This is a genomic window from Cupriavidus consociatus, from assembly GCF_017814975.1.
Taxonomy (GTDB): Bacteria; Pseudomonadota; Gammaproteobacteria; order Burkholderiales; family Burkholderiaceae; genus Cupriavidus; species Cupriavidus consociatus.
Map to the genome: position 1 here is coordinate 55246 of NZ_JAGIQA010000014.1, position 55870 is coordinate 111115.

Below are 55870 nucleotides of genomic sequence, written 5' to 3' on the forward strand. Positions count from 1 at the left end.
TGCGTGCCATCCGCCTCATTGGCCAGGCCGGCAATCAGCAGCTCGGCAGTGGCGACGTTGGTCGCGCATGGCACGTTGTGCACGTCGCACGCGCGCACCAGCGCGTTGATATCGGGTTCATGCGGCTGCGGCGTCATCGGGTCGCGCAGGAACACCACGGCGCGCACGCGCCCTTCGGCCAGCTGCGCGCCGATCTGCAGGTCGCCGCCCCACGGTCCCGACAGCATGCGCGTCACTTCCAGTCCCACCTCGTCGATCAGGCGGCCGCCGGTGGTGCCGGTGGCCAGCAGTTCGCACTGCGAAAGGAACGCGCGGTGGCGCGTGGCGAAGGCAACAATGTCGTCCTTCTTGTGGTCGTGGGCGATCAGCGCGATGCGAGGGCGTGTCATCAGTAATTCCTGGTTGGGGTGGTGAGACTGCAGCAGGCTGTGGAAATCAGAACGTGCCGGGGTAGGCGCCGCCGTCGATCAGCAGGTTCTGCCCGGTGATATAGGCGGCCTGGCGGCTGCACAGGAAAGCGCAGGCGGCGCCGAACTCGGCCGGCTCGCCGAAGCGGCGCGTCGGGTTCTGCGCGGCACGGCGCTGCGCCACTTCCTCGACACTCAGGCCGGCCTGCTTCGCGCCGCCTTCCATGGTCTTGCGCAGGCGATCGGTATTGAACGGCCCGGGCAGCAGGTTGTTGATGGTCACGCCATGCTGCGCAACTTCGCGCGCCACGCCCGCGACAAAGCCGGTCAGGCCGGAGCGCGCGCCGTTGGACAGCCCCAGCACATCGATCGGTGCCTTGACCGCGCCGCTGGTGATATTGATGATGCGGCCCCACTTGCGCGCGATCATGCCGTCGACGGTGGCCTTGATCAGCTCGATCGGGGTCAGCATGTTGGCGTCGAGCGCGGCCAGCCAGTCGCTGCGCTCCCAGTCGCGGAAGTTGCCCGGCGGCGGGCCGCCGGCGTTGTTGACCAGGATGTCGAGGTCACCCAGCCTGGCGGCGGCGTCCAGCGCCGCCTTGCGTCCTGCGGGCGTGGTGATGTCGGTCGCCACCGCGATCACGCGGCGGCCATGGCGGGCGCGCAGGTCGGCGGCGGCCTTCTCCAGCGCCTCGGCGCCGCGCGCCACGATCACCACGTCAACGCCTTCCGCCGCGAGGGCATCGGCGCAGGCCAGGCCCAGGCCCTTGCTGGCGCCGCACACCAGCGCATGCTTGCCGCGCAGTCCCATGTCCATGTGTTTCTCCTTTGTCTGTTGTCCTGGTACGGCCGGGAGCGTCCGGCCGGTGCATCAATTTCTCTTTGCCGAGAGCAGGTACATGCCGCCCAGCACCAGCGCGCCGCCGGCCAGCTGCACGCCGCTGACCGGTTCGCCCAGCAGCCAGTAGCCGAGCAGCAGCGTCGATACCGGGCCGATCATGCCGGCCTGCGAGGCCAGCGGCGCACCGATGCGCGCCACCGCCACCATGGTCATCGACACCGGCAGCACCGTGCAGAACACCGCATTGACGAGTGACAGCCACATCACCGGCGCCGGCTGCGCCAGCTCGGCCACGGGCCGGCCCAGCGCCACGTACTGGATCACGCAGCAGGCGGTGGACACGCACATCGCATAAGCCACCAGCCGCAGCGAGCCGATGCGCCGCACCAGCTCGCCGCTCAGGATAAGGTAGACAGCGTACGTCATGGCACTGCCCAGGACCAGCGCGCCGCCCAGCCACACCTGGCTGCCGCTGACGTCGAGGTCATGGGCGAAGACCAGCACGATGCCGGCATACGCCAGCAGCAGCGACAGCCACTGGCGCGAACGGATCGGCCGCCGGAACACCAGCGCGGTGGCCAGCAGCACGAACGACGGTGTCAGGAACAGGATCAGCCGCTCCAGCCCGGCGGTGATGTATTGCAGGCCGATGAAATCGAGGAAGCTGGAGAGGTAGTAGCCGATAAAGCCGAGGAACACCACGCGCCCGCGGTCCACCCACGACAGCGATGCCAGCCGGCGCGACTGCCACCAGCCGATCGCCATGAACAGCGGCACGGCGAACAGCATGCGCAGCGTCAGCACCATCACGGCATCGACGTTGTAGCGGTACATCAGCTTGGCAACGATCGCCTTGGCGGAGAACAGCACCGCGCCGACGGCGGCGATGGCAAGCCCCGCGCGCTGCGGCGACGGCAGCGCGGCAGGCGCGGCGAGGGACTTCTGGGAGGCGGACACGGGAATACGTGGATAGCGGGCCGCAGGGCCGGTGCACACCGGCCCTGCGCGGCCCCGCGAAGCGACCCGACGATTGTATTCGAAAAGACGCAACCGCATCGGCGGCCGCCCCGGCCTGCCGCGCGTACTGCCGATCCCCTACAATGGCCGCGCGCCGCCTGCGTCACGGCCGGCGCCACAATAACAACCCCCAGGAGACTTCTCGCCATGCCAACCCATCCCGCACACGCCGGCCGCCGCGCGCTGCTGCTCGCTGCCATGACTGGCGCCAGCGCGCTCGCCGCCAGCTTCGGTGCCGCCGCCGCACCCGGCGACGGCTATCCGTCCCGTCCGATCCGCTTTGTCGTGCCCTACGCCGCCGGCGGCACCACCGACCTGGTGGCGCGCACGGTCGGCCAGCGCGTGGGCGAGAAGCTCGGGCAGCCGGTGGTCATCGAGAACCGCCCCGGCGCCGGCGGCAACGTCGGCATGGACGCCGTGGCCAAGGCCGCGCCGGACGGCTACACCATCGGCTTCGGCGCGATCTCCACCAATGCCCTCAACCCGCATATCTACAAGCAGGTGCCGTTCGACCCGCGCAAGGACTTCACCGCGATCAGCCTGCTCGGCACCTCGACCATCGTGCTGGAGGTCAGCCCGGCGCTGCCGGTGAAGACCGTCAAGGAACTGGTGGCCTACGCCAGGGCCAATCCCGGGCTGACCTATGCAACCGCCGGCACCGGCACCTCGATGCACCTGGCGGGCGCGATGTTCGCGCAGATGACGCAGACCAGCCTGACGCACGCGCCGTACAAGGGCAGCAGTCCGGCCATCAACGACATGCTGGGCGGCCATATCAGCGTGATGTTCGACAACCTGCCGGCATCGCTGCCGCATATCCAGGCGGGCAAGCTGCGCGCACTGGCGGTTGCCGGCAAGCAGCGCGCGCCGTCCCTGCCCGACGTGCCGACGCTGGCCGAGGCGGGCTTGCAAGGCTATGCGGTCGAGCCATGGTTCGGGGTCTATGGCCCGGCCAACCTGCCGGTACCGGTGGTGCAGGCGCTGAACAGCGCCTTCGTCGAGGCGCTGGCACGTGCCGATGTGCGCGAGAAGCTGGTGCAGGCGGGCTTCAATCCCAAGGGATCCAGCGCGGCTGAGCTGCAGGCGCTGACGCAGTCGGAATACGAGCGCTTCGGCAAGGTGGCGAAGACCGCGGGGATCACCGTCGAGTAGGCAACGGACGCGCAAGCAGCGGATATACTCGGGGCACGCTCATCCAATGCATCACGATCGACGTGCCCAACCCCTCCGCATCTACCGCATCGTCAGCAGACCAGACCGCCCCCGACTACGATTTCACCGAGCAGGTGGGCCACCTGCTGCGGCGCGCGTACCAGCGCCACGTGGCGATCTTCCAGCAGACCATCCCGGATTCGCAGCTCACCGCGGCGCAGTTCGTGGTGCTGTGCGCGGTCAGGGACCGGCAGCCGTGTTCGCTGAACGAAGTGGTGCGCGCCACGGCGATCGACCAGGCGACGGTGCGTGGCATCATCGAGCGGCTGAAGGCGCGCAAGCTGATTGCGGTGTCGCATGACCCGAACGACCGGCGCAAGGTGGTCGTGACGGTGACGCCCGGGGGATTGGCGCTGATCGATGAGACGGTGCCGTTTGCGAAGCAGATCTCGGAGCAGACGTTTGGCAGCCTGAATCCGGCGGAGCGGGTGGCGGTGACTTACCTGCTGCGGAAGATGAGCGAGATCGATGAGGGGAATGGGGGCGCGTGAGCTTGACTGAGGGTCAAGCATGCTGCCGGTCTGCTCCCCTCTCCTGCAAGCGGGAGAGGGGAGCCAGACAGCGGTATGCTGAGGCCCTCAGCCCCGCAACGCCGCCAACACCGTCTCCGGCACGAACGGCGGCCGCCGCAGCCTCACTCCGAGCGCATCGAACAACGCATTGGCAATCGCCGGCGCCCCCGGCAGCGATGCCGACTCCCCTGCCCCCATCGGCGGCTCTTCCTGCCGCGGCATCAGCACCACCTCGATCGGCGGGATTTCCGGGAACGTCAGCAACGGATAGCTGCCCCACTCGCGGCTGGCAACACCGTCGGCGTCGAATCGCACCTGCTCCTTCAACACGCGGCTCAAGGCCTGCACCACGTTGCCGTGGATCTGGTGGCGCACGCCATCCGGGTTGACCATCATGCCGGTATCCTGCCCGACCACCAGTTTCTCCACGGCGATGCGGCCCGTTGCCGCTTCCACGGCCACATCGACCACCCATGCCGCCCATGCCGCGCCGAATCCCGGGAAGCGGCTGTGGATATAGCGCGCATAGGCAACACCGCGCCCGCGCAGCATGCCGTCGTCGCCAGCGTTGCCGCGCGAACCCTGCGCGCCGCGCTGCCAGCCCGCCGCGTCGGCCACCGCGCGCAGCAGTTCGGCGGCGCGCGTGTCGGGCAAATGACGCAGCCGGAAATCGATCGGATCGACTCCGGCTTCGGCGGCCAGTTCATCGATCACGCATTCATGCGCGAACGAATTCGGCAGCGCCGATACGCCCCGCAACCATGACGCGCGCACGATGGCGGGCGTATCGTCGCAGCCGATGCGGCGCGCGCGGTAGTCATACGGCGGCACCGCGGTGCGGTCGCCCATCTCCAGCGTGCGCGGCGCGTTGGGAACGATGCCGGCGAGCACCAGCGCCAGTGTCGGCGCATCGTTGGACGGATAGCGGCTGGTGAAGTCATAGCCAAGCAGTTCGCCGTCGGCGCCCAGCGTTGCGCTGACGTCCATCAGCTGGGCCGCGCCCTTGGGTTCCCACAGGTGTTCCTGCTCGCGCGACAGCTGCACGCGCACCGGATGGCCGACGGCACGCGACAGCAGCGCGGCATCGGCGCAGACATCGTCCGCGCAATTGCGGCCGTAGCAGCCGGCGGCTTCCATGCGCACGATCTCGATGCTGTCCTCGCCCAGCCCGCACAGGCGAGCCAGGTCGATGCGCAATACGTGCGGGTTCTGTGTGCCCGACCATACCGTCAGCCCATCCTCATGCCAGTCAGCGACCGCGCACGACGGACCGATCGAGCCATGCATCTGGTATGGCCAGACGTAATGGCGTTCCAGCGTCTTGCCGGCCCCGGCCGCGGGCAATTCGCCGTCGTTCAGCAGTTCGCGCCGCGTCGCCGGGTTGGCGCGCAGCGCGGGTTCAGGGTCTGCGAGCGACGGCATCGGCGGCACGGGCTTCCACTGCACCCGCAGCTTGCGCGCGGCAAGCACCGCATGCTCTTCGCGCTCGGCCACCACGCCGACGAAGTCGCCCTGCACCACCACATCGACCAGTCCCGGCACATCGCGCACCGATTCGCGGTCGACCGCGAGCAGGCTGTTGCCGACGAAGTCGCCGCTGTCGCGCCCGGCGTAAGGCGGCCGCACCACGCGCCCATGCAGCATGCCGGGGACGCGCACGTCATGGACGAAAGTCAGAACGCCGCGTGCCTTGCCGGGGATATCGACGCGGCCCGCGGAGCGGCCGACGATGCGGTAGGACTCGACCGGCTTGATCGGCACATCGTCGGCCAGCGGCAGTGCCACATGCCCGCCCTGCACCAGCGTGCCGTAGCCGATGGCGGCGTCGGACCCGCGCACGCGGAACTCTCCATCCTGCGCTTCGAGCTGGTCGGGCGCCACGCCAAGCTGCTGTGCCGCACGCGCCAGCAGCCATGCGCGCGCCTGCGCCGCGGCACGGCGCAGCGGGATGGCGGAAATCTGGATCGATGCGCTGGCGATGGTCGGCCCCTGGTTGGGGGTGGCTTCGGTATGGCCCAGCACCATGCGCACCTGCGACAGCGGCACGTCGAGTTCTTCCGCCACGATCTGCGCCAGCGCCGTGCGGATGCCGGTGCCCAGGTCGACATGGCCGTTGAAGGCCAGCACCTCGCCACTGTCGCGCACGGCGATGAAGATATCGGGCAGCGCCGGCACGTAATCCGACGCGGCGCCGGGCTGGCCGGGCGCAGGACGCGCCGCCGCCTGTGGCGCGCGCGTGACCAGCAGCACGCCGGTGGCCTGCAGCAGCGCCAGCCGCAGTGCGCGCGGCGTGGCCGGATCGGCCTGTGCCACGGGTTGCAGGGTCGTTGCCGTCATCGTCTTCCATTCTCCTTCAACGGGGCGCCGTTATACTGCCAGCCAACAGAGTCAGAGCCACCCAACGATCATGACGAACACCACCGCGGCGAAACCTGCCGCCAAGCGGGCTGCAAAGCGGGCTGCCCCAGGCACCCGGGCCAGGCAGGCGCAGGACAGCCGCGACCGCATCCTCAAGGCTGCGATCAAGGTCTTCGCCCAGCGCGGCTACGACGGTGGCCGCATCGAACGCATTTCGTCGCTGGCCAAGACCTATGACCGGATGATCTACTACTACTTCGGCAGCAAGGAAAAGCTGTTCGTCGAAGTGCTGGAGACCATCTACCTGCAGCTCAACGAAGCCGAGCAGCAGCTCGAGCACGAACTCGACGCCGCCGATCCCGTGCGCGCGCTGTCGCAGCTGATCGACTTCATCTGGCAGTACTACCTCGACCACCCCGAGTTCGTCGCAATCCTGTCCAGCGAGAACATGAGCCAGGGCAAGCACGCCAAGAAATCGGTCCGGCTCAAGGAAATCTCCAGCTACGCGCTGTCGGTGCTCGACGGGATCCTCACGCGCGGCAAGTCCGCCGGGCTGTTCCGTCCCGAGATCGGCGCCCGCGATGTCTACATGGTGATCGCTTCGCTCGGCTACTTCTACAACTCCAACCATCATACGCTCGGCGCCTTCCTGGGCGAGGCCATGATGAGCCCTCCCGCCCTGGCGCACTGGCGCGATGTGATCCAGCAGACAGTGCTGCGCACCGTGACGGTGCCCGGCGCCGTGCCGGAAGCCAGCGTGCCGCCGGCTACGCCGGCGCGCAAGACCGCGCGCAACAGGCGGGTAGCCGCAGGCTGAGAGGCAGCACCGGGCGCCACACTCAGGCGGCGGCGCGGACTCCATCAGCCGTAACCTGCGCGAGCGCCTCGTCGCGCGTGAGCACGGTCGCGTACTTCTGCGCCATGTCGAACAGGTTGGCATCGTGCGGGCCGATGGCGCGGTCGCCCACGCAATCGGACACCACAAGAGGGCGGAAGCCCAGCGACATCGCGTCGACCACGCTGGCGCGCACGCAGCCGCTGGTGACGCAGCCGGCCACCAGCAGCGTCTGCACGCCGCGCTGCGTCAGCCACGCCGCCAGCGAGGTGCCGAAGAACGCCGACGGCACCGTCTTGCGCACCACCAGCTCGCCCGGCGCGGGCGCCAGCTCGGGCACGATCTGGCTGTTATGGCCATCTTCCTTCAGCGTCAGCATGCCGGGCACCTTCAGCGTGAAGATGTTGTGGTCGCTGTCGTCGTCGGCAAACACGATGCGGCTGTGCGCCACCGGCCAGCCCTGCTCGCGCGCGGCGCGCAGCAGCGGCTGCGTGTTGCGGATGGCCTCGGGGATATTGCCGCCGCCGAATACCGCCGGGTCGGCAAAGCCGTTGACGAAGTCGATGATCAGCAGGCCGTACGGCGCCTTCAGTGGAATCGACGCGCCGAAGCCCTGGCGCTGGTAGGTCTGCACTGCTTCATCCATGGCGCGAATCCTTGTAGAGCGATGCGGCGGGAGCATGGTGCCCGTCCATCACCTTGCCGCGCACCACCACCGGCTCGCCGTCGAGGCTGACCGTGCAGTGGCGCACCGGGATATCGATATGGCAGGCGGTGGTGCGGCTGCCGCCTGCTTCGTTGTTGGGGCCGAACGAGCACAGGAAATTGCCCTCGTAGGCGCGTGCGTCCATGCCGATGGTGGCCTCGCGGTCGTACATCGCCAGCGCCGACCAGCTTGCGCGCGGCTGCAGGCCCCAGCCGATATGCGACATCGCATACGCTTCGGGATCGTTGAACGACGCCATGTAATCGGCCAATAGCTCGGCATCGGCACCGCCTTCGATACGGCGCACGTAGCCCGCTTCGACGGTGATGCGGATCGGCGCCTGCAGATAGGATTTCATCGGCAGCAGGATGTCGCCGCGGTCCAGCACGATGGTGCCGTTGGTGCCGCCCTCGTCCGGCCAGGTCAGCACGAAGCCGCTCGGCCAGTGGTCCCAGCGGCCGGGCTCGTCGACAAAGCCGTACTCGCTGATCGCGGGAAATTCACCCAGGCGGCAGCGCAGGTCCATGCCGGCATCGGACACGATATGCATCTCGCGCGCCTTGCCCAGCCGCTCGGTAGCGGCCTTGACGCGGGCACGGTCGGCCTCGGTCGGCACCAGCCGTGCCAGCACCTCGGGCGGCTCCACCGCCAGCAGGATTCTGGTGCCGCCGGAAAGGATCTCGTGCTGCTCGGGCGAGAACAGCAGCGTCATCAGGTCCAGCACCAGGTCACTGGCCTTGAGCGCGGCAATCGCTGCCGGGTTGCCGGTCAAAGGCGTCGTGCCGAGATAGGCCAGCGCGTCGCGGCTCAACGCCTTCTCGCCGTTGACCGGCGGCAGGTCGAGCCGGTTGACGATGGCGCCCATCGACTGTGCCGCCACCATCGCCGTGCGCAGCGTCTGCGCATGCGTGGCCGCGCCGGTCAGTACGGTGACGGTCTGCCCCGGCTGCAGCTTCGACAGCGTCAGCACCTGCTTCCACGCCGCCGTCAGGTCGTAATCGCTTACGGGCATGTTCCCTCCTTGATCAGGTCAGCGCAGCGCCGAGGAAGTCGCCGAAGGCGCGGTAGAAGCCGGGCTCGTCGTCCCACGGGATCATGTGGCCGGCATTGGCGACATGCGCGACCAGCAGCGCGGGCAGCAGCTTGCGCATCTCCTGCACGTCTTCCTCGCGGATCACGTCGCCGCGGCCTGCGGTCATCAGCAGCGCCGGCACGTCGACCCGTGGCAGGTCGGCGTGGATATCGTCTTCATGGAAGCCGTTGAAGCTGGCCAGGATCGCGCGCTCGTCGCAGGTATGCAGCCATTGCGCGCGCAGGCGCAGCTGCTCTTCGGTCCAGGTCGGGCAGAAACGGCGCATGCCTTCCGCGTCGATGCCCTGCTGCGCCAGCCGGATCGAATCGATGTACCACGGCAGTTGTGCCGGATAGGCACGGCGGCCCGGGCCCGATACCGGCGGATCGACCAGCACCAGCCGCGTCAGGCCAGCGGGCTTGCTGCGCGCGGCGCGGATGCCGATACGCGCGCCCATCGAATGGCCGACGATGGCATAGCGTTGCAGCCCGAGCGCTTCGGCAAGCGCGATCACGTCTGCCGCCTGCGCATCGAGGCCGTAATCCAGTTCCGCGCCGGCCTGCGACAGGCCGCGGCCGCGCACGTCGAGCACATAGGTATCGAAATGCCGCCCGAACTGCTCGCCAACGAAGCCCCAGGTGACCGCCGGGCTGGTGATGCCGGGCACGATGATGACGGCATCGCGCTGCGCGCGCGCGCCGTCCTGGCCGCCATAGCGCAAATAGTGCTGGCGGATGCCGTTGGCATGGACGTTGGCGCCGTAGAGGAAGGTGCTGGTGGTCATGTCCGGCTCCTTTAGTAGGCGCCGGACAGCAGCGCGCCCGCGCCCGGCACCACCGGCTCCAGGCCTAGCCGCTTGAGCATGGCATAAGTCGTGGCGATGGCGGCGGTGACCACCGGCTTGCCGGTCATCGCCTCCACCTTGGCCACCGCCGGCAGCGACGGCATCTGCACGCATGCCGACAGCACGATGACATCCGCGTCGGCGAAATCCATTTGCGCGACGATCTCCGGCAGCCGCGACGGGTCGTGGCGGCCGACGTCGAGGTTGTCGGGGATCTCCAGCGCGCGGTAGTCGACCACTTCGTAGCCTTCATTGCGGATGTAATCGACCACCAGCTCGGTCAGCGGCTTCATGTACGGCGCCACCACGGCGATGCGCTTCGCGCCCATCACCTTGAGCGCATCGACCAGCGCGCCGGCGCTGGTGATCACGGGCGCGTCGCCGCCGTTCTCGGCGGTGTGCGCCTGCAGGCGCTGCTCGGACACGCGGTGGTAGCCGTGGCCCATCGCCATGATCGCCACCAGGCAGGCATAGCCGAGCACATCGACGCGGGCGTCGCTCAGTTCCACCGCGCAGCGGTCGGATTCGGCATCCATCGCCGCCAGTTCCTCCTTGACCACCTTCTTCATCCGCATGCGGCTGCCGTGGAAGGTGAAGCGCTCCGGACGCACCAGCTGGCGCGCGGCCAGCATGGCCGGGATCTCGGTTTCCATCGTGGTGTTGGAGCTCGGCACGATCTGGCCGATTCGGAAAACTTTCTGCACTGTCGACTCCGTCATCTGTTTGTCTGTCTACCCGCCTGCCCTGCCCGGATGGCCTTGCATGCTGCGATCGATTGTAGTGTACACACTTTATCTAGGCAAATAGAATCTGTGCCGTGCGAGATTCACTCGTTCAGTGCATACTTAATTAATCAATCCCTGTTTTAGCGCACAAATTAGCCAAATTCAAGCATTGTTCGTGGCGAATCATGATGTTGTAAGGGTTTTCCATAAGATCGACGCTTTCTTCCTTGCCGTTGATATTTTGAGTGTGTACACTCGTTTTCAACGGTCGACCAAGATCGGTCGGCCAAGCCCCCATCGACCCCATGTGTCATTGCCAGGAGAAATAACGTGCAAGGCAAACCGCGAATCGCAGTTGTCGGCGCCGGACTCGGAGGAACGGCCGCGGCCGCCCTGCTGCAGCGAGCCGGCTTCCAAGTCAGGCTGTATGAACAGGCACCGGCGTTCTCGCGCCTGGGCGCGGGCATCCACGTGGGGCCCAACGTGATGAAGATCATGCGGCGCATCGGCATCGAGGACGCGCTCAACGACATGGGCTGCCACCCCGACTTCTGGTACAGCCGCGACGGCCTGACCGGCGAAGTGATCGCACAGATCCCGCTGGGCGACTACGCGGAGCGGCACTATGGCGCGAGCTACCTGACCGTGCACCGCGGTGACTTCCACAAGCTGCTGACCGACGCCGTGGCGCCGGGCACGCTGTTCTTCAACAAGAAGCTGGAAAGCGTCACCGACCAGGGCGACGTGGTCGAACTGCGCTTCACCGACGGCACGGTGGACCAGGCGGATATCGTGATCGGCGCCGACGGCGTCAATTCCCGCATCCGCGAAACTTTGCTTGGCGCCGAGCCGCCCAAGTACACCGGCTACGTGGCGCACCGCGCGGTGTTCCCGATCTCGCGCGTCAAGGGCTTCACGCACGAGCGCTGCACCAAGTGGTGGACCGATGACCGCCACATGATGGTGTACTTCGACACCAGCAAGCTGGACGAGATCTACTACGTCACCGGCGTGCCCGAGCCCGAGTGGGACATGAGCAAGAGCTGGGTGCCGAGCAGTATCGAGGAAATGCGCGCCGCGTTCGACGGCTGGCACGAGGGCGTGCAGTCGCTGATCGAAGGCACGGTCGAAGTGACCAAGTGGCCGCTGCTGGAGCGCGACCCACTGCCGCTGTGGAGCCGCGGCCGCCTGGTGCTGCTGGGCGATGCCTGCCACCCGATGAAGCCGCACATGGCGCAGGGCGCCGCGATGGCGATCGAGGATGCCGCCATGCTGACGCGCTGCTTCACCGAGACCGGCCTGGATGACTACGCCGCCGCGTTTGCGCTGTATGAAGCCAACCGCGCCGAGCGCGCCGGCAAGGTCCAGCTGGTCTCGCACAACAATACGTGGCTGCGCAGCAACGAAAACCCGGACTGGTGTTTCGGCTACGATGTGTTCAACGTGCCGCTGGTGCCGGCCGGGCCCGCGCCGCTGTCCGCGGCGGCGTAACGGAGGCCCTAGGCCTGACCTGAACCTGCACGCCGCAGCCCCTCGCACGAAGGGGCGTGGCGTGCCCGCCGCGTGATCTGCAACCTGCCGCCCCCGATGAACACGCCTCGCCCCTTGACGCTACAAGTCAACCACGCCGAGCACACGCTCAGCGTGGCGCCCGACACGCCGCTGCTCTACATCCTGCGCAACGACCTGGCCTGCAATGGCCCCAAGTACGGTTGCGGGCTGGGCCAGTGCGGCGCATGCACGGTGCTGGTCGACGGCCTGCCCGCGCGCTCGTGCGTGTTGCCAGTCAGGGCCGCGGTGGGCCACGCGGTCACCACGCTGGAAGGCCTGGGCACGGCGGAGCATCCCGACCCGGTGCAGCAGGCCTTCATTGACGAGCAGGCCGCGCAATGCGGCTATTGCCTGAACGGCATGATCATGACCGCCAAGGCGCTGCTCGCGCAGAATCCCGATCCCGACGAAGCGCAGATCCGCGAGGCGCTGCGCTTCAACCTGTGCCGCTGCGGCACGCATGTGCAAATCGTGCGCGCGGTGCAGCGCGCCGCGGTGCTGATGCGGCAGGCCGGCGGGGGAGCGGCATCGTGAAGCAGGAACTCGTACGGCAGGCAGTGCAAACCGGCGCCTTGACGGAACTCGCACCACCGCCGGCTTCCATGTGTCTCGTCGCCCATGTGCTGACGCCGCCAGGGCTGCGCTGGATCGACGGCAAGGCGCTGGCTCCGCGCCTGCTCGGCGCGGATCGCGATGCCGCCCTGGCGTTGCCCGGGGTCCGCGCGGTCGTGGTGCGCAACCGGTTTGCAGGCGTGGTCGCGGAAAGCGATGCGCTGGCGGCCAATGCCGTCAGCGCCCTGGAGGCAAGCTGGTCGGCGCCGCCTCATGCGGACGACGCTCCCGTGCCGCGCCACGCCGTTGCGCAGCGCGGCGACGCCACCCGCGCGCTTGCCAGCGCCGCCACGCGCCACACGCAGCACTACCAGTGGCCCCTGGCCGGCACCCGGACCGAAGCGTTCTGCACCGCGATCGCGGACTGGCGCGACGGCATGCTGCACGTGTGGTTGCCAACTCCGCGCCCGGGCGCGCTGCGCGAAGAACTGGCCGCGCTGCTGGGCATTGCGCCGCAACAGGTCGCGCTGGCCGGCTGGCAGGCGCCCGCCGATGCCGGCGATCCGGCGCTGCTCGCTCACCACGCAGCCGCCGACGCCGCCCTGCTGGCCCATGCCGCCGGCAAACCCGTGATGCGCCGGGTGTGCGCCGACGATATCGGCCTGTCCGGTGCGCAGCTCGCCGTGCGCGTCGACACCGCGCAAAGCGGCAATGCCATCGACGCCTACGCCGCAACGCTGGCCGGCACGGCGGCACCGTCCGTGCCGCTGGCACTGTGGCTGACGCATACCGCCTCGCCCGTGACGGATACCGGCGACAACGTCAACACCGGCAGCGCAGCCATGCCGCCCTACCGCATTCCCGATGTCGATGTCGGCACCGCCGGCGCCGTGGCTGCCTTTGATGCGGCACCGCTTGCCGCGGCGCGCGCGCATGTCTTTGCGCGCGAATCCCATCTCGATGAAATCGCCGCGGCATCCGGAACCGATCCGGTCGCACTGCGGCTCTCGCACCTCGACGACGCGCGAGGCTCGGCACTGGTCAGGCAGGTCAGCGAGCGCGCCGGCTGGACGCCATCCGCCCCGCATGCCACCACGTCGGCCGGCAACGTGCGGCGCGGACGCGGCTTTGCTTATGCGCACACCATCGACCACGATGCCGGCCAGAGCTGGTCGGCATGGGTCGCGGAAGTGGAAGTCGACGGCACCACCGGCGAACTGGCGGTCACGCGCGTGACAGTGGGGCATGACAGCGAATCGCTGGCGCCCGCGCAAGCCGCACCTGCTGCGCGCTCCCTGGAACAGGCCGTCGCCGACGCCACGCTGCGATTGACCGCGGCCGGCCCGGCCTTCGACAGCTGGCCCGCCACGGACGCGCCTGCCGGCCAATCGCTTCCCGCCGTGGCTACCAGCGCGGCGCTGCCGGAGGTCCGCCTGGCCGGCGCGCTCACCGGGCGCGACCAGCTGGCCGCGGGCCCGGGCGATACGCTGCCCGCCGCGGCCGCCGTAGCCAATGCCATCTTCGATGCCACCGGCGTACGCCTGCGCACACCGCCCTTCAGCGCCGAACGCATCCGCCTGGCGCTGGCCGAGGGCGAGGGCAAGCGCCCCGGCAAACGCAGCAAGCGCGGCTGGATCGCCGCCGCTGCCGCGACCGCGGCCGGCCTGTGCGCGACGCTGATGCCGTGGCGCGCGCCGATCGCGCCGGTCGCACCGCCCGAGCCCGGGTTCTATTCCGCGGCCACGCTGGAGCGCGGCCGCCTGGTGGCCGCAGCGGGTGACTGCGCGGTATGCCATACCGTGCCCGGCGGCGTGAAGAATGCGGGTGGCCTGCCGCTGGAAACGCCGTTCGGCACGGTCTACAGCACCAACATCACGCCCGACGTGCAAACCGGCATCGGCAACTGGTCGTTCGCCGCCTTCGAGCGCGCGATGCGCGAGGGCATCCACCGCGACGGGCGGCGCCTTTATCCGGCCTTCCCCTACACCGCCTTCGCCAAGGTCAGCGATGCCGACATGCAGGCGCTGTACGCGTACCTGATGTCGGCCAAGCCGGTGAAGTCAGAGGTACCCCGGACCCAGCTCGCATTCCCGTTCAACGTGCGCCCCCTGCTGGCGGGCTGGAACCTGCTGTTCCATCGCAACGAACCCTTCAAGCCCGACCCGGCGCGCTCCGCGCAGTGGAACCGCGGCGCGTATCTTGCCGAAGGGCTGGGCCATTGCAGCGCCTGCCATTCCCCGCGCAACGCCCTCGGCGCCGAGCAGGGCGGTCGCAAGTACCTGACCGGCGGCAGTGCCGAAAACTGGGAAGCGCCGCCGCTGACCGCGCTGTCTCACGCGCCGGTGCCGTGGACCGAGGCGGCGCTGTTCACCTACCTGCGCGGCGGCTTTGCGCCGCATCATGGCGCAGCCGCCGGGCCGATGGCGCCGGTGGTGGAAGAACTCGCGCAGCTGCCCGAAGCGGATGTGCGCGCGATCGCGCATTACGTCGCGTCGTTCGGCACGCCACCGCCAGCGCCTTCCGTACTCGACGCGCAGGCTGCCACGCTCGAACAACGCAGCGCGCAGGCTGCGCGCACGCTCGGCGGTCCCGGTGAACGCCTGTACCAGAGCGCCTGCGCCGTCTGCCATCAAGCAGACCAGGGCATCGCACAGTTCGGCGTAAAGCCGTCGCTCGCGCTCAACACCAACCTGCACAGCAACCTGCCTGACAACGTCATCCAGGTGCTGCTGCAAGGCATGCCCGCGCCGCCCAACAGTGAACTGGGCGCGATGCCGGCCTATGCCGACACCTTCGACGACCGGCAGATCGCGCAGCTGGTGCAGTACCTGCGCGCGCGCTTTGCCCCAGACCAACCCGCCTGGCAGGACCTGGAGAACACCGTCGCGCGGCTGCGCGCGGCGCCTGCGCACTGAAGACCAGCGGAGGCCTGCGCGGCCGCTTGCCGCGCCTTCCGCATCCATGCTGACAGTATCCGTGCCGTGCCTGGCAAGGCGCTTTGCCACCGGGCAGGGAGACCTGCGCCGACATATCGGCGCACTGCGCGCCAGGCGCGGGAAAACCCCGAGGAGAGAAACCGCAGTTCGGCCTTGCCCGCCAGTTTCATGTAGCTTACGCTGAACGATCATGTAGTGCGCACTACATGAGTGCCGGCATCGATACCATAAGCCGCGCCGCGGTGCCTCCCGGCACAAGGACGGCGCAAGAACCGCGCAGACGAGCGGCAGACAAGACAAAAAGACCACAAGATTGGCCCTTTACATCACCGGAAGCGCTGGCCCGGGGCTTGCATAGTCCACCGCCGTGCCGACCGGGAATTCGGGCCCGGACAACCAAGGGTAGACAACAAGGAGTGACTATGTCGTATCAGTATCAGGAAGGTGTTGCGAGAGGACTACCTGGTCAGTTCTGGCCTCGCTAGATTGGGGTAGCCACCATGCTTCGCCGCAACGCGGCACGTGGGCTTCCGAATTCAAGATCCAGCCTATAAAGACAAGGTAGACAACATGTCGTCATCAATTTCCTCAATGGCAGCAACGACAATCCCGCAGGCAACGGTCGGCGCGCCCCCGCAGCCAAGCGCCCGGGCATCGTCGTCCCAAACCATCACGATCGAGCAAGGCATTCGCGCAGCCGGCGTCGGCCGGTTCCAGTATCGGCTGTTCGGCATTTTCGGCCTGGTCTGGCTGGCCGACGCGATGCAGGTGCTGTCGATCGGCTTCACCGCGCCTTCCATTGCCACGACATTCGGCATCCCTGTGCCGACCGCCTTGCAGACCGGGACGATGTTCTTCGTCGGCATGCTGATCGGCGCCTTTGCGTTCGGCCGGCTGGCGGACAGGATCGGCCGCCGGCCGGTGCTGATGATGGCGGTGATCCTGGACGCCATCTGCGGCGTCGCCTCGGCCTTCGCCCCGGATTTCCAGTGGCTCCTGCTGCTGCGTTTCCTGACCGGCATCGGGGTGGGCGGCACGCTGCCCGTCGACTACACCATGATGGCCGAATTTCTCCCCTCCGACCGGCGTGGCCGCTGGCTGGTCCTGCTGGAGTCCTTCTGGGCGGTCGGCACGATCCTGCTGGCCGTGCTGGCACTGGTTGCGGTTTCGCGTGGCGATGATGCCTGGCGCCTGATTTTCTTCGTCACTGGCCTCCCCGCGCTGGTCGGCGTGGTGGTCCGGTTCTTTGTTCCGGAATCGCCGCTCTACCTGAATAAGTCGGGGCGCTCGGAAGAGGCGCGCGCGGTGCTTCAGCGCGTTGCCAAAGCCAACCGGGTATCGGTGGAAATCGGGGCGCTGGAGCCGCAGAAGATGGAGCGCAAATCGGTGTTCGCGCTATTCGCGGCCGGATGCCGGCGCCGCAGCATCTGCCTGCTCGCCGCGTGGATGCTGATCTCGATCGCCTACTATGGTGTCTTTGTCTATGTGCCGGTGAAGCTGGCGGGCCAGGGCCTTGGCTTCATGCGCGGCCAGGTCTTCCTGATCCTGCTCGCGCTGGTCCAGCTGCCCGGCTTCGCGCTCGCCGCGCACGGCGTCGAGCGCTGGGGGCGAAAGCCGACCCTGATCGGCTTCCTGCTGCTCAGCGCCGCAGGTTGCATGCTGTACAGCCTGGGCACTTCCACGGCGCTGATCGTCGGCTCCACCCTGCTGATGAGCTTTGCGCTGCTGGGCACCTGGGGCGCGCTCTACGCCTTCACGCCTGAGGTGTATCCGACGGACCTGCGGGCCAGCGGGATGGGTACCGCCGGTGCGATGGCACGATTCGGCGGCCTGTTCGCCCCTTCGATCATTGCGCCGATCATGGCCACCCAATTCACGCTGGCACTCGGGTTGCTTTCATCGTTCCTTGCCGTGGCGGCGTTCGCCATCTTCATGGTGGATATCGAGTCCAAGGACCGCGCGCTGGACTGACGCGCGCCGGTTAAGGCCAAGCTTGGCGGGGACCGGGCCGCAGCCGCGCTGCGGCCCGCTTCCATTACAATCCGGCTACAACGGCGCGGCGGCCGGGCCCACCCGACCCGGCCGCCCGCTTCAGCCGCTTGCCCCTATCCCGCCGAGCCCTCGCCGCCAGCCATGAAACAAGATCCGCGCTTTCCCAACCTGTTCATCCTCGACCACCCGCTGATCCAGCACAAGCTCTCGCACATGCGCGACAAGGAAACGTCCACGCGCACCTTCCGCGAGCTGCTGCGCGAGATCACGCTGCTGATGGGCTACGAGATCACGCGCAATCTGCCGCTGACCACGCGCCGCATCGACACGCCGCTGGTGGAACTGGATGCCCCGGTGATCGCCGGCAAGAAGCTGACCATCGTCCCGGTGCTGCGCGCCGGTGTGGGCATGAGCGATGGCCTGGTGGAGCTGATCCCGTCCGCGCGCATCGGCCATATCGGCGTGTACCGCGACGAGCAGCACCGCCCGGTCGAATACCTGGTGCGGCTGCCTGACCTGGAAGACCGCAGCTTTATCCTGTGCGACCCGATGGTGGCCACCGGCTACTCGGCCGTGCATGCGGTCGAAGTGCTCAAGCGTCGCGGCGTCAAGGACGAGGCCATCACCTTCGTCGCGCTGGTGGCGGCGCCGGAAGGTGTGGAGGTGTTCCAGAAGGCGCATCCGAACGTCAAGCTGTACGTGGCCTCGCTGGACAGCCACCTGGATGCGGATGCCTACATCGTGCCGGGGCTGGGCGACGCGGGCGACCGGCTGTTCGGCACCAAGAACTGACACGTGCCGGCCCGGCGCGGGCTTGACCAGCCTCAATAGCGCGCGCCACGTGGCTCCCTACACTGGCGGCAGTCGCTGGCGACACCCGCTGGCGGTTGTTCCGCCGGCACATGCCGCCAACCCAATGCGGCCAACCCAATGCCGCCAACCAGGGAGCCAACCATGGAAGCCATCAAGATTCTCTTCAGCACCAGCACCGGCCTGATGAGCCTTGGCGTGATCGCCTTTATCATCGGCATGGGCTGGTTCTTCGCGCGGATGTTCGCGCGCAAGATGCGCGAAGACGCGGCGGCGGCGAAGGCGCAGCAAGGCGCCCAGCGCCGCTGAAAGCAAAGGGGCCGCACTGCGCGGCCCCTGTTCCTTTCCGGGTCGTCTACTTTTTCTTCCCGAGCAGGCTGCCAAGCACGCCACGAATCAGCTCGCGGCCTACCTGCGATCCCACCGTGCGCGCCGCCGACTTGGCCATCGACTCCAGGATCGAATCCCCGCGCCCGCTCTTGCCGGTGCCCTTGGTCAGCGTGCCGAAGATATCCCCGGCAGTGCCGAGCCAGCCGCTGTCCTGCTCCGATTCCGGCTTGGCTTCCGGCTGCTTGCCCTTGCCGTTGGCAACCGTCGGCACGCCGCCACGCAGCTTTTCGTAAGCCGATTCGCGATCCACGGCCGTTTCGTAGGTCCCCGCGACCAGCGAGTTCGCGACCAGCTGCCTGCGCTCCTCGTCGGTCGCCGGGCCGATGCGGCTGCCTGGCGGCAGCACCCACGCGCGCTCGGTCACGCACGGCGTGCCCCTGGCGTCCAGGAACGACACCAGCGCCTCGCCCACGCCCAGTTCGCCGATCGCGGTTTCCAGGTCCAGCCCGGGGTTGGCGCGCATGGTGGTGGCCGCCACCTTGACTGCCTTCTGGTCGCGCGGCGTGAACGCGCGCAGCGCGTGCTGCACGCGGTTGCCCAGCTGGCCCAGCACCGTGTCGGGGATGTCGACCGGGTTCTGCGTGACGAAATACACGCCCACGCCCTTGGAGCGGATCAGCCGCACCACCTGCTCGATCTTGTCGAGCAACGCCTTGGGCGCGTCATTGAACAGCAGGTGCGCCTCGTCGAAGAAGAACACCAGCTTGGGCTTGTCCAGATCGCCGGCCTCGGGCAGCTTCTCGAACAGCTCGGACAGCATCCACAGCAGGAAGGTGGCATACAGCCGTGGCGAGTTCATCAGCTTGTCCGCCGCCAGGATATTGACCACGCCCTGGCCTTTCTCGGTCTGGATGAAGTCTTCCAGGTTCAGCATCGGCTCGCCGAAGAAAACATCGCCGCCCTGCGACTCCAGCGCCAGCAGCCCCCGCTGGATCGCGCCGACCGAGGCGGCGGAGATATTGCCGTACTCGGTCGTGAACTGCGAGGCGTTGTCGCCCACGTACTGCAGCATCGCGCGCAGGTCCTTGGCGTCGAGCAGCAGCAGGCCGTTGGCGTCGGCGATGCGGAATACCAGGTTGAGCACGCCCTGCTGGGTGTCGTTGAGTTCCAGCATGCGCGACAGCAGCAGCGGGCCCATGTGCGAGACCGTGGCGCGCACCGGGTGGCCTTTCTGGCCGAACACGTCCCACAGCGTGGTCGGGCACCCGCCCCATGCTGGCTCCGGCAAGCCAAGGTCGGCCAGGCGCTGCCTGAGCTTGTCCGACAGCTGGCCGGATTGAGAAATGCCGGTCAGGTCACCTTTGACGTCGGCCATGAACACCGGCACGCCCAGGCGCGAAAAGCCCTGCGCCAGCGTCTGCAGCGTGACGGTCTTGCCGGTGCCGGTAGCGCCCGTGATCAGGCCGTGGCGGTTGCCCATCTGCGGCAGCAGCACCAGGTCGTGTTCGGCGTTCTTGGCGATAAGGATGGGGTCGGCCATGGTCTTCCTGGTAGCAAGTGCCGTGGGACTCGCCACGGCAGCGGCGCGGGCAGGCCCGCGTGATAAAATCCTGGGCTGATTATAGCCAGCCGCCAGGCATATCCGTCACCTGGCGCCCGTGCCTGGCATCCCGTATTCCCTCACCGCATAACACCTTTTCCGCCTCGGAGAGCATCATGGCCGGTCACTCGAAATGGGCCAATATCAAACACAAGAAAGCCGCCGCTGACGCCAAGCGCGGCAAGATCTGGACCCGCCTGATCAAGGAAATCACCGTTGCCGCCAAGCTCGGCGGCGGCGATGTCGACTCCAACCCGCGCCTGCGCCTGTCGATCGACAAGGCCATGGACGCGAACATGCCCAAGGACAACATCCAGCGCGCGATCCAGCGCGGCGTGGGCGGCCTCGAGGGCGCCAACTACGAAGAGATCCGCTACGAAGGCTACGGCCTGGCCGGCGCGGCCATCATCGTCGACTGCCTGACCGACAACCGCACCCGCACCGTGGCCGAGGTGCGCCACGCGTTCTCCAAGCATGGCGGCAACATGGGCAACGAAGGCTCGGTGGCATTCATGTTCACCCACTGCGGCCAGTTCCTGTTCGCGCCCGGCACGCCGGAAGACAAGCTGATGGAAGCCGCGCTGGAAGCCGGCGCCGACGACGTCGTCACCAATGATGACGAATCGATCGAAGTGACCTGCCCGCCCAACGATTTCCCGGCGGTGAAGGCCGCGCTGGAAGCCGCCGGCTTCAAGGCCGAAGTGGCCGACGTGGTAATGAAGCCGCAGAACGAAGTCAGCTTCGCCGGCGACGACGCGGCCAGGATGCAGAAGCTGCTCGACGCCCTGGAAAACCTCGACGACGTGCAGGAAGTCTTCACCAACGCGGTGATCGAAGACTAAGCTGAAGCAACAAGCCCCCCATGGCGGCGGCCCGGACTCAGACCAGGCCGCCGCCTTTTAGTATCTGTTTCTTTTCTGGCAGTGGATCATGAAAGTATTGGTTGTCGGCTCGGGTGGACGTGAACACGCGCTGGCCTGGAAATTGGCCCAATCCCCCAAGGTACAGGTGGTGTACGTGGCGCCGGGCAACGGCGGAACCGCGCTCGACAAGCGCCTGCAGAACGTTCCGCTGACGGATCCGGAAGTCATCGCCGCCTTTGCCGAGCGCGAAGGCGTGGCCTTTACCGTGGTCGGGCCGGAGGCACCGCTGGCGGCAGGCATCGTCGATATCTTCCGCGCCAAGGGCCTGCGCATCTTCGGGCCGAGCAAGGCGGCCGCACAGCTGGAATCGTCAAAGGACTTCGCCAAGGCGTTCATGCAGCGCCATGGCATCCCGACCGCCGCCTACCAGACCTTCTCCGATGCCGCCCAGGCGCATGCCTATATTGACGCACAGGGCGCGCCGATCGTGATCAAGGCCGACGGCCTGGCCGCGGGCAAGGGCGTGGTGGTGGCGATGTCGCTGGAAGAAGCCCACACCGCGGTCGACATGATGCTGGCCGACAACAAGCTGGGCGATGCCGGCGCGCGCGTCGTGATCGAGGAATTCCTGGAAGGCGAGGAAGCCAGCTTCATCGTGCTGGTCGACGGCAAGAACGTGCTGGCGCTGGCCACCAGCCAGGACCACAAGCGCCTGCTGGATGCCGACGCCGGTCCCAACACCGGCGGCATGGGCGCCTACTCCCCCGCCCCCGTGGTCACGCCCGCGCTGCACGCCCGCGCGCTGCGCGAGATCATCCTGCCGACCGTGCGCGGCATGGAGAAGGACGGCATCCCTTATACGGGCTTCCTGTACGCCGGCCTGATGATCGACAAGGACGGCAACCTGAAGACGCTGGAATTCAACTGCCGCATGGGCGACCCGGAAACCCAGCCGATCCTGGCGCGCCTGAAGACCGACCTGGTCGACGTGATGGAGCACGCTGTCGACGGCAAGCTCGACAGCATCGAGCTGGACTGGGACCGCCGCACCGCGCTGGGCGTGGTGATGGCCGCATACAACTACCCGGACAGCCCGCGCAAGGGCGATGCCATCACCGGCATCCCGGCCGAGACCGACGACAGCGTGACCTTCCACGCCGGCACCACGCTCAAGGACGGCACCCTGCTGACCTCGGGCGGACGCGTGCTGTGCGTGGTCGGGCTGGCCGACACCGTCAAGGCCGCGCAGCGCGCCGCCTATGCCGCGGTCGAGCAGATCCGGTTCGACGGCATGCAGTACCGGACCGATATCGGTTACCGCGCCGTCAAGCGCTGATTGGCCGCCGGCGGGGCCTCAGCGGCCCTGGGCGTCCAACAGGCCGCCCCAGCCGGTACAATCGTGACAATGCTGTGACGTACCCGGCAGCCGACTGGCTGCCGGACTGCCATCCGGCCGGTCCATTCGTCGGTTTATCCGATTCAGCCACCATGATCGATTCCCAGGCAGTCCGTGCCTACCTGCTCGGCCTGCAAGACCGCATCACCGATGCCATCGGCGCCATCGACGGCCAGCCGTTCCTGACCGACGCCTGGGAGAAACCGCCCACCGAACGCCTGCGCGGCAGCGGCCGTACCCGCATCCTGGAAGGCGGCGCGGTGATGGAGCGCGCCGGCGTGGGCTTTTCCCACGTCAGCGGCGAAACCCTGCCGCCATCGGCCAGCGCCAACCGTCCCGAACTGGCCGGGCGCAGCTTCGAGGCGATGGGCGTATCGCTGGTGTTCCATCCGCGCAATCCCTACGTGCCCACGGTGCACATGAACGTGCGCTGCTTCGTGGCGGTAAAGCCCGACGCCGAGCCGGTCTGGTGGTTCGGCGGCGGCATGGACCTGACGCCCTACTATGGCAACGCCGGGGACTGCACGCATTTCCACCGCACCTGCCAGCAGGCGCTGTCCCCATATGGCGACGAGCTGTATCCGCGCTTCAAGCAGTGGTGCGACGAGTATTTCTTCCTGAAGCACCGCAACGAGGCGCGCGGTGTGGGCGGGATCTTCTTCGACGACTTCTCGGCGCTGGGCTTCGAGCGCAGCTTCGCCATGATGCAATCGGTCGGCGACGCCTTCCTGGACGCCTACCTGCCCATCCTGGAGGCCCGCAAGGACATGCCCTATGGCGAGCGCGAGCGCGCCTTCCAGGCCTACCGGCGCGGGCGTTATGTCGAATTCAACCTGGTGTTCGACCGCGGCACGCTGTTCGGCCTGCAGTCGGGCGGACGCGCCGAATCCATTCTGATGTCGATGCCGCCGCTGGTGACCTGGCGCTATGACTGGCAACCTGAAGCGGGCAGCCCCGAAGCGGCGCTGTACACCGACTTCCTGCCGGCACGCGACTGGGCCTGACGGCAGACTTATGGCCAATCCCGCGCAAGACCATACGCCCGCCGCCGACGCGGGCGCCCTTCCCGCCCGAGCCTACCGGCTGGGTATCCTCGGCGGCACCTTCGACCCGCCCCATATCGGCCACCTGGCGCTGGCGCGGCTGTGCATCGACCACCTGGGCCTGGACGAGCTGGTGTGGATCCCCACCGGCCAGTCGTGGCAGAAGGGAACCGACGTGACGCCCGCCGCGGACCGCCTGGCCATGACCGAACTGGCCGCAGCCGCCCTGGGCGACACCGGCGCCAGGGTCCGCGTCAGCCGCATGGAAGTCGACCGTGCCGGCCCCAGCTACACCATCGATACCGTGCGCCACCTGCGCGACGAGTACGGCCCCCAGGCCTCGCTGTGCTGGCTGATGGGCGCTGACCAGTTGCTGCGCCTGCACACCTGGCACGGCTGGCAGGAACTGTTCGCGCACGTCCACCTGTGCACCGCCACCCGCCCGCGCTTCGAACTGGCCGCGCTGGAAGGCCCGGTGCTGGAAGCGCTGTCGCAGCGCCAGGCCGACACGACCCTGATACAATGCACGCCCTCCGGCCGGATGTGGATCGACCAGACGCTCGCCGTCGACCTGTCTTCCACCCACCTGCGCCAGCGCCTGGCGGCCGGCCAACCCGCAGATGACCAACTGCCGCCGGGCGTGGCACACTACATCGCCAGCCACGGGCTGTACCGCGACGCCCCGGCCAGGGCCTGACCCGGTTGCCCGCAACCGGCGCCCACCACCCAACCGATCTCAGCTGAACAAGAAGACACCATGGATATTCGTAAACTGCAACGCGCCATCGTCGACGGCCTCGAGGATGTCAAAGCGCAGGACATCAAGGTGTACGACACCAGCCACCTGACCGAGCTGTTCGACCGGGTGGTGATTGCCAGCGGGACGTCCAACCGCCAGACCAAGGCGCTGGCAGCGTCGGTGCGGGACACGGTGAAGGAAGCCGGCGGCCATATCGTGGCGGTCGAAGGCCTGGAGACGGGCGAATGGGTGCTGGTCGACTGCGGCGACGCCGTGGTCCACATCCTGCAGCCGCAGCTGCGCCTGTACTACAACCTGGAAGAGATCTGGGGCGACAAGCCGGTGCGCATGAAGCTGGCCACCGGTGCCCGCGGCCTGGCCAAGGCCAGCGAGCCGATGGATGAGGACGAGGACGAAGTCCCGGCCGCGCGCGGCACGCGCCGCGCCAGCAGCCTGCGTCCGGCACTGGCCCGCCTGCCCGAAGGCATGAAGGAGCCGTCGCCGCCGATGGGCCACGAGGACACCGACCCGGACGCCATCGCCACGGTGCGCAAGCCGGCGCGCAAGACTGCCACCAAGACGGCGGTCAAGACGGCAGCCACCAAGACGGCGGGCACCCGCGCCGCCGCGCCGCGCAAGACCGCCGCCGGCACCACCGCGCGCAAGACTGCAACCAGGACGGCGACGAAAACCGCCACTAAGACGGCCACGAAGGCCGCTGGCAAGACGGCCACCAAGACCGTGGCAGCCAAGCCGGCCGCGCGCAAGCGCACCACCCGCTCGGCCTGATGCCGCGGCGCGCGGCCGCCTGACGGCCGCGTCGCCTGCACTGGCCCCCGCACCGCCGTAAATCCGCCCCCATGCAACTGGTAATCGTGGCCGTCGGCCACAAGATGCCCGCCTGGATCGAAACCGGCTTCAACGAGTATGCCAAGCGCATGCCGCCCGAGCTGCGCATCGAGCTGCGCGAGGTCAAGCCGGAAGCCCGCTCGTCCAGCAACAACGCCACCACCGTGATGCAGCGCGAAGCCGCGCGCATCGACACCGTGCTGGGCTCGCTGTCGAAGCAGTGCCGCATCGTCGCGCTGGATGAACGCGGCAGAGACTTCACCACCGTGCAACTGGCTGCGCAGCTGACCGACTGGCAGCGCGAGGGCGGCGATGTCGCCTTCCTGATCGGCGGCGCCGACGGCCTCGACCCGGCGCTGAAGGCGCGCGCCAATACGCTGATCCGCCTGTCCAGCCTGACGCTGCCGCACGGCATGGTGCGCGTGCTGCTGGCCGAGCAGCTGTACCGGGCCTGGTCGGTCACGCAGAACCACCCCTACCACCGCGCCTGACACGGAATGCGCCGCCGCGGGCGTTACAATTCACGCCGCTGCCGGCCCGCCGCCGGCAGGTCCCGATACCCTCGCCTGCCCCGCCTGCCGCGATGCACGACTACCTCTACCTCGCCTCCCAAAGCCCGCGCCGCCGCGAACTGCTGACCCAGCTGGGCGTACGCTACGAGTTGCTGCTTGCTGCTGACGACGAGGATGCCGAAGCGCTGGAAGCCGTCCTGTCCGGCGAAACTCCCGACGACTACGTGCAGCGCGTCTGCGCGCTGAAGGCCGAGGCCGCGCTGCGGCGCCGCGAGCGCCGGGCCCTGCCCGATGCGCCGGTACTGACCTCCGACACCACCGTCTGCCTGGGCGGCCGCATCCTCGGCAAACCCGACGATGCCGCCGATGCGCAGGCCATGCTGGCCGCGCTGGCCGGCAGCACGCACCGCGTGCTCACGGCGGTCACGGTGGTCTCCACCCTCGGCATGCACCATGCGCTGTCGGTCTCCGAAGTGACCTTCCGCCCGCTGCAGCCGGACGAGATCGCGCGCTACGTCGCCAGCGGCGAGCCCCTCGGCAAGGCCGGCGCATACGGGATCCAGGGCCGTGCGGCCGAATTCGTCGAGCGTATCGCCGGCAGCTATTCAGGTATCATGGGCTTGCCCTTGTTTGAGACGGCGGCGTTACTTCGCCAGGCCCGCCTGCAGTTCTGAGCCTCGGCCCTGCCGCCGGCCAGGACAAGACCCCGCCGCGCCGGGCAACCCCGCCGGGCAACCCCATTACCGCCGGACCACCGGCGACCGCGTTTCACCGCTATGACTGAAGACATCCTCGTCAACATCACGCCCCAGGAGACGCGCGTTGCCATCGTGCAGCAGGCCGCCGTCCAGGAACTGCACGTCGAACGCACGCTCACGCGCGGACTGGTCGGCAATATCTACCTGGGCAAGGTGGTGCGCGTGCTGCCCGGCATGCAGTCCGCCTTCATTGACATCGGCCTGGAGCGCGCCGCGTTCCTGCACGTGGCTGATATCTGGCACCCGCGCGACAACGACCGCAACGGCGGTACCCCGCAGCTGGCGATCGAGAAGACCCTGTTCGAAGGCCAGGCGTTGATGGTGCAGGTGATCAAGGATCCGATCGGCACCAAGGGCGCACGGTTGTCCACGCAGGTGAGCATTGCCGGCCGCACGCTGGTGTACCTGCCGCAGGACCCGCATATCGGCATCTCGCAGCGCATCGAAGGCGAAGTGGATCGCGAAGCGCTGCGCAGCCGCGTGCAGGGCCTGGTGCCGGCCGACGAGCGCGGCGGCTTTATCGTGCGCACCATTGCCGAAGAAGCGACCGACGAGGAACTCGGCAACGACATCGCCTATCTGCGCAAGATCTGGGGCGCGATCCGCCAGAACGCCACCACGCAGCCGGCACCGGCGCTGCTCTACCAGGACCTGAACCTGGCCCAGCGCGTGCTGCGCGATTTCATCAACGACGCCACCGGCGTGATCCAGATCGACTCGCGCGAGAACTACCAGATGCTGGTGGAGTTCGCCAAGGAGTACACGCCCGCGGTGCTGTCGCGGCTGTCGCACTACACCGGCGAGCGGCCGATCTTCGACCTGTTCAATATCGACGCAGAGATCGAGAAGGCGCTGTCGCGCCGGGTCGACCTGAAGTCAGGCGGCTACCTGATGATCGACCAGACCGAGGCGATGACGACAATCGACGTCAACACCGGCGGCTACGTGGGCGCGCGCAATTTCGACGACACCATCTTCAAGACCAACCTGGAGGCGGCCCATACCATCGCGCGGCAGCTGCGGCTGCGCAACCTCGGCGGCATCATCATCATCGATTTCATCGATATGGAGAATGCCGAGCACCGCGAAGCGGTCCTTTCCGAACTCAAGCGCGCGCTGTCGCGCGATCGCACCCGCATCACGGTCAATAACTTCTCGCAGCTCGGGCTGGTAGAGATGACGCGCAAGCGCACGCGCGAATCGCTGGCGCACGTGCTGTGCGAGCAGTGTCCGGTGTGCCAGGGCAAGGGCCAGGTCAAGACGCCGCGCACGGTGTGCTACGACATCCTGCGCGAGATCATGCGCGAATCGCGCCAGTTCAATCCGCGCGAATTCCGCATCCTGGCCTCGCAGGAAGTCATCGACCTGTTCCTGGAAGAGGAAAGCCAGCACCTGGCGATGCTCGGCGATTTCATCGGCAAGCCGATCTCCTTGCAGGTCGAATCGACCTTCCACCAGGAGCAGTACGACATTATTTTGATGTAGTCCTGGCCTGACACCAGGCTGGGGGATGGTCCTACTCCTAATTCGTCTTCGATCCGCTATAACTAAGCGAAGGTTGAGGGTTGCGAGAAGGAGTCCGGCATGAACGCCACGAAACATGGGGCCTGCCTGCTGGCCGTCCTGCTGGGCACCGCCTGCGTGCCGCTGCCGATCGCGCAGCACCGGCCACCCCCACCGCCCCCCGCCGCACCGGTTGCCGCAGCGCCGCCCCCGAAGGCACGCGCGGCGCCGATCGCAGCCAAGACCATCACCATTGCCGGCGCATGCAAGCGCACCGAGGAGGACGGTTTCCGCGAGGACGCGCTGATGGATGTCACCGCCAACAAGGTGGAGGCGTTGAAATGGAAACTGTGGGTGTCGCGGCGCGGCAGCTGCGAGTTCAACCTGGTCCAGTTCCGGCAGGTACGCACGACGCCGCACATCGAACTCCAGGCCATCGACGGGAGCCAGTGCAAGCTGCTGGTATGGCAGGACCCGCGCCGCGTGACGCTGGCGCATAACCGCTGCGAGAAGTACTGCACGCCGGGCATCTACGAGCAGGCCTGGCCGGTGCTGTTCGACCCCAAGAGCGGGAATTGCGCCGAGGTGCGCTGAGCTTCCCCGGCGCGCCGGCTCTATTTCGCCTTGGCCACGCGGCCCATCAGGTAGAACTCGTCGTTCGGGCGCATGCTGATGGTGTTGGCCATCCGGTTCGACAGCCCGAAGAACGCGGTGATCGCGGCAATGTCCCACGCGTCTTCGTCAGAAAACCCGTGCTCGCGCAGCGCGGCAAAATCCGCGTCGCCGACTTCATGCGACGCCTCGCACACCTTCATCGCAAAATCGAGCATGGCCCGCTGGCGCGGCGGGATATCGGCCTTCAGATAGTTCACCGCCACCTGGTCCGCCACCAGCGGCTTCTTCTCGTAGATGCGCAGGATCGCGCCATGCGCCACCACGCAATACAGGCATTGGTTGGCGCCGGAAGTGGCCACCACGATCATCTCGCGTTCCCCCTTGGTCAGGCCGCCATCCTTCAGCATCAACGCGTCGTGGTAGGCGAAGAAGGCACGGAATTCGTCGGGGCGGTGCGCCAGCGCAAGGAAGACATTGGGGACAAAGCCGGCCTTGTCCTGGACTTCCAGGATGCGGGTACGGATGTCGTCGGGGAGGTCTTTGAGCGCGGGGACGGGGTAGCGGCTGATCGGGAAAGCGGTGTCGGGCATGGTTGTCTCCTGTTGGCGATGCGTTCTGGCCGGCTGTGTCGTCCTTAATTCTTGTGTCCGGGTACTGCTTTAAAGTCTACCGGATCGCCGGCACAAGGCCGGGCTCAATGTTGCTCATGCATCGCAAAACCAGATGCCCGCTGGATAAGGCATACTACGTCCCTTCCTGAACAAGGCGAGCGCCCCCTGGCTGCCTGCGCCAACCCTTCCCGATGAAACGCATTCTCATCGTCAAGCTGACCTCGCTGGGCGACATGGTATTCACGCTGCCGCTGGTCGCCGACCTGCAGCGCGCGTTCCCCGGCGTCAAGATCGACTGGATCGCCGACTCCTACTGCGCCGACGTGCCGCGCTGGAACCCCAATATCGAGCGTGTCATCGCCGCGCCGCTGCGCAACTTCAAAAAGGCACGCAGCTGGGCCGGGCTGCGGGAGATCTTCAGCGCACTGCGCGAATTGCGCCGCGAGAAGTACGATGCGGTGCTGGACGTCCATGGCGTCTACAAGAGCGCGATCGTGACACGGCTGGCGCGTACGCGGCACCGGTGGGGCTATCCGGTGGCGGAGCTGGGCGAAAGTGGTGCGCGCTTTGGCTATAACCACGTGTTCCAGCCCGTGATCGAAGAGGATTGCGCCAGGCAACGCATGCGCCGCGCGGTCAGCCGCGCTTTCGGCTACGAACTCACCAAGGAAATGCACTACGGCCTGGAGATGTCCGCGGACACACCCGCCCCCGCGGCAAAGGGCCCGTACGCGATGCTGTTCCACGCCACCTCGAGCGAAGAGAAGAAATGGCCGATCGCTGACTGGATTGCCGTGGGCAGCGCGATCTCCGCACGCGGCCTGCGCGTGCTGGTGCCGTGGGGCAACGATGCCGAACGCAAGGAAGCCGAAACGATCGCGGCAAGCGTGCCCGCTGCGGAAGTGATGCCGCGCCTGAGCATCACCGGGCTGGCGCAGGTGGTGGGCAAGTCGTCCCTGGTGGTTGGCATGGACACGGGCTTCGTGCATATCGCCGATGCGATGCGCCGCCCGACCGTGCTGCTTTTCACGACCACCTCGCGCGAGTTGTATGGCGTCAACACGCCGGGCCGCGCGGTCTCGATGGGCGGGCATGGCGTGGTGCCGACGCGTGAGCAGGTGCTCGCGGCCATCGACGAAGTGATGGCGCAGCAGCCGCCGGTGGCGTCGCCCAGCTGAGCGGCTGCAAGCAGCAAAACGAAAAAAGGGGCCGGCACGATACCCGACGTGCCGGCCCCTTTTTTCTCATGGCCGCGGCAGGATCGCCGCGCCACCGTCCTTTACTGGGTCGCGAACTGGATCCGGTGCAAACCGGCGTAGAGGCCGTTGGCCGCCAGCAGTTCGGCGTGGGTACCCTGCTCCGCGACGCGCCCATGGTCGAGCACGGCGATCCGGTCGGCATTCTCGATGGTCGACAGCCGGTGCGCGATCACCAGCGTGGTCCGGCCCTTCATCAGCTCTTCCAGCGCCGCCTGCACCTGGCGTTCCGATTCCGAATCCAGCGCGGAGGTGGCCTCGTCCAGGATCAGGATCGGAGCATCCTTGTAAAGCGCCCGGGCGATTGCCAGGCGCTGGCGCTGGCCACCGGACAGCTTCATGCCGTTGTCGCCGATATTGGTGTTCAGCCCCTCAGGCAATCCCTTGACGGTCTCGGTCAGGTACGCCGCCGCCAGCGCACGCTGCACGCGCGCCATGTCGATCTCGGTCTCGCCATGCGCGCCATACGCCACGTTGGCGGCAACCGTATCATTGAACAGCACCACGTCCTGGCTGACAAAGGCGATCTGGTTGCGCAGGTCCTTCAATGCCAGCTCGCTCAGCGGCGCGCCGTCCAGCAGGATGCGCCCTTCGGTCGGGTCGAAGAAGCGCGGTACCAGGTTGACCAGCGTGGTCTTGCCGCTGCCCGACGGCCCCACCAGCGCCACCACCTCGCCCGGGCTCACGCGCAGGTCGATCTGCTGCAGCGCGGGCCGCTGTGCCTCGCCATAGCGGAAGCCGACGCCCTCGAAGGCCAGTTCGCCGCGCACGCGGCCGATAGCCTTGCCACCATCCTGCGGCTCGACCGGCTCGTCGATCAGCCGGAAGATCATCTCGGCGGCGGTAATGCCGCGCGTCAGCGGCTGGTTGATGTCGGTCAGGTGCTTGAGCGGCGAGATCAGCAGCAGCATCGCCATCACGAAGCCGGTAAAGCCGCCCACGGTAGTCTGGTTGCCCTGGGCCTGCACCATCGCAATGGTAATGATCACCGACAGTGCCAGCGCAGCCAGGAACGCCGTGACCGGCTGGTTCAGGCCGCCGGCCACCGCCATGCGCATCGAGTAATTCTTCAGCCGCTCGGCCACGATGCGGAAGCGCGACAGCTCGTACTGCTCGCCGCCATGCAGCTTGACCACCTTGTAGCCGCCAACCGCCTCTTCCACCACATAGGCAGCGTTGTTGGTGTAGGTCTGGTGGTCGCGGTTGAGCTTGCGCAGCCGGCGGTTGATCTTCGACATCAGATAGCCGATCACCGGCAGGATCACCGCCACGATCAGCGTCAGGCGCCAGTTGGTATAGAAGAGGTAGATCAGCAGCGCCACGACCGTCAGGGAATCGCGCACCAGCGTGATGAACACGCTGGTCAGGATCTGCAGCACCTGGTTGACCTCGAAGATCACCGCATTGATCAGCGATGCGGCCGTGTTGCGGTGGAAGAACCCCGCCGGCGCATGCAGCAGGCGCTCGAACATCTGCATGCGCATCTTCAGCAGCACGCGGTTCGAGATCAGGTTCAGCAGGTAGCCGGAAGCGAACTGCGCCACACCCCGGATCAGCGCCACGCCGGTCAGGATGGCAGGCACATGCCACAGCGTGCCGGCGTAGTCGCCACCGAAACCCTTGTCGAGCAAATCGTTGACGACCTTGGGGATCACCCCTTCACTGGCCGCAACCACCGCCATGGCGATGATGGCGCCGACAAAGACGCGCAGCTCTGGGCGCAGGTAAGACCAGAGCCGGCTGGCCATGCTGGAGGGCACGGTGGAGCCGGGTGAGATGGGCGGTTTGGATGTGGTCACTGAATGTCTTTCTGCTTTCTGTGTGAGTGCGCCGTCAGGGCTGGTCCGGCATCTGGCGCGGCGGCCTGGCCCTTATCCCGCCCGCTTCTGCCGCGCTACGCGCAGGAAGGGCCGGACGAAGACCTGGAACAGGAACCGCTGGTAGACGTAGCGGCGCAGATAATAGCCGATGCTGCGCCGCGCCTTGTCGCTGGCATCGAGATCGGCACGATGGCCTTCCAGCGCGGAGTCCTGCGCAAGTTCCGTCAGCCCGATGCAATACGGGACCACGGCACGGACCGTCACCAGGCCCTGCTTCTCGAACGCGGACCAGTAGTCGGCAGCACACCAGACCGGCTGGAGCCCCGCCAGCAGGCGCTCGGCCGCGGCCCGCGTCACCACGTAGCCATGCGCCCGCCACCATTCGCCATAGCGGCGCACCAGCTTGCGCCCGTGGCCAAGCGGCCGCGTGCCCCAGCGGGTGTACTTGTCGACGTGGGACAGCAGCACCACTTCCGCACGGTCCGGGTCGAGATGGGCTTCCAGCTCGGCGAGCACCGCCGGCAGGTCGTCGCCCAGCATGGCGTCGTCCTCCAGCACCAGCGCAAAGGCCGCGCCGTCTTCCAGCATCTGGCGGCATACGCCGAGGTGGCTGAGCGCACACCCGACTTCGCCGCGGCTCATGGGCCGGTACCGCACCGCGGCCGCGGCGGCATCGTAGCGGCATGCCACGTCGTGTTCGGCAAGCGCGCGCCCGTCCACGGCAGCATAGACCTGGAACGGGACACCGAGGCGTTCAAGCTGCGCGGAGATGCGTTGCCGGCGCGAGCCCGCGCTCGCCAGGTTGATGACGTAGGCGCCGATCATGCCGCCACCGCCCGTGCGCCCGGCCGTGCCGGCAACTCCGGCACCTTGCGCTGCGCGACCACGATGGCAAAGCAGGTCGCGATCATCAGCGTGTAGAAGGCATTGGTCATGGCGATGAAGAACATCGCTTCGGTCAGCCCGAACAGCAGGAAGCCAATGCTGATGGCGAGCCCCATGGTGGCAGCGGTGCGCGTGACCATGTCGCGGCTGCGCAGATGGCGCAGGAAAAAGCCTGCCGGCACGAGGTATAGCGCAAGTACCGCAAGCACCCCGGGAATCCCCTGCGTTGCCGCGATGTACAGCACATCGTTGTGCGAGTGCGCGAACTGGGTGGTTGCAGGCGTAATGAATCCGCTTGCTGCCATGGCCTTGAGGTTGGCCTCGAATGCGTCCGGTCCCACGCCGGTCATCGGGTGCGTTTCCAGCATGTGCAGCGAGGCCTTCCACAGCTGCAGGCGCCAGCCCTCCGACGTATCCAGCCCGCGGTGCGTCACTACGGCCGCATCGATGCCCGGTGACGAGACCGCGGCATTGAGATTGGCGACCGCCTCATTCACACGCTTGCGGACGACATCGCTGCAGTATCCGGCTACCGCCATGCCTCCCACCAGGACCGCGAGCAAAGCGGCACGGGCGCGGATGGTCCATTTGCGCATGATGGTGATCGCAATCAGCAGCAGCACGGGGATGGCGAGCCAGCCGCCACGTGTCGCACTGGCATACGATGTATAGACCCCGGCCGCGCCGGCCAGCAGTTTGGGCGCCATCGAAAGCCACTGGCCGCGCCGGTCCCATCCAATCGAAATCAGCGCGAGCATCCCCATCAGCAGGGACAGATTGGAAAAGGGGATGACGTTGTTGACGCCGACATGGTCCGGCCGCCCCCCGGCGGTGGCGGTGTACATCCAGACCGCCGAAACGATCGCACCCACCACCAGCCCCCACTGCACGGCCTGCAGCGCACGCCGGTCGAGCAGTGCGAGGCCCCAGGCCAGCAACCCGAACAGGGCGAAGCGCAGGTAGAGATACGGCAGGCCCATGCCATCGCCGCTGACTACCTGGCGCAGCAGGAAGGCCGCCGGCACGGCCGCCATCGCTGCCGCCACCACCCAATGCTCGCGCAGCATCGCCCCCCAGTCGTACAGGCTGGCGCGGGGCTGCACGGACAGCGCGAACACGCACCACAGCAGCAGGAAACTGAAACAGGCATTGGCCGCCGAAGGATAGGTCAGCAGCAGGATGGGAAAGGAGATCAGTGCGGCACATGCCACCAGGGAGAAAACTTTTTCCATCCCTGTGAATCGGGACAAATGTGCTCTTATCATCAAGTTCGCAATTGGAGAAAACGGCGCCGGGGCATTGCCCGCCGGCCGGCGGAAACCACCAGGCGGCGCCGGGGCCACTGCGCCGGTGCGGTAGAATACGCGATCTTCCATCAGCACTCGGCTGTTGGCGGCGCCGGCGGCTCGTCGGTCTGCCCGACAGGGGTGCCGCCCATATTCCATGAAAGTCTCGGCCGTCATCATTACCAGGAATGAAGCTCACAATATCGGGGCTTGCCTCGACAGCGTGTCCTGGTGCGAAGAGGCGATTATAGTGGATTGGGCCAGCTCGGATGACACCGTGGCGATTGCGCGTGATGCCGGCGCCACTGTGATCCAGACCGAAGACTGGCCGGGATTCGGCCCGCAAAAGAACCGCGCGGTCAGTGCCGCCAGGGGCGACTGGATTCTCAGCCTGGATGCCGACGAGCGCGTCACGCCTGCGCTGCGCGATGAAATCCTGCGGCATATCTCCCGGCCCGATGCCCAGGCCCTGGCACTGCCGCGCCTGTCCGCGTTCTGCGGCACCTTCGTGCGCCATGCCGGCTGGTATCCGGACTATGTCACGCGCGTGTTCCGCAACGGCCGCGGCCGCTTCACCGACGACCTGGTCCATGAGCACCTGAAGGTGGACGATCACGTGACCCGCTTGCGCGAGCCGCTGATCCACTACAGCTACCGTTCGTTGTCGGACGTGCTGCGCAAGATCGACAGCTACTCCAGCGCCGGTGCGCAGCAGGCCTACGCGCGCGGCAAGCGCAGCTCGGTGGCTTCGGCCGCGGGCCACGGTCTGTGGGCGTTCATCCGCACCTACGTGTTCAAGCGCGGCTTCCTCGATGGCAGCGCGGGCTTCGGCGTCGCGCTGATGAACGCGCAGGCGAGCTACTACAAGTACGCGAAGCTCGCGCTGCTGCACGCCGCGGACAGCGCCCGGGTGCGCGGTGAAGCCTGACGCCCATCCTCTCACTGCAACCACCGATGAAAATTGGCATTTCCTGCAACCGCTTCGGCGCCGGCGGCGGCCTGGAGCGCTATGCGCTCGACATCAGCCAGGCCATGGCCGGCCACGCGGGCACCGAGGTGTCGGTCTACGCGCGCCGCTTCGATGCCGGCGTGGCGGCAGCGTCCGGCATCGAGCCGCACCGGATCGTGGTCTCTTGGCTGCCAGGCAAGTTGCGCGACCGCTATTTCTCCTGGCGCCTGCAGGCGCGCCTGCCTGCCGATGCGGTGCTGATCGGCTGCAATCGCGTGCGGGGATCCGACATCGCCATCTGCGGCGGCACCCATCGCGGCTACCTGGCCGCGCGCGGCACGCCGCCGCGCCGCTCCGACCGCTGGCAGATCGATCTCGAAAGCGCGCAGTACGCCGGCGCGCATTGCGTGGTGGCGCACTCGGCGCTGATGCGGCGCGAAGTGGTGGAGTTGTACGGGATACCGGAAGACCGGGTGCACTTGCTCTACCCGCCGGTCGACACGCAGCGCTTTTCGCCGGTCGACGACGCCACGCGCGCGTCACTGCGCAGCGAGTTCGGTTTTGGCGACGATGAGGTCGTGTTCCTGTTTCCGTCGTCGGGACATGCCCGCAAGGGATTCGACCTGCTGGCCGATTACTTCTCGAATTCCAGTCTGCCGATTACGCTGGCAGTGGCGGGCCGCCCGGTCGGGCGCAACATCCCGCGCGTGCGCGAGCTAGGCTACAGCAGCCGGATTGACGCGCTCTACCGCGCCGCGGACTTCACCATCCTGGCATCGGGCTATGAACCGTTCGGGCTGGTCGGGGTGGAATCCGTGCTGTGCGGCACACCGCTGGTGTTTGCCGACAATATCGCCTGCCTGGAAGTGATCCGGCCGCAGGCCGTCCATGCGTTCGCTCGCGACCGCGCCGATACGCTCGACCAGGCCATCCGCGCCGCCGTGCAGGCCGCGCAGTCCGGCCAGGCGAGGCTGGCGCAGCCGATGTCCATGCTGGACTACGATCCGCGCATCGGCACCCACGTCGATAGCCTGCTGGCACTGGCGGGGCAGGCGCTGGCCGCGCGGCGCGCCTGAGCACGCCGCCGGTGCGGCGTCATTCGTAGAGCGTATTCACGCTCTCTGGTGACAGCGCCTGCCGCAGCGCGCCCAGCGCTTCGTCGGACGGTACCACCTGCCACTCCTGCCCCAGCACGGCTTCGCACGAAGCGGTCCGGGCCTGGTAGCCGATCCGCACTGGCAATCCCTGCGCGCCGGTGGCGCGCGCCAGGTGCGGCATCAGCAGTTCGCGCAGCATCCCGGTCGAAGAATTGCCATTCATCACCAGACGCACGGCCGTCGCAAACCGGATCCGTGCCGCGGTCAGGTCCATCACCGATTCCGCGGTAAAGCGCACACCACCGGTAAAGGTATCGTGCCGCGCATTGCCGGTGGCGATCAGCAGCTCATCCTCGCGGAACATCTGCCGGTTGGCGTCGAAGACCTCGTTGAACACCGTCATCTCGACCAGCCCGGTGCCGTCGTCCAGCGTGACGATCAGCATCTTGCCGCGCTGGGTCATCTGGGTGCGGATGCCGGAGATCACGCCGGCGATGGTCTTGCCGCGCACGTCCCGGCCGAAGCCGCCGCCGTTGCCCTGCACTTCCTTTTCCAGCGAGGCCAGCGTGCCCTTGTTGAAGCGGCGCACCTCGTCGCGGTAGGCGTCGAACAGGTGGCCGGAGAAATAGTAGCCGAGCGCCTGCTTTTCTTCCTGCAGCGTGCGCTTGGGACTCCAGCGCGGCTCGTCGAGCAGTTCGGGGCGGTGCGCTTCGCCGGCATCGCCCATCAGGTCGAACAGCGACACCTGATTGGCGGACTCGGCCTTCTGCTCCGCGGCTTCCATGGCGATCGGCACCGAGGCCAGCAGCTGGGCGCGGTTGTCGTTCAGGCTGTCGAAGGCGCCGGCGCGGATCAGCGCTTCCATGGTGCGGCGGTTGACCTGGCGGCGGTCGACGCGCTCGCAGAAGTCGAACAGGTCCTTGAACGCCCCGCCCTCTTCGCGCGCGCGCAGGATGTCTTCGATCGCGCCCTGCCCGCTGCCCTTGATGCCGCCCAGGCCATAGCGGATGGTCTTCGGGTCGGTCGGCGCGAAGCGGTATTCGCTGGCGTTGACGTCCGGCGGCAGCACCGCGATCTTGTTGAGCTTGCAGTCCTCGTAGAGGATCTTGACCTTGTCGGTGTCATCCATGGCCAGCGACATGTTGGCTGCCATGAATTCGGCCGGGTGGTGCGCCTTGAGCCAGGCGGTGTAGTACGCCAGCAGCGCATAGGCCGCCGCGTGCGACTTGTTGAAGCCGTAGCCCGCGAACTTCTCCATCAGGTCGAAGATGTCGTCGGCCTGCTGCGCATTGAGGCCGTTCTTGTCGGCACCCTCGCGGAACATGACGCGATGCTGCGCCATCTCCTCCGGCTTCTTCTTGCCCATCGCGCGACGCAGCAGGTCGGCGCCGCCCAGCGAGTAGCCGCCGATGATCTGCGCCATCTGCATCACCTGCTCCTGGTAGACCATGATGCCGTAGGTCTCTTTCAGGACAGGTTCGACGCGCGGATCGGGATACTCCACCTTCTCGCGGCCGTGCTTGCGCGCGCAGAAGCTGGGGATCAGGTCCATCGGGCCCGGGCGGTAGAGTGCCACCAGCGCGATGATGTCCTCGAAGCGGTCGGGCTTGGCGTCCTTCAGCATGCCCTGCATGCCGCGGCTTTCCAGCTGGAACACGGCGACCGTATTGGCAGTCTTCAGGATGTCGAAGGCGGGGCCGTCGTCGAGGGGGATGTGGCTGCAGTTCCAGTCGGCCTTGCTCGGATCCAGGCGGCGGATATAGCGCTCGGCCCAGTCCAGGATGGTCAGCGTGGTCAGGCCCAGGAAGTCGAACTTGACCAGGCCGGCGGCCTCGACGTCGTCCTTGTCGTACTGGCTGACGACGCCGCTCATGCCGTCGTTCTGCGCGCCTTGCGTGTACAGCGGGCAGAAATCGGTCAGCCTGCCGGGCGCGATCAGCACACCGCCGGCGTGCATGCCGACGTTACGCGTCATGCCTTCGACGCGCTGCGCCAGTTCCAGCAGCTGGCGCACTTCTTCCTCGTTGTTCTCGCGCTCGGTCAGCAGCGGCTCTTCTTTCTTCGCTTCCTCGATGGTGACCAGCTTGCCCGGCTTGAACGGGATCAGCTTGGCGATGCCGTCGACAAAGCCATAGCCCAGGTCGAGCACGCGGCCCACGTCGCGCACCGCGGCCTTGGCGGCCATGGTGCCGAAGGTGGCGATCTGCGACACCGCGTCCTTGCCGTACTTCTCTTTCACGTACGTGATCACGCGATCGCGGCCGTGCTGGCAGAAGTCGATATCGAAGTCGGGCATCGAGACCCGCTCCGGGTTCAGGAAACGCTCGAACAGCAGCGCGTACTTGAGCGGATCGAGGTCGGTAATGCCCAGCGCATACGCGACCAGCGAACCGGCACCGGAGCCCCGGCCGGGCCCGACCGGCACGCCGTTGTTCTTGGCCCAGTTGATAAAGTCCGCCACGATCAGGAAGTAGCCGGGGAAGCCCATCTTGATGATGGTGCCGGTCTCGAACTCCAGCCGTGCGTAGTAATCCGGGCGCTTCGCTTCGCGCACCGCTTCGTCCGGGAACAGCACCGCCATGCGCTTTTCCAGGCCGTCCTTGGCCATGAAGACGAGGTAGTCGTCCAGCGACATGCCGTCCGGCGTCGGGAACAGGGGCAGGCGCGGCTTGCCCAGCTCCAGCGTCAGGTTGCAGCGACGCGCGATCTCGACCGCGTTCTCAAGCGCCGAGGGGATATCCGCGAACAGCGCGCACATCTCGTCCTGGGTCTTGAAGTACTGGTCGGTGGTGAAGCGCCGCGTGCGGCGCGGGTTGGCCAGCAGCTCGCCCTCGGCGATGCACACGCGCGCCTCGTGCGCGGTGTAGTCGTCCGGCGTCATGAACTGCACCGGATGCGTGGCGACCACCGGCAACTGCTGCTCGGCCGCCAGTTGCACGGCCTGCTGCACGTAGGCATCGGTGCCGGCATGGCCGGCACGCTGCAGTTCGACATAGAAGCGCTGCGGAAACACCGACGCCCAGTGCTGCGCGGCACGGCGCGCGCCCTCGGCATTGCCGTTGGCCAGCGCCATGCCGATATCGCCGCCCATCGCGCCGGACAGCGCGATCAGGCCGGTGGCAAGCGGCATGTCGTCTTCGCCCGGCTCCAGGAACCACGACGGATCGATCTCGGCGCGGCCGCGGTACTGGTTGCCCAGCCACGCGCGCGACAGCAGCATGCACAGGTTCAGGTAGCCGCGCCGGTCCTGCACCAGCAGCAGCAGGCGCGCGGGCTTGTCGCGGTCTTCGGCATTGGTCAGCCAGACATCGGCCCCGACTACCGGCTTCACGCCCTTGCCGCGCGCTTCCTTGTAATAGCGGATCAGCCCGAAGGCGTTGGCAAGATCCGTCAGGGCGAGCGCACCCATGCCATCGGCGGCGGCGGCCTTGACGGCGTCGTCGAGGCGGACGATGCCGTCCACGACGGAGTATTCGGAATGCAGGCGGAGGTGGACGAAGCGGGGTGCGGACATGGGCGACATTGTACCGGCTCGACCCGTCTGCCGGCCTCCAATATTGCGTGCAGGCGATGCGTGCACGCCGCTGCGCAAAGCTGATTGGAGTGGTTGGGAATGCGCGGCAGAAGCGCGCGCGCGCGTTATAATTTCGCCTTTCCAATCAGGCAGTTATTGCAAGCCGCCAACGCCCTCCCCGCCCTTCCGGGCGCGGCCGCGCAGGCGCCGTCCCTCATGCAGATCGTCAATATTTCCGCTTACAAATTCGTCTCGCTGGACGACATCGAGACCCTGCGCCCGGCCATGCGCGAGCGCTGCGAAGCGGCCGGCCTGAAAGGGACGATCCTGCTCGCGCCCGAGGGCATCAACATGTTCCTGGCCGGCCCGCGCGCAGCCATCGACGGTTTCATGGCGTGGCTGCATGCCGACGCGCGCTTCGCCGATATCGCGCCCAAGGAAAGCCTGTCGGAGAACCAGCCCTTCAAGCGCATGCTGGTGCGCGCCAAGAAGGAAATCATTACCATGAAGATGCCGCTGATCCGCCCGGAGAACGGCCGCGCGCCGTCGCTGCGGCCGGCGGACCTGAAGCGCTGGCTGGACCAGGGGCATGACGACGAAGGCCGCCCGGTGGTGATGCTCGATACGCGCAATGACTTCGAAGTGGCGGTCGGCACCTTCGAAGATGCGGTCGAGTACGACATCGCCAAGTTCAGCGAATTTCCCGACGCTGTCGCCGCGCACAAGGCAGAGCTGGAAGGCAAGACCGTGGTGTCGTTCTGCACCGGCGGCATCCGCTGCGAGAAGGCGGCGATCCACATGCAGGAAGTCGGCGTCGAGCGCGTGTACCAGCTCGAGGGCGGCATCCTGAAGTACTTCGAGGAAGTGGGCGGCAGCCACTATCGCGGTGACTGCTTCGTCTTCGACTACCGCACCGCGCTGAACCCGAACCTGGAGCCCGCCGGCCCCAAGCAGTGCTTCGCCTGCCGTGCGGTGGTCACGCCGGAAGAACAACAGAGCCCGCACTACGTGATCGGCAAGAGCTGCCCGCACTGCATCGACGCCAGGCAGGCGGCAGCCTGAGAGAAGCCCGGGGGTGGCCGCTCAGGCCGCCAGCAGGTGGTAGAGATTGCGCAGCATGCCCGCGGTGGCGCCCCAGATAAAGCGGTGGCCGCCGCCCTCGCGCGGATAGGGCATGGCGTAGAACAGGCGCTCGCCGTCGACCCAGCGGAACAGGCGCCGCTCGTGGTGTGACGGGTTCATCAGAAAGGCGAGCGGCACCTCGAAGACATCGGCCACTTCCGAGGCATCCGGGCGCAGCGTGAAACCATCGCGCACCAGGCCGACCACCGGGCTGACGTGGAACCCTGTGCCGGTGATGTAGTCAGGCAGCGCGCCCAGCACTTCCACGTAGGCGCGCGCCAGGCCCACCTCTTCTTCCGTTTCGCGCAACGCCGTGTCGATGCGGTTCGTGTCCCACTGCTCCTGCCTGCCGCCCGGGAAGCTGATCTGCCCCGCATGCGCGCTCAGGTTGGCGTTGCGCTGGGTCAGCAGCACGGTCAGGCCATCGCGGCGTTCCACCAGCGGCACCAGCACGGCGGCATCGCGCAGGCCGCGGCTGCGGTCGTAGACGCGCGATTCGTCGGTCAGCTCCGGCGCCCAGGCCGGCGGCACCTCGAAGCGGTGGCGGATGAAGTCGACCTGCAGGCGCGGCTCGCTCAATGGCGCATTGCGCAGGTCGGTGTCGACGACGGGAAGGGATTCGGGATCGAAGGCGGGACGCATAACAACTGCAAGTATGACAGAAGCGCGCAATTCGGCGCCGCAGCAAAATCGGGTGTTGCCCGCGCGCCAATGCAAAAAGGGCACCCATGGGGTGCCCTTCCTGAGGAAACGCTGGCCGGGTCGCCCCGGCCAGCATGTCCGGCTTACTCCGCAGCCTTGGCAGCGGTGGCAGCCTTCGACACCAGCTTTTCCTTGATACGTGCGGACTTGCCCGAACGCTGGCGCAGATAGTACAGCTTCGCGCGACGCACGTCGCCGCGACGCTTCACTTCGATGGCAGCGATCAGCGGCGAGTACAGCTGGAACGTACGTTCCACGCCTTCACCCGACGAGATCTTGCGCACGATGAAGGACGAGTTCAGGCCGCGGTTACGCTTGGCGATCACCACGCCTTCGTAGGCCTGCACGCGCTTGCGGTTACCTTCCACCACGTTCACGCTGACGATCACGGTGTCGCCGGGTGCGAATGCGGGGATGGTCTTGTTCGCGGTCAGACGCGCGATCTCTTCCTTCTCGATCTGTTCGATGAGGTTCATCGTTTTTTCTCCGTAACCATCGTGCCGGCGTTGTATGCCCCAGGCATGTCCCGGGCCCCGGCAGAGGATGGGGTTTTACCTGGCGGGAGTTGCCTCCCGCCCTTCCTTCGCCGCCCATTCCGACAAGAACTTCTCGTCGGCGCGGGACAGCAAACCTTGTTCGCGAGCCGCCTCGATCAAATCGGGACGCTTTCTCGCCGTATTGGCCAGCGCCTGCTGGCGCCGCCATTTCTCGATCTCGGCGTGATGGCCCCCGAGCAGTATCTCGGGCACCCGCACGCCTTCATATTCTTCCGGCCGCGTGTAGTGCGGACAATCCAGCAGGCCGTTGACGAAGCTGTCCTGCACCGCGGACTGCGCGTCGCCCAGCACGCCGGGCAGATGGCGCACCACCGCGTCGATCAGCGCCATCGCCGGCAGTTCGCCGCCTGACAGCACGAAGTCGCCGAGGCTGATTTCCTCGTCCACGCGGCGGTCGATCAGCCGCTGGTCGATGGCCTCATAGCGGCCGCACAGCAGGACCAGGCCCGGCCGTTCGGCCAGTTCCATCACCTTGGCGTGCGACAGCGTCTTGCCTTGCGGCGACATCAGCACCACGTGCGGCCGCGGCACGCCGGCCTGCGCCTGGGCTGCCACCGCGGCATCGATCGCATCGTCCAGCGGCTTGGCCAGCATCACCATGCCCGGGCCGCCGCCATAGGGGCGATCGTCGATGGTGCGGTAGTTGTCGACCGTGAAATCGCGTGGATTCCAGCTGCGCAGCGCATACCGCTGTTGCTTGGCTGCCCGGCTGGTAATGCCCCAGTCGGTCAGCGCACGAAACATCTCGGGAAACAGCGTGATCACATCGAACTGCATCCGCTCTCCCCCTCCTGGGCACAATGCCGGGCTCAACCTGGCTCAGCCGGGATCAGTAATCGAGTCCCCAGTCCACCACGATGCGCTTGCCGGTGGTATCGACTGTGCGCAGGAACGCATCGACAAACGGGATCAGCCGTTCGCCAGCCTTGCCGTCCGGCAGCGCGTACGCGACCTGCAGGATCTGGTGGGCACCGTTATCGATCAGGCCGGACACTTCGCCCAGCAACTCGCCTTGCTCGTTGCTGACGCTGCAGCCGATCAGGTCGACCCAGTAAAACTCATCGTCTTCCGGCGCCGGAAAATCCGCGCGCCGGATCCACACGCGACGGCCCCGGAGCGCTTCCGCAAGATTGCGGTCGGCAACGCCGGCAGCATTCGCCACCACCGTGCCGCTGTGCTCGCGCGACTGCGCGATCTTCACGCAGACCGGCTGGGCATGCTGCGCTTCGGCGGCAACCAGCCCCGCCTGCGGCGGCGCCAGCAACCACCAGCGACGCGCATGCAGCAGCGCGGATGCGTCATTGGCATGCGGCTGGACCTTGATCCACCCACGGATGCCATAGGCCGCGCCGACATAGCCGACTTCGACCAGGTCTTCCGGCAGGGCGTCGGCATACAGCAACGCCGCGGGCATCTTGAGGGCCTTGGGGGCCTCACCCTGCGGGCCCTGCGGCCGGTTCAGCGGCCGCTGCTTGCGTTCAGTCACGTGCGCAACGAAGAACGTGCCCTTGCGGGCACGCTATAGTTCGCTCAGTCCGATGGACCGGCGGCAATCAGGCAGCAGCCTTGGCGCCTTGCTTGACCAGGCGGGCAACGGTCGGCGACAGCTGGGCGCCAACGCCTTGCCAGTAGGCCAGGCGGTCTTGCGCCAGGCGCAGGCCTTCTTCGCCTTCCGAAGCCAGCGGGTTGTAGAAGCCAACGCGCTCGATGAAACGGCCATCGCGACGGTTGCGCGAGTCGGTAGCGACGATGTTGAAGAACGGGCGCTTCTTGCTGCCGCCGCGAGCCAGACGGATAACGACCATGGGATGATTCCTCAGAAAACGGGTGTCCGGGTGTTCAAGCGAACACGAAACGCAAGAGTATAGCCCAGTTTCCGAGGCCAAACAAACACTTAGGTGATTGACGTGCCGGTGCCGTGCAGGCATCGTGGCAAAAACCGCGACGGGAGGCCTGACATGCGTCCGCATCTGCACTTCTTGCTTCGTGCTGTACGGCAATCTGCCCTGCTCGCCGTGGTTCTGCTGGCAGGCAGCGCGGCGGCGGCATTGCCGCTCGAGCAGATCAAGCTGCCGCCCGGCTTCCGCATCGACGTGTTGACGCAGGAGGTGCCGGGCGCGCGCGCCATGGCGCTGTCGCCATCGGGCACGCTCTTCGTGGGTTCGCTGCGCGAAGGCAAGGTCTACGCGATCACCGACGCGCTCGGCGCCCGGCCGCGCGTGCGCACCGTTGCCAGCGGGCTGCGGATGCCAGCCGGGGTGGCCCTGCGCGATGGCAGCCTGTACGCCTCCTCGGTGTCGAGGATCGTGCGCTTCGACAATGTCGAAGCACGGCTGGACAACCCGCCGGCCCCGGTCGTGGTAAGCGACCGCTTTCCTTCAGACGATCACCACGGCTGGAAATTTATCGCCTTCGGGCCGGACGGCTACCTGTACGTCCCGGTCGGCGCGCCCTGCAATATCTGCGCGCCCGACGAGAACCGCTACGCCAACATCATGAAGATGAAGCCCGACGGCAGCGACCTGCAGGTGGCGGCCCGGGGGGTGCGCAATACCGTCGGCTTCGACTGGCATCCGGCCACGCGCGAGCTGTGGTTCACGGACAATGGCCGCGACCGCATGGGCGACGATGTTCCCGACGACGAACTGAACCGCGCCACGGCGAACAACCAGCATTTCGGTTACCCGTACTGCCACGCCGGCAACGTCGCCGACCCGGAATACGGCAGCAAGCGTCCCTGCTCGGAATTTGTCCCGCCGGTGGCACGCCTGGGCGCGCACGTGGCAGCCCTTGGCATGCGCTTCTATACGGGCAGCCAGTTTCCGGCGGCGTACCGCAACAATGTCTTCATTGCCGAACATGGCAGCTGGGACCGCAGCCAGCCATCCGGCTACCGCGTCGTGCGCGTGGTGCTGGACGAGTCAGGCAAGGCCGTCCGGCAGGAAGTGTTTGCTCATGGCTGGCTGCGCGGCAGGCCATGGGGCCGTCCTGCCGATGTGCTGATCGCCCCTGACGGCTCGCTGCTGGTCAGCGACGACCTGGCTGGCGCGATCTACCGGATCCGCTACGCGCCGTAACCGGAGACAACCCGCACAAATGCCCGCAAAGCCACCCAAACACGAGGAAAAGCAATGCTCATGTGTCCGAAACAATCCGTTACACCGGTAACGCGCTTGGCATAGCGCGACCTGATGGCCCATGCGTACCATGAACCCATCTTCCAACAGCAACTTAGCGCGACAGGAACCTGGGAATCCGCATGTTCACCCGCTCTCTCCTGCGCGACCTGGTGGCTGGCATCCTGGTGGCCTCGGGCCTGGTCGGCGCGGTAGCCGCCAGTCATGCCCAGGTCGCGTTCTGGCAACAAAGCCGCGCTGATGCCCGGCCGGTGCGGCTGCAAGCCGGTGATGGCTGGCAGGTCGCCAGCGTGCGCGCCGAAAGCCGCGACCACGTACAGGCGCAGATCGACCGGATGGAAGCCCGCGCCCGCGCAGACGACCGCCTGAGCGGCCGCCGAGCCGCTGCCATGCAGGGCGCTCGCGACGATAACCGGGTGCGGGCCCAGGATCAGCGCGGCAACCCTTCCGACGCTCGCAACGACTCGCGCCCCACCAACGTGGGTCCCGGCTGGCAGGCAGGTGGCCGCGACAACGGCGGACGCTGACTCGCTTGCGGCTGGCGCTCGCGTGGCGCCAGCGCCTTGGGCAACGCGCTGCGGAACTCGCCCCACGCCCCGGTTGTCTGTATCTGAGTGTGTGCCCCACTTTCCGGGTGCTGCGCACAGGCTGCCGCCCGGCGCTGCCCGGGGCTCACAGCGTGCCGTCCAGTGCAGACGGCAATCGAACTGACCTGCCTCTGCCCGACACCTCCTGTCGGACCCGATCATGACAGCTCGGGCGCAGCCTCCAGAAAGACAATAATTCTGTGAGGTTTGTCATGTCACCCCTTCTTAGCGACCTGGTCGAACACGCCGGCCAGTTATCGCTGTCCGTTTTGTTCATGGGGATCCTTACCCTGGTCCTTTACGGCGAAACGCATATCAGCGAACACGCCGCCACCTTTATCAAGAGCCTGCTCGCGGGCGGCTGGCATTAGCGTCGCCCTGCGCGTCTGCTGATGCACTTCCCCTCCCTGGCCGTGACCGCCGGCGTACAATGACTGCCGGCCGGCACGCGTGTGCCGCCTTTTTTCCCGAACTGCCACGCACGTCCCTACCCCATGCCTGCCGCCACCCCCGCCAGTCCCGCAACCACTCGCCCCCCTGCTCCGGCCCGCGGCAAGTCCAAGCTGCTGACGGTCGCGCTGGCGTTCCTGTTCGGCAGCCTCGGGGCGCACCGCTTTTACCTGGGCGGGCTGCGCGACGTGTACGGCTGGGCTCACCTGCTGGGGCTGCTCGGCGGCGTCGTCGGCATAGCCTCGATGGCGGCGGATGCCGGGACGCCCGCGCTCAACTGGACGTTTGCCGTTGCCGGCGGGGCCTCGGTGATCAGCGCCTACCTTGCCGCAATCGTCTATGGCCTGCGCCCGGACGACAAATGGGACGCGCGCTTTAATCCCCACGGCAAGCCGACACGCTCCGGCTGGCCGGTCGTGATCCTGGTGATCCTGTCGCTGCTGATCGGCACCGGCCTGCTGATGGCGGGGCTGGCCATCAGCTTCCAGACTTTCTTCGAATCGCAGGTCGAGGCCGCGCGCGAGCTGTCGCAATAGCTGCCGCGTTATGCATTTCGACCGCCTTTGCGCGCGATCAATGCGGGCGCAATCGGCAATTCCCCTTTCGCGCAAATCGCCCATACTGGAAAGACCGTCCGATCCTGGCGGCGACATGCGCGGCGGAGCGTGGCTCTGGCGGCGCAAAGGAGCACCAATCGACATGCCAACGTATGACGAAGGACGCCTGGCAGCCATCGCCGTCAGGCTGGCGCTGTCCTCCGGACTGCCGCCATCGAGCGCGAAGGCCGCGCTGGACCTGGCCAGCCGCATGATCGGCGACCAGCAGGCCACCGCAGCCGCTCAGAATAAAGAGCCTTGCGGATCATCCTTGTCGCGTGGTCCCGCGGGCGGCCGGAATCGCGAAGTATCCAGTTCGAACCGGTTATAGCGGAAGCCGAGCCGGTCGGCGGCCTTGTAGAATCGCTGACGCAGCAAGTCCGCCCACACGCCCGTGCCCCGCATGCGCGTGGCAAAGCTGGCATCGTAGGCTTTGCCTTCGCGCATGTCCCGTACGCGGTTCATGACCCGCTCGGCGCGGTCGGGGAAATGCGCCTGCAACCACTCCTCGAACAGCGGCCGTACCTCCCAGGGCAGTCGCAGCACGATGTAGTTCGCATAGACGGCGCCCGCCTCGCGCGCAGCTTCCAGCACACGTTCCAGGTCAGGCTCGGTGATGAACGGGATCACCGGGGCAATGCTCACGCCCACCGGAATACCGGCGTCGGCCAGCGTGCGGATCGTACGCAGCCGCCGTGACGGCGTCGCCGCGCGCGGCTCGAGCGTGCGCGCAATGTCGGCATCCAGCGTGGTGACGGTGACTGCGGCCACTGCGAGCCGCTTGGCGGCCATCGGCGCCAGCAGGTCGATATCACGCTCGATCAGTGAAGACTTGGTGATCAGCGCGACCGGATGATCGTACTCGCTCAGCACCTCGAGGATGCCGCGCGTAATGCGTTGCTCGCGCTCGATCGGCTGGTAGGCGTCGGTGTTGACGCCCAGCGCGATGGTCTCGCAGCGGTACGAGGGCCGGGCCAGGGCCTCGCGCAGCTTCTCGGCCGCGTTGGCCTTGGCGAACAACCGGGTTTCGAAGTCGAGCCCCGGCGACAGGTCAAGGTAGGCGTGCGTGGGCCGCGCAAAACAGTAGATACAGCCGTGCTCGCAGCCGCGATACGGGTTCAGCGAGACGTCGAACGGGATGTCGGGCGACGCGTTGCGGGTCAGGATTGAACGCGCACGCTCGATGCGCACCTGCGTGCGCAGCGGCGGCAATGGCGCTTCCGGCGCCTGGGCGGTGCTGCAGGCATCCTCCGGATGCGCCTGCCCGACTGCAGTGGCCGGCTCGTCCATGGCCGGACTACCCCAGCCGTCGTCGAAGGTCTCGCGCTGGTCTCGCTCGAAACGTCCCTGCAGGTTGCTGACCGCGCCGCGGCCCTTGCGCGCGACGGGCGGCCGCGGGCCCGCCTGCGTATCGGCGTCGGTAGCCGTGTCTTGAGAAGGGTTGCTGGGGCGCTTCATGTTTGCCGGCATCGTTGGCCTGGCGCGGGTTGTCAGGTCTGCTGGCTCTTGTCCTCGACCGAGATTGCCAGCGTTTCCTTGATTTCTTCCATGACGACATAGCTTTTCGACTGCGCGGCGCCGGGCAGCTGCAACAGGATGTCGCCCAGCAGCCGCCGGTATTCGCCGATCTCACGAATGCGTGCCTTGATCAGGTAGTCGAAATCGCCCGACACGAGGTGACATTCCAGCACTTCCGGGATACGCAGCACCTCGCGCCGGAACTGCTCGAACATATTGCCCGATTTATTGCCAAGCGAGATCTCGACAAATACCAGCAGAGCGCTGCCCAGCAAGGATGGATTCAGCCGCGCGTAGTAGCCCATGATGACACCATCGCGCTCCAGGCGCTTGACCCGCTCGATGCACGGCGTGATGGTCAGGCCGACCGCCTCCGCCAGGTCTTTCATCGAGATCCTGCCGTCTGCCTGCAGTAGCGTCAGGATCCTGCGGTCGAGCCGGTCGAGGGTGCGTACGGGCTGACGACTGGTTCTCATTAGTTTTTCCTGTTTTTCTAAGAAATTCGGTAACTATGACTGGAATGTATTCAATAGTATAGACACAAATCCTTCTTCAACCTGACATCGTAGTTGGAGCCCCCGAAAATGCGCGTTCTCGTACTTGGCAGTGGCGTAATTGGCGTCACCAGTGCGTGGTATCTGGCCAAGGCCGGTCACGAAGTGACCGTCGTCGACCGCGAGGCCGGGCCCGCGCTTGGGACCAGCTTTGCCAACGCGGGGCAGATCTCCCCAGGCTATGCGTCGCCGTGGGCTGCGCCGGGCGTGCCGCTGAAGGCGATCAAGTGGATGTTCCAGGAACACGCTCCGCTGTCCATCCGTCCGGACGGCACGCTGTTCCAGCTGCAATGGATGTGGCAGATGCTGCTGAACTGCAGCGCCGAGCGCTATGCCGTGAACAAGGAGCGCATGGTGCGGCTGGCCGAATACAGCCGGGACTGCATCCGCGCACTGCGCACGGAAACCGGCATCGCCTATGAAGGCCGCCAGCAAGGAACGCTGCAGGTATTTCGCACCGACGAGCAGCTGCAAGGCGCGGCCAAGGACATCGCCGTGCTGGAAGAAGCCGGCGTGCCCTACCAGTTGCTTTCGCGCGAAGAACTCGCCGCGAGCGAACCGGCGCTGGCCGCAGTCAGCCACAAGCTGAGCGGCGGCCTGCGCCTTCCCAACGATGAAACCGGCGACTGCCAGTTGTTCACGACACGGCTTTCGCAGATGGCCGAGACGCTGGGCGTCAGGTTCCTGTACAACCGCTCGATCGACAGCCTGATAACGCAGGGCGATGCCGTCACCGGCGCCGTCGTCAATGGCGAGCCGATCTCAGCCGACCTGGTGGTCGTGGCGCTGGGCAGCTGGTCGACGCAGCTGGTGAAGCCATTCCTGTCGGGCATGTCCAACCTGCCGGTGTACCCGCTCAAGGGCTTCTCGATCACGGTGCCGCTCAGCGACGCCTCGCGCAGCCCGGTGTCGACGGTGCTGGATGAAACCTACAAGGTCGCCATCACCCGCTTCGACGATCGCATCCGCGTCGGCGGCATGGCGCAGATCGTCGGCTATGACCGCGGCCTGGACCCGGCCAAGCGCCGCACGCTCGAACACGTGGTCACCGACCTGTTCCCCGGCGCCGGCGATGTCAGCCAGTCCACCTTCTGGACCGGCCTGCGTCCGATGACGCCGGACGGCACGCCGATCGTCGGGCCGACTCAGGTACGCGGCCTGTGGCTGAACACCGGGCACGGCACGCTGGGCTGGACCATGGCCTGCGGCTCCGGCAAGCTGCTGTCGGACCTGGTTTCCGGGACTTCGCCGGCGATCCGTGCCGATGACCTGTCGGTGGGACGCTACCTTAAGCCCACTCGCCATCACATAGCGCCGCGGCCGGCGCATGCCTGACGGCGGCAACGCATCGGCAACATAAGGGCGGCCCCGCGGGCCGCCCTTGCTGTTTGCAGATATCGCGGACCTGCGTCGTCATCACCAGACGCAAAAAAGCCGTTCGCGGGAAATCCCGGGAACGGCTCCTTTTGCGAACATTGCCGGCCGCCTCACCTGCATCACGGCCGGCAAGCTGACGGCATCAGCCCAGTGCGGCCACCAGTTCCGGCACCACGGTGTTCAGATCGCCCACCAGGCCATAGTCGGCCACGGAGAAGATCGGGGCTTCGGCATCCTTGTTGATCGCGACGATCACCTTGGAGTCCTTCATGCCGGCAAGGTGCTGGATCGCGCCGGAGATACCGACGGCGATGTACAGCTGCGGCGCGACGATCTTGCCGGTCTGGCCAACCTGGTAGTCGTTCGGCACGAAGCCGGCGTCGACGGCGGCGCGCGAGGCGCCCAGCGCGGCGCCCAGCTTGTCGGCCAGCGGCGTCAGCACCTTGGTGTAGTTCTCGCCCGAACCCACGCCACGGCCACCCGAGACGATGATCTTGGCGGCGGTCAGTTCCGGACGGTCGCTCTTGGCCACTTCGCGCGAAACGAACTGCGAGACGCCTGCATCGGCCACGGCCGGCAGGGTTTCGACGGCGGCCAAGCCACCTTCGGCGGCGGCAGCGTCAAACGCGGTGCCGCGCACGGTAATCACCTTGATCTTGTCTTCCGACTTGACCGTGGCAATGGCGTTGCCGGCGTAGATCGGACGCTCGAAGGTGTCCGGGGCGTCGACCTTGGAGATTTCCGAGATCTGGGCCACGTCCAGCTTGGCGGCCACGCGCGGCAGGATGTTCTTGCCGTACGGGGTAGCCGGGGCCAGGATGTGCGAGTAATCGTTGGCAATGGCCAGCGCCTGCTCGGCCACGTTCTCGGCCAGGCCGTCGCCAAAGTAGGCGGCATCGGCCAGCAGGACCTTGGTCACGCCGGCGATCTTGGCGGCGGCGTCGGCCGCCGCCTTGGCGTTGGAACCGGCCACCAGCACGTGCACGTCGCCGCCGCATTGGGCTGCGGCGGTCACGGTGTTCAGCGTGGCGCCCTTGATCGATTGATTGTCGTGTTCAGCAATGACGAGTGCAGTCATGTTCTATCTCCCCCGCGCTCAGATAACCTTGGCTTCGTTCTTCAGCTTCTGCACCAGCGTCGCGACGTCCGGCACCATCACACCGGCGCTGCGCTTGGCAGGCTCGACCACCTTCAGGGTCGACAGGCGCGGCTTCACGTCGACGCCGAGGTCTTCCGGCTTGACGGTATCCAGCGGCTTCTTCTTGGCCTTCATGATGTTCGGCAGCGTGACGTAGCGCGGCTCGTTCAGGCGCAGGTCGGTCGTCACCACGGCCGGCAGCTGCAGCGACAGCGTTTCCAGGCCGCCGTCGACTTCACGGGTCACCGAGGCCTTGCCATCGGCCACCACCACCTTCGAGGCGAACGTGGCTTGCGGCAGGCCGGCCAGCGCGGCCACCATCTGGCCGGTCTGGTTCGAGTCATCGTCGATGGCCTGCTTGCCCAGGATCACCAGCTGCGGCTGCTCCTTGTCGATCAGCGCCTTCAGCAGCTTGGCCACGGCCAGCGGTTGCAGGTCTTCGCTCGACTCCACCAGGATGCCGCGGTCGGCACCGATGGCCATCGCGGTGCGCAGGGTTTCCTGGCACTGCGTGACACCGCACGAGACGGCGACGACTTCGGTGACGACGCCGGCTTCCTTCAGGCGCACGGCCTCTTCCACGGCGATTTCGTCGAACGGGTTCATGCTCATCTTGACGTTGGCCAGATCGACGCCCGTGCCGTCCGCCTTGACGCGGACCTTGACGTTGTAATCCACCACCCGCTTGACTGCGACGAGTACTTTCATGCGCTCACTCCACTGATAGCTGATAGTCAGAAATTTTGTTCGCTCGTCATTATAACCACCGGGTTGGCGGCTCTCCTATTTTTCGAACGATCGTACTATTTTATCGGCAAAATGATGCCGGGCATAGCCCGGCATCACCAGCCGTCAGGAGATTGTGCCGGAAATTGAGGCTTACGCGCATCGTCTGATTGGACGGAAACCTCAAAGTGACCGGTACTTAACCGCGCTTACCAGGCGGTGATTACGGATTCCTTGAAGGTCGAATTCACGTACTGCTTGATCTCGGGCGAGTGGTACGCCTTCACCAGCTTGGCCACCCACGGCTTGCTCTTGTCGGCCTCGCGAATTGCGATCAGGTTGGCGTACGGACCCTTCGGGCCCTCCATGGCGATCGCATCCTTGGTCGGCGACAGGCCGGCCGATTCCGCGTAGTTGCCATTGATCGCGGCAGCATCCAGGTCATCCAGCGATCGCGGCAGCTGCGCGGCGTCCAGCTCGACGATGCGAACCTTCTTTGGGTTCTCGGCGATGTCCAGCGGTGTCGCCTTCAGGCCGGCGTTGGGCTTGAGCTTGATCACGCCCTTGCTCTGCAGCAGCAGCAGGCCGCGGCCGCCATTGGTCGGATCGTTGGGCACGCCCACGCGCGCGCCCTGCTTGAGCTGGTCGAGCGACTTGATCTTCTTGGAGTAAACGCCCATCGGGAAGGTCACGGTGTAGGCGATGTGCGTGAACTTGTAGCCGCGGTCCTTGATCTGGGCTTCCAGGTAAGGCAGGTGCTGGTAGCTGTTGGCATCCAGGTCGCCGGCGGCCAGCGCGGCGTTGGGCTGGATGTAGTCGCTGAACTCGACCACCTGGATGTTCAGGCCGTCCTTGGCGGCGACCTTCTTTACCTGTTCCATGATCTGGGCGTGCGGTCCGCCGGTCACGCCGATCTTGATCGGCTTTTCCTGGGCGATCGCGCCGGTAGCCAGCGAGGCGCCGAGCGCGGCGCCGAGCATCCATTGCAGCAGGTTGCGACGTTGCATGATGTACGTTCCTATCTCGAAAAAGGTTTGGTTCAGCGGTGGCTGATGCGCCGGACCACCCAGTCGCCGAAGCTCTGCACCGCCTGCACGAAGATGATCAGGATCAGCACCACCGCCACCATCACCTCGGTGATGTAGCGCTGGTAGCCATAGCGGATGCCCAGGTCGCCCAGGCCGCCGCCGCCGATCGCGCCGGCCATGGCAGAGTACCCGACCAGGCTGACGAAGGTGATGGTCAGGCCGGCAACGATGCCGGGCATGGCCTCGGGCAGCAGCACCTTCCACACGATCTGGCCGGTCGTCGCGCCCATCGACTGGGCGGCCTCGACCAGGCCCTTGTCGACCTCGCGCAGCGCGCTTTCTACCAGGCGGGCAATAAACGGGATCGCCGCGATGGTCAGCGGCACGATCGCCGCGGTGGTGCCGATCGACGAACCCACGATAAAGCGTGTGAACGGGATCACCACCACCAGGAGGATGATGAACGGGATCGAACGCACCGCATTGACCACCACGCCGATGGTACGGTTGAACAGCGGGTGCGACAGCACGCCGCCGCGGTTGGTCAGGTGCAGCAGCACGCCCAGCGGTACGCCCAGCAGGGAGCCGACCACGCCCGAGATCGCCACCATCAGCAGCGTCTCGTTGAACGAGGTCAGGAACAGGTCAGACATTTCAGACCACATGCTCGAACTCCTCCACCACGACGCCTTGCGCCTGCAGGTATTCCATCGCCGCCTTCACGTCGGGCAGCTCGCCGGTGGCCATGATCGCCAGCGAGCCGAAGGCCTGGCCCTGGATCTCGTCGATATGGCCGTGCAGGATATTGAAGTCCAGCCCGTAGCGGCGGATCGCCTGCGCCAGCACCGGCTGGTCGACGCCCTCGCCCGTGAACGCGAGCCGGTAGACGTGGTCGCGGCCGTTGCCGAGCCGGCTTTCGACGCGCTTGAGCACGCTTGCCGGCAGCTCCTGCGAAATGACATCGCCGATCATGGCGCGGGTGACGTCGTGCTGCGGACGCAGGAACACGTCGATCACGCGGCCCTGCTCGACCACCTGGCCGGCCTCGAGCACGGCAACGCGGTCGCACACTTGCTTGATGACCTCCATCTGGTGCGTGATCATCACGATGGTCAGGCCCAGCTCGCGGTTGATCTGCTTGAGCAGTTCCAGGATGGAGCGGGTGGTTTCCGGATCCAGCGCCGAAGTGGCTTCGTCAGACAGCAGCACCTTGGGCTGGCTCGCCAGCGCGCGCGCAATGCCCACGCGCTGCTTCTGCCCGCCGCTGATCTGGGCCGGGTAGCGGTCCTTCAGCGCTGACAGTCCGACCAGGTCCAGCAGCGGCAGCACGGTGGCGGCGATTTCCGCCTTGGGCTTGCCCGCCAGTTCCAGCGGCAGCGCCACGTTGTCATAGACGGTGCGCGACGACAGCAGGTTGAAATGCTGGAAGATCATGCCGATCTCGCGCCGGGCCAGGCGCAGGGCGCCATTGTCGAGCGCGGTCAGATCCTGGCCAGCGACGACCACGCGGCCGCTGCTGGGCCGGTTCAGCAGGTTGATGGCGCGAACCAGCGTGCTCTTGCCGGCGCCGCTGCGGCCGATGATGCCGAAGACTTCGCCCGCTGCAATCGACAGGCTGACGTCCCGCAATGCATGCACGTCGCCAGACGCGCCCGGGAAGCGCTGCGACAGTCCTTGCAGTTCGATCATGAAAAGGTGACCAAAAGAAAACGGCAACAGGCGAGGTTGTCTCGAGCGCTGTTGCCGCACTTATTTTTGTAAAGCGGGTATTTTATGCGATTCGCTTCATAACATAAACGAATTTTTACCGATGTCTTTATGCTCACTCGGCATAAAGAACACCGGCAAGTCGACTATTCGCCGCGCCAGGACGGCGCACGCTTGTCGAGGAAGGCCTGCACGCCTTCCAGCGCGGAGTCATCCATCATGTTGCAGGCCATGGTCTGGCCAGCCAGCTGGTAGGCGGCCTCGATGCCCATTTCAAGCTGGCGGTAGAACAGTCCCTTGCCGGCGGCGACGGCCGCTGCCGGCTTGGCGCAGATGCTGGCGGCCAGACGCGCCACCTCGTCGTCCAGCGCGGCGGCCGGCACCACGCGGTTCACCAGCCCGCGCTCGCGCGCGGTGGCGGCATCGATCATGTCGCCGGTCAGCAGCATTTCCATCGCCTGCTTGCGGTGCAGGTTGCGCGACAGCGCCACGCCCGGCGTCGAGCAGAACAGGCCGAGATTGACGCCGGACACCGCAAAGCGCGCGTCGGCGGCGGCAACGGCCAGGTCGCACATCGCCACCAGCTGGCAGCCGGCCGCGGTGGCGATGCCTTGCACCCGCGCGATCACTGGCTGTGGCATCTTCTGGATCGCCATCATCACGCGCGTGCAGCGG

General features: G+C 66.8%; 54 protein-coding genes (2 of these 54 running past the window's edge). 27 read left to right on the forward strand and 27 right to left on the reverse strand.

The window, feature by feature from the left end; genetic code table 11:
• The 3 genes in view from J8I82_RS19710 to J8I82_RS19720 are tightly spaced (at most 54 nt apart) and all read right to left on the reverse strand, a layout consistent with a single transcriptional unit that may run on beyond the window.
• Positions 1–392: the 5' portion of a methylglyoxal synthase gene (locus J8I82_RS19710; protein WP_209760587.1), read on the reverse strand. 10 nt of this gene lie to the left of the window's left edge; the window shows 392 of its 402 coding nt (coding positions 1–392); the start codon lies at positions 390–392; its stop codon lies off the left edge, out of view.
• A gap of 43 nt (positions 393–435) precedes the next feature.
• On the reverse strand, positions 436–1224 hold the full coding sequence (locus J8I82_RS19715) for an SDR family oxidoreductase (protein WP_209760451.1): 789 nt from the start codon (positions 1222–1224) through the stop codon (positions 436–438).
• A 54-nt stretch (positions 1225–1278) separates the two neighbouring features.
• On the reverse strand, positions 1279–2166 hold the full coding sequence (locus J8I82_RS19720; RefSeq protein WP_209760588.1) for a DMT family transporter: 888 nt from the start codon (positions 2164–2166) through the stop codon (positions 1279–1281).
• Positions 2167–2412: 246 nt separating this feature from the next.
• Between J8I82_RS19720 and J8I82_RS19725 the strand changes: the two genes are divergently transcribed.
• Both J8I82_RS19725 and J8I82_RS19730 read left to right on the forward strand, forming a co-directional pair.
• The gene (locus J8I82_RS19725) at positions 2413–3417 is read left to right on the forward strand and encodes a Bug family tripartite tricarboxylate transporter substrate binding protein (RefSeq protein ID WP_209760452.1); all 1005 of its coding nucleotides are present in this window, start codon (positions 2413–2415) and stop codon (positions 3415–3417) included.
• A gap of 62 nt (positions 3418–3479) precedes the next feature.
• The gene (locus tag J8I82_RS19730; protein WP_209760453.1) at positions 3480–3968 is read left to right on the forward strand and encodes a MarR family winged helix-turn-helix transcriptional regulator; all 489 of its coding nucleotides are present in this window, start codon (positions 3480–3482) and stop codon (positions 3966–3968) included.
• An 87-nt stretch (positions 3969–4055) separates the two neighbouring features.
• Here J8I82_RS19730 and J8I82_RS19735 read toward each other — a convergent pair whose 3' ends face one another.
• Positions 4056–6326, reverse strand: a complete 2271-nt coding sequence (locus J8I82_RS19735; protein WP_209760454.1) for a xanthine dehydrogenase family protein molybdopterin-binding subunit — start codon at positions 6324–6326, stop codon at positions 4056–4058.
• A 70-nt stretch (positions 6327–6396) separates the two neighbouring features.
• Between J8I82_RS19735 and J8I82_RS19740 the strand changes: the two genes are divergently transcribed.
• Positions 6397–7164, forward strand: a complete 768-nt coding sequence (locus J8I82_RS19740) for a TetR/AcrR family transcriptional regulator (RefSeq protein WP_209760455.1) — start codon at positions 6397–6399, stop codon at positions 7162–7164.
• A gap of 22 nt (positions 7165–7186) precedes the next feature.
• Here J8I82_RS19740 and J8I82_RS19745 read toward each other — a convergent pair whose 3' ends face one another.
• From J8I82_RS19745 to J8I82_RS19760, 4 genes are read right to left on the reverse strand one after another with little or no spacing between them, the layout of a single operon-like run.
• A complete protein-coding gene (locus J8I82_RS19745) occupies positions 7187–7828 on the reverse strand; it encodes an N-carbamoylsarcosine amidohydrolase (RefSeq protein WP_209760456.1) in 642 nt (213 codons plus the stop codon).
• Entirely contained in the window at positions 7821–8900 is a 1080-nt protein-coding gene (locus J8I82_RS19750) for a 2,5-dihydroxypyridine 5,6-dioxygenase NicX family protein (protein WP_209760457.1), read from the reverse strand. Before J8I82_RS19750 ends, J8I82_RS19745 begins: the two co-directional genes overlap by 8 nt.
• Positions 8901–8913: 13 nt before the next feature.
• A complete protein-coding gene (locus J8I82_RS19755) occupies positions 8914–9744 on the reverse strand; it encodes an alpha/beta fold hydrolase (protein ID WP_209760458.1) in 831 nt (276 codons plus the stop codon).
• Positions 9745–9755: 11 nt separating this feature from the next.
• On the reverse strand, positions 9756–10508 hold the full coding sequence (locus J8I82_RS19760) for a maleate cis-trans isomerase family protein (RefSeq protein WP_284183104.1): 753 nt from the start codon (positions 10506–10508) through the stop codon (positions 9756–9758).
• A 351-nt stretch (positions 10509–10859) separates the two neighbouring features.
• Here J8I82_RS19760 and J8I82_RS19765 point away from each other — a divergent pair, with 351 nt between their 5' ends.
• The 6 genes from J8I82_RS19765 (at position 10860) to J8I82_RS19790 (ending at position 18679) form a co-directional block, all read left to right on the forward strand.
• Positions 10860–12020, forward strand: coding sequence for an FAD-dependent monooxygenase (locus J8I82_RS19765; RefSeq protein ID WP_209760459.1), 1161 nt, complete (start codon positions 10860–10862; stop codon positions 12018–12020).
• Positions 12021–12116: 96 nt separating this feature from the next.
• A complete protein-coding gene (locus J8I82_RS19770; RefSeq protein WP_209760460.1) occupies positions 12117–12614 on the forward strand; it encodes a (2Fe-2S)-binding protein in 498 nt (165 codons plus the stop codon).
• Positions 12615–12682: 68 nt separating this feature from the next.
• Positions 12683–15547: a c-type cytochrome gene (locus J8I82_RS19775; RefSeq protein WP_209760590.1), complete on the forward strand. Its 2865-nt coding sequence runs from the start codon at positions 12683–12685 to the stop codon at positions 15545–15547.
• A gap of 591 nt (positions 15548–16138) precedes the next feature.
• The gene (locus J8I82_RS19780; protein WP_245179919.1) at positions 16139–17539 is read left to right on the forward strand and encodes an MFS transporter; all 1401 of its coding nucleotides are present in this window, start codon (positions 16139–16141) and stop codon (positions 17537–17539) included.
• Between the two features lie 162 nt (positions 17540–17701).
• Entirely contained in the window at positions 17702–18352 is a 651-nt protein-coding gene (gene upp / locus J8I82_RS19785) for a uracil phosphoribosyltransferase (RefSeq protein WP_029045663.1), read from the forward strand.
• A gap of 162 nt (positions 18353–18514) precedes the next feature.
• Positions 18515–18679, forward strand: coding sequence for a DUF3149 domain-containing protein (locus tag J8I82_RS19790; protein WP_209760461.1), 165 nt, complete (start codon positions 18515–18517; stop codon positions 18677–18679).
• A 46-nt stretch (positions 18680–18725) separates the two neighbouring features.
• On the opposite strand, the gene J8I82_RS19795 is transcribed toward J8I82_RS19790, so the two are convergent.
• Positions 18726–20240 (reverse strand): helicase HerA-like C-terminal domain-containing protein, encoded by a 1515-nt coding sequence (locus J8I82_RS19795; protein WP_209760462.1) that lies wholly within the window; start codon positions 20238–20240, stop codon positions 18726–18728.
• A gap of 176 nt (positions 20241–20416) precedes the next feature.
• On the opposite strand from J8I82_RS19795, the gene J8I82_RS19800 reads away from it, so the two are divergent.
• From J8I82_RS19800 to J8I82_RS19840, 9 genes are all read left to right on the forward strand, one after another.
• Positions 20417–21142 (forward strand): YebC/PmpR family DNA-binding transcriptional regulator, encoded by a 726-nt coding sequence (locus tag J8I82_RS19800; protein WP_209760463.1) that lies wholly within the window; start codon positions 20417–20419, stop codon positions 21140–21142.
• Between the two features lie 88 nt (positions 21143–21230).
• Entirely contained in the window at positions 21231–22499 is a 1269-nt protein-coding gene (gene purD, locus J8I82_RS19805) for a phosphoribosylamine--glycine ligase (RefSeq protein WP_209760464.1), read from the forward strand.
• Between the two features lie 152 nt (positions 22500–22651).
• Complete coding sequence (hemF, locus tag J8I82_RS19810) at positions 22652–23563, forward strand: oxygen-dependent coproporphyrinogen oxidase (RefSeq protein ID WP_209760465.1); 912 nt, start codon at positions 22652–22654, stop codon at positions 23561–23563.
• Between the two features lie 10 nt (positions 23564–23573).
• Positions 23574–24299, forward strand: a complete 726-nt coding sequence (locus J8I82_RS19815) for a nicotinate-nucleotide adenylyltransferase (RefSeq protein ID WP_209760466.1) — start codon at positions 23574–23576, stop codon at positions 24297–24299.
• A gap of 60 nt (positions 24300–24359) precedes the next feature.
• Complete coding sequence (rsfS, locus tag J8I82_RS19820) at positions 24360–25130, forward strand: ribosome silencing factor (protein ID WP_209760467.1); 771 nt, start codon at positions 24360–24362, stop codon at positions 25128–25130.
• Between the two features lie 71 nt (positions 25131–25201).
• Positions 25202–25681 (forward strand): 23S rRNA (pseudouridine(1915)-N(3))-methyltransferase RlmH, encoded by a 480-nt coding sequence (rlmH, locus tag J8I82_RS19825; protein ID WP_209760468.1) that lies wholly within the window; start codon positions 25202–25204, stop codon positions 25679–25681.
• 92 nt (positions 25682–25773) lie between these two features.
• Positions 25774–26376 (forward strand): Maf family protein, encoded by a 603-nt coding sequence (locus J8I82_RS19830; protein ID WP_209760469.1) that lies wholly within the window; start codon positions 25774–25776, stop codon positions 26374–26376.
• A 102-nt stretch (positions 26377–26478) separates the two neighbouring features.
• A complete protein-coding gene (rng, locus tag J8I82_RS19835) occupies positions 26479–27945 on the forward strand; it encodes a ribonuclease G (RefSeq protein ID WP_209760470.1) in 1467 nt (488 codons plus the stop codon).
• A gap of 99 nt (positions 27946–28044) precedes the next feature.
• Positions 28045–28557, forward strand: coding sequence for a hypothetical protein (locus J8I82_RS19840; RefSeq protein ID WP_209760471.1), 513 nt, complete (start codon positions 28045–28047; stop codon positions 28555–28557).
• Between the two features lie 20 nt (positions 28558–28577).
• Here J8I82_RS19840 and J8I82_RS19845 read toward each other — a convergent pair whose 3' ends face one another.
• Positions 28578–29168: a peroxidase-related enzyme gene (locus tag J8I82_RS19845; protein ID WP_209760472.1), complete on the reverse strand. Its 591-nt coding sequence runs from the start codon at positions 29166–29168 to the stop codon at positions 28578–28580.
• A 212-nt stretch (positions 29169–29380) separates the two neighbouring features.
• Here J8I82_RS19845 and waaC point away from each other — a divergent pair, with 212 nt between their 5' ends.
• Entirely contained in the window at positions 29381–30367 is a 987-nt protein-coding gene (gene waaC, locus J8I82_RS19850; protein WP_209760473.1) for a lipopolysaccharide heptosyltransferase I, read from the forward strand.
• Between the two features lie 101 nt (positions 30368–30468).
• Here the strand turns inward: waaC and msbA are convergent, their stop codons facing one another.
• The 3 genes from msbA to J8I82_RS19865 all read right to left on the reverse strand — a co-directional run bounded on the left by msbA (position 30469) and on the right by J8I82_RS19865 (position 34382).
• A complete protein-coding gene (gene msbA / locus J8I82_RS19855; RefSeq protein ID WP_209760592.1) occupies positions 30469–32193 on the reverse strand; it encodes a lipid A export permease/ATP-binding protein MsbA in 1725 nt (574 codons plus the stop codon).
• Between the two features lie 123 nt (positions 32194–32316).
• Positions 32317–33090, reverse strand: coding sequence for a glycosyltransferase family 25 protein (locus J8I82_RS19860; RefSeq protein WP_209760474.1), 774 nt, complete (start codon positions 33088–33090; stop codon positions 32317–32319).
• On the reverse strand, positions 33087–34382 hold the full coding sequence (locus tag J8I82_RS19865; protein WP_245179920.1) for an O-antigen ligase family protein: 1296 nt from the start codon (positions 34380–34382) through the stop codon (positions 33087–33089). Before J8I82_RS19865 ends, J8I82_RS19860 begins: the two co-directional genes overlap by 4 nt.
• Positions 34383–34593: 211 nt before the next feature.
• Between J8I82_RS19865 and J8I82_RS19870 the strand changes: the two genes are divergently transcribed.
• The gene (locus J8I82_RS19870) at positions 34594–35364 is read left to right on the forward strand and encodes a glycosyltransferase family 2 protein (RefSeq protein ID WP_209760475.1); all 771 of its coding nucleotides are present in this window, start codon (positions 34594–34596) and stop codon (positions 35362–35364) included.
• Positions 35365–35390: 26 nt separating this feature from the next.
• Positions 35391–36461 carry a glycosyltransferase family 4 protein gene (locus J8I82_RS19875; RefSeq protein WP_209760476.1) on the forward strand — a complete coding sequence of 357 codons (1071 nt, stop codon included), beginning with the start codon at positions 35391–35393 and terminating at the stop codon, positions 36459–36461.
• 19 nt (positions 36462–36480) lie between these two features.
• On the opposite strand, the gene dnaE is transcribed toward J8I82_RS19875, so the two are convergent.
• Positions 36481–39996 carry a DNA polymerase III subunit alpha gene (gene dnaE, locus J8I82_RS19880; RefSeq protein ID WP_209760477.1) on the reverse strand — a complete coding sequence of 1172 codons (3516 nt, stop codon included), beginning with the start codon at positions 39994–39996 and terminating at the stop codon, positions 36481–36483.
• A gap of 216 nt (positions 39997–40212) precedes the next feature.
• Here dnaE and J8I82_RS19885 point away from each other — a divergent pair, with 216 nt between their 5' ends.
• Positions 40213–41058 (forward strand): sulfurtransferase, encoded by an 846-nt coding sequence (locus J8I82_RS19885; RefSeq protein ID WP_209760478.1) that lies wholly within the window; start codon positions 40213–40215, stop codon positions 41056–41058.
• A gap of 21 nt (positions 41059–41079) precedes the next feature.
• On the opposite strand, the gene J8I82_RS19890 is transcribed toward J8I82_RS19885, so the two are convergent.
• The 5 genes from J8I82_RS19890 to rpsP all read right to left on the reverse strand — a co-directional run bounded on the left by J8I82_RS19890 (position 41080) and on the right by rpsP (position 44182).
• Positions 41080–41760 (reverse strand): CoA pyrophosphatase, encoded by a 681-nt coding sequence (locus tag J8I82_RS19890; protein ID WP_209760479.1) that lies wholly within the window; start codon positions 41758–41760, stop codon positions 41080–41082.
• 143 nt (positions 41761–41903) lie between these two features.
• Positions 41904–42296, reverse strand: a complete 393-nt coding sequence (rplS, locus tag J8I82_RS19895) for a 50S ribosomal protein L19 (RefSeq protein WP_209760480.1) — start codon at positions 42294–42296, stop codon at positions 41904–41906.
• A 75-nt stretch (positions 42297–42371) separates the two neighbouring features.
• Positions 42372–43154 (reverse strand): tRNA (guanosine(37)-N1)-methyltransferase TrmD, encoded by a 783-nt coding sequence (gene trmD / locus J8I82_RS19900; protein WP_209760481.1) that lies wholly within the window; start codon positions 43152–43154, stop codon positions 42372–42374.
• Positions 43155–43206: 52 nt separating this feature from the next.
• Complete coding sequence (rimM, locus tag J8I82_RS19905; protein WP_245179932.1) at positions 43207–43791, reverse strand: ribosome maturation factor RimM; 585 nt, start codon at positions 43789–43791, stop codon at positions 43207–43209.
• 139 nt (positions 43792–43930) lie between these two features.
• Positions 43931–44182: a 30S ribosomal protein S16 gene (rpsP, locus tag J8I82_RS19910; RefSeq protein WP_029045686.1), complete on the reverse strand. Its 252-nt coding sequence runs from the start codon at positions 44180–44182 to the stop codon at positions 43931–43933.
• Positions 44183–44335: 153 nt separating this feature from the next.
• Between rpsP and J8I82_RS19915 the strand changes: the two genes are divergently transcribed.
• From J8I82_RS19915 to J8I82_RS19930, 4 genes are all read left to right on the forward strand, one after another.
• Positions 44336–45454, forward strand: coding sequence for a PQQ-dependent sugar dehydrogenase (locus tag J8I82_RS19915; RefSeq protein ID WP_209760483.1), 1119 nt, complete (start codon positions 44336–44338; stop codon positions 45452–45454).
• Positions 45455–45636: 182 nt separating this feature from the next.
• Positions 45637–46041 carry a hypothetical protein gene (locus J8I82_RS19920; protein ID WP_209760484.1) on the forward strand — a complete coding sequence of 135 codons (405 nt, stop codon included), beginning with the start codon at positions 45637–45639 and terminating at the stop codon, positions 46039–46041.
• 272 nt (positions 46042–46313) lie between these two features.
• Positions 46314–46472 carry a hypothetical protein gene (locus tag J8I82_RS19925; protein WP_209760485.1) on the forward strand — a complete coding sequence of 53 codons (159 nt, stop codon included), beginning with the start codon at positions 46314–46316 and terminating at the stop codon, positions 46470–46472.
• Positions 46473–46595: 123 nt separating this feature from the next.
• The gene (locus J8I82_RS19930; RefSeq protein ID WP_209760486.1) at positions 46596–47087 is read left to right on the forward strand and encodes an NINE protein; all 492 of its coding nucleotides are present in this window, start codon (positions 46596–46598) and stop codon (positions 47085–47087) included.
• Between the two features lie 303 nt (positions 47088–47390).
• Here J8I82_RS19930 and J8I82_RS19935 read toward each other — a convergent pair whose 3' ends face one another.
• Positions 47391–48605, reverse strand: coding sequence for a PA0069 family radical SAM protein (locus J8I82_RS19935; protein WP_245179921.1), 1215 nt, complete (start codon positions 48603–48605; stop codon positions 47391–47393).
• A 32-nt stretch (positions 48606–48637) separates the two neighbouring features.
• Positions 48638–49141, reverse strand: coding sequence for an Lrp/AsnC ligand binding domain-containing protein (locus J8I82_RS19940; protein WP_209760488.1), 504 nt, complete (start codon positions 49139–49141; stop codon positions 48638–48640).
• Positions 49142–49249: 108 nt separating this feature from the next.
• Between J8I82_RS19940 and J8I82_RS19945 the strand changes: the two genes are divergently transcribed.
• The gene (locus J8I82_RS19945) at positions 49250–50554 is read left to right on the forward strand and encodes a D-amino acid dehydrogenase (protein ID WP_209760489.1); all 1305 of its coding nucleotides are present in this window, start codon (positions 49250–49252) and stop codon (positions 50552–50554) included.
• A gap of 184 nt (positions 50555–50738) precedes the next feature.
• On the opposite strand, the gene J8I82_RS19950 is transcribed toward J8I82_RS19945, so the two are convergent.
• The 6 genes from J8I82_RS19950 to J8I82_RS19975 form a co-directional block, all read right to left on the reverse strand.
• Positions 50739–51674, reverse strand: coding sequence for an electron transfer flavoprotein subunit alpha/FixB family protein (locus J8I82_RS19950; RefSeq protein ID WP_209760490.1), 936 nt, complete (start codon positions 51672–51674; stop codon positions 50739–50741).
• A gap of 18 nt (positions 51675–51692) precedes the next feature.
• Positions 51693–52442 (reverse strand): electron transfer flavoprotein subunit beta/FixA family protein, encoded by a 750-nt coding sequence (locus J8I82_RS19955; protein ID WP_209760491.1) that lies wholly within the window; start codon positions 52440–52442, stop codon positions 51693–51695.
• A gap of 227 nt (positions 52443–52669) precedes the next feature.
• Positions 52670–53467, reverse strand: coding sequence for a MetQ/NlpA family ABC transporter substrate-binding protein (locus J8I82_RS19960; protein ID WP_209760492.1), 798 nt, complete (start codon positions 53465–53467; stop codon positions 52670–52672).
• A 32-nt stretch (positions 53468–53499) separates the two neighbouring features.
• Positions 53500–54153, reverse strand: coding sequence for a methionine ABC transporter permease (locus tag J8I82_RS19965; RefSeq protein ID WP_209760493.1), 654 nt, complete (start codon positions 54151–54153; stop codon positions 53500–53502).
• Positions 54143–55177 carry a methionine ABC transporter ATP-binding protein gene (locus J8I82_RS19970; RefSeq protein WP_209760494.1) on the reverse strand — a complete coding sequence of 345 codons (1035 nt, stop codon included), beginning with the start codon at positions 55175–55177 and terminating at the stop codon, positions 54143–54145. The genes J8I82_RS19965 and J8I82_RS19970 overlap by 11 nt, the downstream gene beginning before the upstream one ends.
• Before the next feature lie 164 nt (positions 55178–55341).
• A protein-coding gene (locus J8I82_RS19975) for an enoyl-CoA hydratase (RefSeq protein ID WP_209760495.1) crosses the window boundary here: on the reverse strand, positions 55342–55870 show its 3' portion. It continues 275 nt past the right edge of the window; 529 of the gene's 804 nt are visible here — the last part of the coding sequence; the start codon falls outside the window, past its right edge; the stop codon is at positions 55342–55344.

Excerpts from the sequence above, each read along its gene's own strand:
- J8I82_RS19915 (WP_209760483.1), top strand. The coding sequence starts at position 44,336 with ATGCGTCCGCATCTGCACTTCTTGCTTCGTGCTGTACGGCAATCTGCC.
- J8I82_RS19860 (WP_209760474.1), bottom strand. The coding sequence starts at position 33,090 with ATGATCGGCGCCTACGTCATCAACCTGGCGAGCGCGGGCTCGCGCCGG.
- hemF (WP_209760465.1), top strand. The coding sequence starts at position 22,652 with ATGATCGATTCCCAGGCAGTCCGTGCCTACCTGCTCGGCCTGCAAGAC.
- waaC (WP_209760473.1), top strand. The coding sequence starts at position 29,381 with ATGAAACGCATTCTCATCGTCAAGCTGACCTCGCTGGGCGACATGGTA.
- J8I82_RS19840 (WP_209760471.1), top strand. The coding sequence starts at position 28,045 with ATGAACGCCACGAAACATGGGGCCTGCCTGCTGGCCGTCCTGCTGGGC.
- J8I82_RS19865 (WP_245179920.1), bottom strand. The coding sequence starts at position 34,382 with ATGGAAAAAGTTTTCTCCCTGGTGGCATGTGCCGCACTGATCTCCTTT.
- trmD (WP_209760481.1), bottom strand. The coding sequence starts at position 43,154 with ATGCAGTTCGATGTGATCACGCTGTTTCCCGAGATGTTTCGTGCGCTG.
- dnaE (WP_209760477.1), bottom strand. The coding sequence starts at position 39,996 with ATGTCCGCACCCCGCTTCGTCCACCTCCGCCTGCATTCCGAATACTCC.
- J8I82_RS19800 (WP_209760463.1), top strand. The coding sequence starts at position 20,417 with ATGGCCGGTCACTCGAAATGGGCCAATATCAAACACAAGAAAGCCGCC.
- J8I82_RS19935 (WP_245179921.1), bottom strand. The coding sequence starts at position 48,605 with ATGAAGCGCCCCAGCAACCCTTCTCAAGACACGGCTACCGACGCCGAT.
- J8I82_RS19775 (WP_209760590.1), top strand. The coding sequence starts at position 12,683 with ATGTGTCTCGTCGCCCATGTGCTGACGCCGCCAGGGCTGCGCTGGATC.
- rng (WP_209760470.1), top strand. The coding sequence starts at position 26,479 with ATGACTGAAGACATCCTCGTCAACATCACGCCCCAGGAGACGCGCGTT.
- J8I82_RS19830 (WP_209760469.1), top strand. The coding sequence starts at position 25,774 with ATGCACGACTACCTCTACCTCGCCTCCCAAAGCCCGCGCCGCCGCGAA.
- purD (WP_209760464.1), top strand. The coding sequence starts at position 21,231 with ATGAAAGTATTGGTTGTCGGCTCGGGTGGACGTGAACACGCGCTGGCC.
- J8I82_RS19790 (WP_209760461.1), top strand. The coding sequence starts at position 18,515 with ATGGAAGCCATCAAGATTCTCTTCAGCACCAGCACCGGCCTGATGAGC.
- J8I82_RS19945 (WP_209760489.1), top strand. The coding sequence starts at position 49,250 with ATGCGCGTTCTCGTACTTGGCAGTGGCGTAATTGGCGTCACCAGTGCG.
- J8I82_RS19795 (WP_209760462.1), bottom strand. The coding sequence starts at position 20,240 with ATGGCCGACCCCATCCTTATCGCCAAGAACGCCGAACACGACCTGGTG.
- J8I82_RS19940 (WP_209760488.1), bottom strand. The coding sequence starts at position 49,141 with ATGAGAACCAGTCGTCAGCCCGTACGCACCCTCGACCGGCTCGACCGC.
- J8I82_RS19920 (WP_209760484.1), top strand. The coding sequence starts at position 45,637 with ATGTTCACCCGCTCTCTCCTGCGCGACCTGGTGGCTGGCATCCTGGTG.
- J8I82_RS19845 (WP_209760472.1), bottom strand. The coding sequence starts at position 29,168 with ATGCCCGACACCGCTTTCCCGATCAGCCGCTACCCCGTCCCCGCGCTC.
- J8I82_RS19780 (WP_245179919.1), top strand. The coding sequence starts at position 16,139 with ATGTCGTCATCAATTTCCTCAATGGCAGCAACGACAATCCCGCAGGCA.
- rsfS (WP_209760467.1), top strand. The coding sequence starts at position 24,360 with ATGGATATTCGTAAACTGCAACGCGCCATCGTCGACGGCCTCGAGGAT.
- rplS (WP_209760480.1), bottom strand. The coding sequence starts at position 42,296 with ATGAACCTCATCGAACAGATCGAGAAGGAAGAGATCGCGCGTCTGACC.
- J8I82_RS19770 (WP_209760460.1), top strand. The coding sequence starts at position 12,117 with ATGAACACGCCTCGCCCCTTGACGCTACAAGTCAACCACGCCGAGCAC.
- J8I82_RS19740 (WP_209760455.1), top strand. The coding sequence starts at position 6,397 with ATGACGAACACCACCGCGGCGAAACCTGCCGCCAAGCGGGCTGCAAAG.
- J8I82_RS19870 (WP_209760475.1), top strand. The coding sequence starts at position 34,594 with ATGAAAGTCTCGGCCGTCATCATTACCAGGAATGAAGCTCACAATATC.
- J8I82_RS19725 (WP_209760452.1), top strand. The coding sequence starts at position 2,413 with ATGCCAACCCATCCCGCACACGCCGGCCGCCGCGCGCTGCTGCTCGCT.
- J8I82_RS19755 (WP_209760458.1), bottom strand. The coding sequence starts at position 9,744 with ATGACCACCAGCACCTTCCTCTACGGCGCCAACGTCCATGCCAACGGC.
- rimM (WP_245179932.1), bottom strand. The coding sequence starts at position 43,791 with ATGCCCGCGGCGTTGCTGTATGCCGACGCCCTGCCGGAAGACCTGGTC.
- J8I82_RS19745 (WP_209760456.1), bottom strand. The coding sequence starts at position 7,828 with ATGGATGAAGCAGTGCAGACCTACCAGCGCCAGGGCTTCGGCGCGTCG.
- J8I82_RS19875 (WP_209760476.1), top strand. The coding sequence starts at position 35,391 with ATGAAAATTGGCATTTCCTGCAACCGCTTCGGCGCCGGCGGCGGCCTG.
- J8I82_RS19890 (WP_209760479.1), bottom strand. The coding sequence starts at position 41,760 with ATGCGTCCCGCCTTCGATCCCGAATCCCTTCCCGTCGTCGACACCGAC.
- J8I82_RS19965 (WP_209760493.1), bottom strand. The coding sequence starts at position 54,153 with ATGTGGTCTGAAATGTCTGACCTGTTCCTGACCTCGTTCAACGAGACG.
- J8I82_RS19955 (WP_209760491.1), bottom strand. The coding sequence starts at position 52,442 with ATGAAAGTACTCGTCGCAGTCAAGCGGGTGGTGGATTACAACGTCAAG.
- msbA (WP_209760592.1), bottom strand. The coding sequence starts at position 32,193 with ATGGCCAGCCGGCTCTGGTCTTACCTGCGCCCAGAGCTGCGCGTCTTT.
- J8I82_RS19815 (WP_209760466.1), top strand. The coding sequence starts at position 23,574 with ATGGCCAATCCCGCGCAAGACCATACGCCCGCCGCCGACGCGGGCGCC.
- rlmH (WP_209760468.1), top strand. The coding sequence starts at position 25,202 with ATGCAACTGGTAATCGTGGCCGTCGGCCACAAGATGCCCGCCTGGATC.
- J8I82_RS19750 (WP_209760457.1), bottom strand. The coding sequence starts at position 8,900 with ATGCCCGTAAGCGATTACGACCTGACGGCGGCGTGGAAGCAGGTGCTG.
- J8I82_RS19960 (WP_209760492.1), bottom strand. The coding sequence starts at position 53,467 with ATGCAACGTCGCAACCTGCTGCAATGGATGCTCGGCGCCGCGCTCGGC.
- J8I82_RS19925 (WP_209760485.1), top strand. The coding sequence starts at position 46,314 with ATGTCACCCCTTCTTAGCGACCTGGTCGAACACGCCGGCCAGTTATCG.
- J8I82_RS19970 (WP_209760494.1), bottom strand. The coding sequence starts at position 55,177 with ATGATCGAACTGCAAGGACTGTCGCAGCGCTTCCCGGGCGCGTCTGGC.
- J8I82_RS19930 (WP_209760486.1), top strand. The coding sequence starts at position 46,596 with ATGCCTGCCGCCACCCCCGCCAGTCCCGCAACCACTCGCCCCCCTGCT.
- J8I82_RS19715 (WP_209760451.1), bottom strand. The coding sequence starts at position 1,224 with ATGGACATGGGACTGCGCGGCAAGCATGCGCTGGTGTGCGGCGCCAGC.
- upp (WP_029045663.1), top strand. The coding sequence starts at position 17,702 with ATGAAACAAGATCCGCGCTTTCCCAACCTGTTCATCCTCGACCACCCG.
- J8I82_RS19950 (WP_209760490.1), bottom strand. The coding sequence starts at position 51,674 with ATGACTGCACTCGTCATTGCTGAACACGACAATCAATCGATCAAGGGC.
- J8I82_RS19885 (WP_209760478.1), top strand. The coding sequence starts at position 40,213 with ATGCAGATCGTCAATATTTCCGCTTACAAATTCGTCTCGCTGGACGAC.
- rpsP (WP_029045686.1), bottom strand. The coding sequence starts at position 44,182 with ATGGTCGTTATCCGTCTGGCTCGCGGCGGCAGCAAGAAGCGCCCGTTC.
- J8I82_RS19735 (WP_209760454.1), bottom strand. The coding sequence starts at position 6,326 with ATGACGGCAACGACCCTGCAACCCGTGGCACAGGCCGATCCGGCCACG.